This is a genomic window from Bacillus sp. AFS053548 (genome assembly GCF_002575105.1).
Taxonomy (GTDB): domain Bacteria; phylum Bacillota; class Bacilli; order Bacillales; family Bacillaceae_G; genus Gottfriedia.
The window spans coordinates 1-57,671 of the sequence record NZ_NUHI01000022.1 but is presented as its reverse complement, the minus strand read 5'-3'; the positions used below and the strand labels follow the sequence as shown (position 1 = coordinate 57,671).

At 31.9% G+C, this 57,671-nt stretch carries 46 protein-coding genes (1 of these 46 running past the window's edge); 6 read left to right on the top strand and 40 right to left on the bottom strand.

The genetic code is table 11. From position 1 onward, the window contains the following. Together fumC and CN946_RS11160 are read right to left on the bottom strand one after the other, a co-directional pair. Positions 1 to 499: the 5' portion of a class II fumarate hydratase gene (fumC, locus tag CN946_RS11165; RefSeq protein WP_098861183.1), read on the bottom strand. Its footprint begins 878 nt before the window's first position; only the first 499 of its 1,377 coding nucleotides appear in the window; the start codon lies at positions 497 to 499; its stop codon lies beyond the left edge, outside the window. Positions 500 to 804: 305 nt separating this feature from the next. Further along, positions 805 to 1,203: a DoxX family protein gene (locus CN946_RS11160; protein WP_098861182.1), complete on the bottom strand. Its 399-nt coding sequence runs from the start codon at positions 1,201 to 1,203 to the stop codon at positions 805 to 807. A gap of 502 nt (positions 1,204 to 1,705) precedes the next feature. Here CN946_RS11160 and CN946_RS11155 point away from each other — a divergent pair. After that, positions 1,706 to 2,491 carry a TMEM164 family acyltransferase gene (locus tag CN946_RS11155; protein WP_176547299.1) on the top strand — a complete coding sequence of 262 codons (786 nt, stop codon included), beginning with the start codon at positions 1,706 to 1,708 and terminating at the stop codon, positions 2,489 to 2,491. An 83-nt stretch (positions 2,492 to 2,574) separates the two neighbouring features. Here CN946_RS11155 and fabF read toward each other — a convergent pair whose 3' ends face one another. Next, entirely contained in the window at positions 2,575 to 3,807 is a 1,233-nt protein-coding gene (gene fabF, locus CN946_RS11150; RefSeq protein ID WP_098861180.1) for a beta-ketoacyl-ACP synthase II, read from the bottom strand. A gap of 107 nt (positions 3,808 to 3,914) precedes the next feature. On the opposite strand from fabF, the gene CN946_RS11145 reads away from it, so the two are divergent. Next, positions 3,915 to 4,754 carry a helix-turn-helix transcriptional regulator gene (locus CN946_RS11145; protein WP_098861179.1) on the top strand — a complete coding sequence of 280 codons (840 nt, stop codon included), beginning with the start codon at positions 3,915 to 3,917 and terminating at the stop codon, positions 4,752 to 4,754. A 673-nt stretch (positions 4,755 to 5,427) separates the two neighbouring features. On the opposite strand, the gene CN946_RS11140 is transcribed toward CN946_RS11145, so the two are convergent. The 5 genes from CN946_RS11140 to CN946_RS11120 all read right to left on the bottom strand — a co-directional run bounded on the left by CN946_RS11140 (position 5,428) and on the right by CN946_RS11120 (position 13,056). Then, positions 5,428 to 5,610, bottom strand: a complete 183-nt coding sequence (locus tag CN946_RS11140; protein WP_098427971.1) for a hypothetical protein — start codon at positions 5,608 to 5,610, stop codon at positions 5,428 to 5,430. Next, positions 5,607 to 6,629, bottom strand: a complete 1,023-nt coding sequence (locus CN946_RS11135) for a TIR domain-containing protein (protein ID WP_098861178.1) — start codon at positions 6,627 to 6,629, stop codon at positions 5,607 to 5,609. The genes CN946_RS11140 and CN946_RS11135 overlap by 4 nt, the downstream gene beginning before the upstream one ends. Positions 6,630 to 6,874: 245 nt before the next feature. Then, the gene (locus CN946_RS11130; protein WP_098861177.1) at positions 6,875 to 10,843 is read right to left on the bottom strand and encodes a S8 family serine peptidase; all 3,969 of its coding nucleotides are present in this window, start codon (positions 10,841 to 10,843) and stop codon (positions 6,875 to 6,877) included. Between the two features lie 1,046 nt (positions 10,844 to 11,889). Continuing rightward, positions 11,890 to 12,180 (bottom strand): SAV0927 family protein, encoded by a 291-nt coding sequence (locus tag CN946_RS11125; RefSeq protein WP_098861176.1) that lies wholly within the window; start codon positions 12,178 to 12,180, stop codon positions 11,890 to 11,892. Positions 12,181 to 12,495: 315 nt separating this feature from the next. After that, on the bottom strand, positions 12,496 to 13,056 hold the full coding sequence (locus tag CN946_RS11120; protein WP_176547298.1) for a GNAT family N-acetyltransferase: 561 nt from the start codon (positions 13,054 to 13,056) through the stop codon (positions 12,496 to 12,498). A 170-nt stretch (positions 13,057 to 13,226) separates the two neighbouring features. Between CN946_RS11120 and CN946_RS11115 the strand changes: the two genes are divergently transcribed. Continuing rightward, positions 13,227 to 14,024, top strand: coding sequence for a formate/nitrite transporter family protein (locus CN946_RS11115; RefSeq protein WP_098861174.1), 798 nt, complete (start codon positions 13,227 to 13,229; stop codon positions 14,022 to 14,024). 86 nt (positions 14,025 to 14,110) lie between these two features. Here the strand turns inward: CN946_RS11115 and CN946_RS11110 are convergent, their stop codons facing one another. The 10 genes from CN946_RS11110 to azlC all read right to left on the bottom strand — a co-directional run bounded on the left by CN946_RS11110 (position 14,111) and on the right by azlC (position 27,378). Beyond that, positions 14,111 to 15,133: an NADH:flavin oxidoreductase/NADH oxidase gene (locus tag CN946_RS11110; RefSeq protein ID WP_098861173.1), complete on the bottom strand. Its 1,023-nt coding sequence runs from the start codon at positions 15,131 to 15,133 to the stop codon at positions 14,111 to 14,113. A gap of 161 nt (positions 15,134 to 15,294) precedes the next feature. After that, positions 15,295 to 16,929, bottom strand: a complete 1,635-nt coding sequence (locus CN946_RS11105; RefSeq protein WP_098861172.1) for a hypothetical protein — start codon at positions 16,927 to 16,929, stop codon at positions 15,295 to 15,297. Positions 16,930 to 16,931: 2 nt separating this feature from the next. After that, positions 16,932 to 17,720, bottom strand: a complete 789-nt coding sequence (locus tag CN946_RS11100) for an ABC transporter ATP-binding protein (RefSeq protein WP_098861252.1) — start codon at positions 17,718 to 17,720, stop codon at positions 16,932 to 16,934. A 280-nt stretch (positions 17,721 to 18,000) separates the two neighbouring features. Continuing rightward, complete coding sequence (locus tag CN946_RS11095) at positions 18,001 to 20,118, bottom strand: HelD family protein (RefSeq protein ID WP_098861171.1); 2,118 nt, start codon at positions 20,116 to 20,118, stop codon at positions 18,001 to 18,003. 366 nt (positions 20,119 to 20,484) lie between these two features. Continuing rightward, complete coding sequence (locus CN946_RS11090; protein WP_098861170.1) at positions 20,485 to 21,597, bottom strand: Ger(x)C family spore germination protein; 1,113 nt, start codon at positions 21,595 to 21,597, stop codon at positions 20,485 to 20,487. Further along, a complete protein-coding gene (locus CN946_RS11085; protein WP_098861169.1) occupies positions 21,594 to 22,691 on the bottom strand; it encodes a GerAB/ArcD/ProY family transporter in 1,098 nt (365 codons plus the stop codon). Before CN946_RS11085 ends, CN946_RS11090 begins: the two co-directional genes overlap by 4 nt. Before the next feature lie 24 nt (positions 22,692 to 22,715). Then, positions 22,716 to 24,173 (bottom strand): spore germination protein, encoded by a 1,458-nt coding sequence (locus CN946_RS11080; RefSeq protein ID WP_218012654.1) that lies wholly within the window; start codon positions 24,171 to 24,173, stop codon positions 22,716 to 22,718. Between the two features lie 399 nt (positions 24,174 to 24,572). Next, positions 24,573 to 26,321 (bottom strand): adenine deaminase C-terminal domain-containing protein, encoded by a 1,749-nt coding sequence (locus CN946_RS11075; protein ID WP_483295387.1) that lies wholly within the window; start codon positions 26,319 to 26,321, stop codon positions 24,573 to 24,575. Positions 26,322 to 26,338: 17 nt separating this feature from the next. Then, positions 26,339 to 26,671: a branched-chain amino acid transporter permease gene (locus CN946_RS11070; protein WP_098861166.1), complete on the bottom strand. Its 333-nt coding sequence runs from the start codon at positions 26,669 to 26,671 to the stop codon at positions 26,339 to 26,341. After that, entirely contained in the window at positions 26,668 to 27,378 is a 711-nt protein-coding gene (gene azlC / locus CN946_RS11065) for an azaleucine resistance protein AzlC (RefSeq protein ID WP_098861165.1), read from the bottom strand. The genes CN946_RS11070 and azlC overlap by 4 nt, the downstream gene beginning before the upstream one ends. Before the next feature lie 218 nt (positions 27,379 to 27,596). Here azlC and CN946_RS11060 point away from each other — a divergent pair, with 218 nt between their 5' ends. Then, positions 27,597 to 29,000, top strand: a complete 1,404-nt coding sequence (locus tag CN946_RS11060) for an aminotransferase-like domain-containing protein (RefSeq protein ID WP_098861164.1) — start codon at positions 27,597 to 27,599, stop codon at positions 28,998 to 29,000. 75 nt (positions 29,001 to 29,075) lie between these two features. On the opposite strand, the gene CN946_RS11055 is transcribed toward CN946_RS11060, so the two are convergent. From CN946_RS11055 to CN946_RS11025, 7 genes are all read right to left on the bottom strand, one after another. Continuing rightward, the gene (locus CN946_RS11055; RefSeq protein ID WP_098861163.1) at positions 29,076 to 29,555 is read right to left on the bottom strand and encodes a GNAT family N-acetyltransferase; all 480 of its coding nucleotides are present in this window, start codon (positions 29,553 to 29,555) and stop codon (positions 29,076 to 29,078) included. A gap of 270 nt (positions 29,556 to 29,825) precedes the next feature. Further along, positions 29,826 to 30,719 carry a sensor histidine kinase gene (locus tag CN946_RS11050; protein ID WP_098861162.1) on the bottom strand — a complete coding sequence of 298 codons (894 nt, stop codon included), beginning with the start codon at positions 30,717 to 30,719 and terminating at the stop codon, positions 29,826 to 29,828. A gap of 21 nt (positions 30,720 to 30,740) precedes the next feature. Beyond that, positions 30,741 to 31,487 carry an ABC transporter permease gene (locus CN946_RS11045; RefSeq protein WP_098861161.1) on the bottom strand — a complete coding sequence of 249 codons (747 nt, stop codon included), beginning with the start codon at positions 31,485 to 31,487 and terminating at the stop codon, positions 30,741 to 30,743. Further along, positions 31,480 to 32,403, bottom strand: coding sequence for an ABC transporter ATP-binding protein (locus CN946_RS11040; protein ID WP_098861160.1), 924 nt, complete (start codon positions 32,401 to 32,403; stop codon positions 31,480 to 31,482). Before CN946_RS11040 ends, CN946_RS11045 begins: the two co-directional genes overlap by 8 nt. A gap of 147 nt (positions 32,404 to 32,550) precedes the next feature. Continuing rightward, the gene (locus tag CN946_RS11035) at positions 32,551 to 33,243 is read right to left on the bottom strand and encodes a response regulator transcription factor (protein WP_098861159.1); all 693 of its coding nucleotides are present in this window, start codon (positions 33,241 to 33,243) and stop codon (positions 32,551 to 32,553) included. A 452-nt stretch (positions 33,244 to 33,695) separates the two neighbouring features. Further along, positions 33,696 to 34,916, bottom strand: a complete 1,221-nt coding sequence (locus tag CN946_RS11030; RefSeq protein ID WP_098861158.1) for a sugar efflux transporter — start codon at positions 34,914 to 34,916, stop codon at positions 33,696 to 33,698. A 141-nt stretch (positions 34,917 to 35,057) separates the two neighbouring features. Next, complete coding sequence (locus CN946_RS11025; RefSeq protein ID WP_098861157.1) at positions 35,058 to 35,927, bottom strand: Cof-type HAD-IIB family hydrolase; 870 nt, start codon at positions 35,925 to 35,927, stop codon at positions 35,058 to 35,060. Positions 35,928 to 36,144: 217 nt separating this feature from the next. On the opposite strand from CN946_RS11025, the gene CN946_RS11020 reads away from it, so the two are divergent. Next, entirely contained in the window at positions 36,145 to 37,041 is an 897-nt protein-coding gene (locus CN946_RS11020) for an AraC family transcriptional regulator (protein WP_098861156.1), read from the top strand. 155 nt (positions 37,042 to 37,196) lie between these two features. On the opposite strand, the gene CN946_RS11015 is transcribed toward CN946_RS11020, so the two are convergent. The 5 genes from CN946_RS11015 to CN946_RS10995 form a co-directional block, all read right to left on the bottom strand. Next, the gene (locus CN946_RS11015; RefSeq protein WP_098861155.1) at positions 37,197 to 38,345 is read right to left on the bottom strand and encodes a toxic anion resistance protein; all 1,149 of its coding nucleotides are present in this window, start codon (positions 38,343 to 38,345) and stop codon (positions 37,197 to 37,199) included. A 19-nt stretch (positions 38,346 to 38,364) separates the two neighbouring features. Beyond that, positions 38,365 to 40,047: a vWA domain-containing protein gene (locus CN946_RS11010; RefSeq protein WP_098861154.1), complete on the bottom strand. Its 1,683-nt coding sequence runs from the start codon at positions 40,045 to 40,047 to the stop codon at positions 38,365 to 38,367. Between the two features lie 8 nt (positions 40,048 to 40,055). Continuing rightward, positions 40,056 to 40,790, bottom strand: a complete 735-nt coding sequence (locus CN946_RS11005; RefSeq protein ID WP_098861153.1) for a hypothetical protein — start codon at positions 40,788 to 40,790, stop codon at positions 40,056 to 40,058. A 188-nt stretch (positions 40,791 to 40,978) separates the two neighbouring features. After that, complete coding sequence (locus CN946_RS11000) at positions 40,979 to 42,169, bottom strand: IS3 family transposase (RefSeq protein WP_176547297.1); 1,191 nt, start codon at positions 42,167 to 42,169, stop codon at positions 40,979 to 40,981. A gap of 111 nt (positions 42,170 to 42,280) precedes the next feature. Continuing rightward, the gene (locus CN946_RS10995; RefSeq protein ID WP_098861151.1) at positions 42,281 to 43,702 is read right to left on the bottom strand and encodes a glycosyltransferase family 2 protein; all 1,422 of its coding nucleotides are present in this window, start codon (positions 43,700 to 43,702) and stop codon (positions 42,281 to 42,283) included. Between the two features lie 164 nt (positions 43,703 to 43,866). Here CN946_RS10995 and CN946_RS10990 point away from each other — a divergent pair, with 164 nt between their 5' ends. Next, positions 43,867 to 45,408, top strand: a complete 1,542-nt coding sequence (locus CN946_RS10990; RefSeq protein WP_098861150.1) for a hypothetical protein — start codon at positions 43,867 to 43,869, stop codon at positions 45,406 to 45,408. Between the two features lie 45 nt (positions 45,409 to 45,453). Here the strand turns inward: CN946_RS10990 and CN946_RS10985 are convergent, their stop codons facing one another. The 10 genes from CN946_RS10985 to CN946_RS10940 form a co-directional block, all read right to left on the bottom strand. Continuing rightward, complete coding sequence (locus CN946_RS10985) at positions 45,454 to 45,930, bottom strand: hypothetical protein (protein ID WP_098861149.1); 477 nt, start codon at positions 45,928 to 45,930, stop codon at positions 45,454 to 45,456. Between the two features lie 72 nt (positions 45,931 to 46,002). After that, positions 46,003 to 48,480 (bottom strand): transglycosylase domain-containing protein, encoded by a 2,478-nt coding sequence (locus CN946_RS10980; protein WP_098861148.1) that lies wholly within the window; start codon positions 48,478 to 48,480, stop codon positions 46,003 to 46,005. Positions 48,481 to 48,673: 193 nt separating this feature from the next. Further along, positions 48,674 to 49,591 carry an alpha/beta hydrolase gene (locus CN946_RS10975; protein WP_098861147.1) on the bottom strand — a complete coding sequence of 306 codons (918 nt, stop codon included), beginning with the start codon at positions 49,589 to 49,591 and terminating at the stop codon, positions 48,674 to 48,676. Between the two features lie 694 nt (positions 49,592 to 50,285). Next, positions 50,286 to 50,585: an ATP-binding protein gene (locus tag CN946_RS10970; protein WP_286133910.1), complete on the bottom strand. Its 300-nt coding sequence runs from the start codon at positions 50,583 to 50,585 to the stop codon at positions 50,286 to 50,288. A 395-nt stretch (positions 50,586 to 50,980) separates the two neighbouring features. Then, a complete protein-coding gene (locus tag CN946_RS10965; protein ID WP_098861251.1) occupies positions 50,981 to 51,487 on the bottom strand; it encodes a (2Fe-2S)-binding protein in 507 nt (168 codons plus the stop codon). Positions 51,488 to 51,497: 10 nt separating this feature from the next. Next, entirely contained in the window at positions 51,498 to 53,771 is a 2,274-nt protein-coding gene (gene pucD / locus CN946_RS10960) for a xanthine dehydrogenase subunit D (protein WP_098861145.1), read from the bottom strand. Between the two features lie 11 nt (positions 53,772 to 53,782). Further along, on the bottom strand, positions 53,783 to 54,667 hold the full coding sequence (locus CN946_RS10955; RefSeq protein ID WP_098861144.1) for an FAD binding domain-containing protein: 885 nt from the start codon (positions 54,665 to 54,667) through the stop codon (positions 53,783 to 53,785). Beyond that, entirely contained in the window at positions 54,664 to 55,308 is a 645-nt protein-coding gene (locus CN946_RS10950) for an NTP transferase domain-containing protein (RefSeq protein ID WP_098861143.1), read from the bottom strand. The genes CN946_RS10955 and CN946_RS10950 overlap by 4 nt, the downstream gene beginning before the upstream one ends. Next, a complete protein-coding gene (locus CN946_RS10945) occupies positions 55,298 to 56,341 on the bottom strand; it encodes an XdhC family protein (protein ID WP_098861142.1) in 1,044 nt (347 codons plus the stop codon). The genes CN946_RS10950 and CN946_RS10945 overlap by 11 nt, the downstream gene beginning before the upstream one ends. Positions 56,342 to 56,556: 215 nt before the next feature. Further along, a complete protein-coding gene (locus tag CN946_RS10940; protein ID WP_286133905.1) occupies positions 56,557 to 57,300 on the bottom strand; it encodes a GDSL-type esterase/lipase family protein in 744 nt (247 codons plus the stop codon). Positions 57,301 to 57,671: the final 371 nt, after the last annotated feature.

Here is a 57,671-nt window from a genome sequence, read left to right as displayed (position 1 = left end):
TTTTTAAATTTATTAATGCAGGGAGCAATTGCTCATTTACTGCAAGAACGCTTGAAATATGCATTACTGTTGGGAATGTATCATTTGAACTTTGAGACATATTAACATCGTCATTTGGATGAATTTTTTTATTGTTTCCTTTTTCTGCTAAAAACTCATTTCCACGGTGAGCGATTACTTCATTAACATTCATATTTGTTTGTGTACCACTTCCTGTTTGCCAAACAACAAGTGGAAAGTGATTGTCAAGATTACCTTTTAATATTTCATCTACGGCAGCAATGATTGCATCTGCTTTTTCACTATCCAATTTTCCTAGTTTATTATTTGTAATTGCTGCACTCTTTTTAATTAATGCCAAAGCATAAATTAATTGAATAGGCATTTTTTCAGTACCGATTTTAAAGTTCTCAAAACTTCTCTGGGTTTGAGCTCCCCATAGTTTATTTACGGGTACTTTTATCTCACCAATTGAATCTTTTTCAATTCGATAATCCAATTTTTTTGCCTCCTAGATTTTAATTACTAAATCATATGTAAATAGATGGAATCAAAGTAATAATTTTGACTTTACAGTAAAGAATGTTTATGTATAAATCGAAATTTATGAAAAATGAAAAAAATGCTATAAATTCATTTTTATTTAAAATACAAGTAAGCTAATCGAACAAAGCTCGATTAGCTTACTACTATTTGTCTTACATTTTCTATTATTTCATTTTTTAATGAACAGATTCATTATTTAACAGCACTTTTATACTAATTAAAAGTTTACTTAGTAAAATCAATTTCTAAAGAGATCAATTAGAATAAAAATGCATCTAAAGCATATTTACCAGGTCCAATTAAAGCTATACCAATAGCAACTGAAAGCAATGTTAAGTTGTATTCATATCCATTAGCTGTTGCCCATAATCCATTTGGCCCATGAACTTTAATAATTGCCATCACCATTGTTCCCGCAATCATAATTCCTGCAAGTGGTGTTAATAGTCCTAGTGTAAACAAAATTCCCCCGATTAGTTCTGCTAAACCTGCGAAAAGTGCAATAGTTACACCTGGTTTCATTCCAATTGATTCAAACCATCCACCTGTTCCCTTCAATCCATGACCACCGAACCAGCCAAATAATTTTTGAGCTCCATGACCTACAAAAAGTAAACCGATTACTAAACGAATAATTAATAAACCAATATTTAACATCTTTAAATCCTCCTAATTGTTTTTTTATCTTTAATTCGAGATAATTTTATAAAAAAATATTGAATTGAATTGTTTTTACGCAGCATTTCAAAGACCATGTTTATAATGTACTTAATCAATTCTGACTTTATTCATCATAGATTCTTTATATTAGTGCTTTAAAATTAAAACGAAGAGTTTTGCATTCATTCTCCAATATTTCCACCTCCAAATAATTTCAAATTAAAATATCTTGAATATGAGATAATAATAATATGAATAAAATAAGTTGTCAATATCCCCTAAATAATATTTCTTTTTTTGTACAAGTTTAGAGTATAAATTCCAGGTTCTTTCTAAAAAACTTTTGAATAAATCAATAATAGGTGTTGATTACTTGATGTCTTTAGTTTGATCGCTTAATGATACGTTTTTTGCTCAAAACAAATTACAATAAAAAGTAATGGGGGTAAATCGCGTTGAAAACAAGTGTATTTTACTACATGAAGGAAAGTATAGTTCAATGACCTTTCAAATGTGGAGTCCATTCCATTTTTTATTTATGGCGTGCCCTTTTCTATTTGTCACTTTGTTTTATTTTCTATTTAGGCGCTTTAACAATCAGACGTTACGATTGATTGGTATGGGTTTCTCGCTTATTGGGATTGCTCTTTTAGTTGGTCGTAATATTGAAATTTATCACAAAGTGAATCAAATTTCACCTGAAGAATTCCCTTTACAAATTTGTCATTTTGCTAATTTTATTTTATTTTTTGCTTTTTTATTTGAAAGTGAATTGCTATTTTCAATTGCGTTTTGTTTTAACCTTCCTGCTGCTTTAGTAAGCATTATATTTGCTAACGGGCTTTCAAACTATCAATCTCTCCTAACTTGGCAAGGAATGGCCTATCTTTGGGGGCATATGTTAATCGTAGGAATTGTCTTGTGGGCGTATTTCAATAATATGGTTGTAATTAATTTAAAAATTTTGCGAAAAACAATGTCGCTCATTATTTTATTGTACATTTTATCAATCTTTGTAAATAATTTGTTTATGAAATGGATGGAGCCCTTTACATCTAATTACTTTTACACAATGGCTCCCGAAAATGGAACACCACTAGAATATTTTTACAAACTGGGTAAAGAAACAACAACTTTAGGGCTTCATTTCAATCCAATTTATTTACTAATCCTACTTTTAGTTGGGCTTTTTGTTGTATTCCTCTTTTATTTAATCTATCTATTTTTGAATTTATTTAAAAACAGTAAGGTGAAGAATCTTAATGAGCAGAGTTTTATGAATTAGGTTAAGGATTAAGGTTCCTTAAATAAAGCCTCTTACTTAAAAGAGGCTTTTACTGTGTTGATAAATAATAATTACGATCAATCTTAAATGTACTTTTTCAATATAATGGCAGAATTATGACCACCAAAACCGAATGAGTTTGAAATACCAATGTTTAATTCTTTTTTCCTTGCCCCTTCCGATACATAGTCTAAATCACAATCGGGATCCGGCTGTGTTAAGTTGATTGTTGGCGGAATAATACCTTCTTGAAGACTTTTCACTAAAGCAATTGCCTCTACTCCTCCTGCTGCTCCAAGCATATGACCAAGCATTGATTTATTTGCTGTAACAGGAATTTTATAAGCGTGTTCGCCAAACAATTTTTTTATTGCCAGCGTTTCAGATTGATCGCCTAATGGGGTACTTGTTGCATGTGCACTAATGACATCCACATCTTGTAATGCTATTTCAGCTCTATTTAAAGCATTTCTCATAGCTAAAAACGCTCCTCGTCCTTCTGGGTGAGTTGCAACCATATGATATGCATCTGAACTTGCTCCATAGCCAATTATCTCACATAAGATGGGCGCATTTCTTTTTACTGCGTGTTCCAATGATTCTAACACTAAAATCCCCGCACCTTCACTCATTACAAATCCATCTCTTTTTGCATCAAAAGGTCGACTTGATGTGGTAGGTTCAGTATTGATGGACAATGCCTTAGCGTTACCAAAACTTGCTAAAGATAATTGCGTTATAGCTGCCTCTGTACCACCCGCAAAAATAACATCCGCTTCTCCGTTGCGAATTGTATTGAATGCCTCTCCAATAGCTGAATTCCCTATAGAGCATGCGGTTACCGGTGATAAAGATGGACCAAGTGCACCTAATCTTATACTAATTTGAGCTGCTGCCGCATTTGATATCATCATCGGCACTAAACTTGGACTAACTCTCGCTGGTCCTCTTTCGTTTAATAAATTTACATTTTCGATAAAAGTATTAATCCCACCAATTCCCGATCCAACATAAACTCCTAAACGTTCAAGATCGATTTTTTCTAATTGTAATTGTGAACTTTCCAAAGCTTGTTCAGCAGCAGCTAAACCAAATTGACAAAAACGATCTAATTTTCTTGCTTCCTTTCTTCCCCATCTTTCTTCGGCATCAAAGTCACGAACGATTCCTGCTACTTTCGTTTTTATATTTGATACATCAATCGTATCAATAGGGGTGATACCTGATTTTCCGTTAATTAAGTTATTCCAAACCGTATCTACATCATTTCCTAGTGGGGAGATAACACCCATACCTGTAATAACAATTCTTCTCATCATTAGTTCTCCAATCGTTTTTTCTTAATTTTAACGTGTATTTATCCTATTACAAGTTGTAGTTTATCCTAGTATAATTTATACTACGTTCAGAAGGGAGTTATAAGATGAATCGAGAAACCCGACTTCAAGCACTGTCAGAATTTCTAAAAACGCAACGGTCTAAAATAAATCCGCAAATGGTTGGATTACCAGTTGGAACCCGTAGAAGAACTCCGGGCCTTCGTAGAGAAGAGGTTGCCGCGTTAGCAGGAGTCAGTACAACATGGTATACGTGGCTAGAACAAGGAAGAGATATAACAGTTTCTAAATCCGTATTAGATGCCATTTCAGATGCATTACAATTAAATAAAGATGAGCGAAATTATTTATATGCACTTGCATTACCGGAAGCTGAAAAACGCTCATTTTCAAATGAAGAAGAAACAGTCATTAGTCCAGCCTTGACTAAAATATTAAATGAACTTCGGAACTGTCCAATCATTATTTCAGATCGAAGATGCCAAATCGTTGGATGGAATCCAGCAGCAGCTCACGTATTTTTAGATTTCGAACAAATTCCAAAAGTGGAACGAAATCTTATTCAATTGCTCTTCTCTAGAAAAGAATTTAAAAGTTTAGCAGTGAATTGGGAGCATTTTGTGAAAGGTTTCTTAGCAATATTTCGCACTTATTACGGACAATATGTGGGCGATCAATGGTACACTTCCTTTATTAATGAAATGGAACAAAATTTCCCAGAATTTCATGAACTCTGGAATGAGAGCGAAGTAAGTTCGGCCCCAGATGTATTAATTGAGTTTCGACACGCAAAAGCAGGAAAAATGCTTTTTAACTTAACATCCTTACAAGTTCAAGGAAACATTGATTTAAGATGTAGTATTTACACTCCTGTTGAAAATACAAATACAGAATCTAAGTTAAGAAAACTGATGGATAATGAGTAATTTTTTAATGTGCAAAAGCTTGGCAACCATGTTTTTTAGTCTGTTGTAAACATGGGGTTGTTAATTAGTGATTATCATGGTCATTGTTACGTAAGTAGGTTTTCGGTGAAACTCTTTTGAGTGCCCAATTTTCATTTTTTTGCTTTTTTACTTACTCATAAAGCACTCATGAGTATCTACTTTTCTTATTTATGCCTTTTTACTTACTCATGAAGCTCTTATGAGGTACTACTTTTCTTATTTTTGCTTTTTTACTTACTCATGAAGCCCTTATGAGTTACTATTTTTCTTATTTTTGCTTTTTTACTTACTCATGAAGACCTTATGAGTTACTATTTTTCTTATTTTTGCTTTTTTACTTACTCATGAAGACCTTATGAGTAACTACTTTTCTTATTTTTGCTTTTTTACTTACTCATGAAGCACTTATGAGGTACTAAATTACTTATTTTCGCTTATTTACTTACTCATGAAGCCTTTATGAGTAACTACTTTTCTTATTTATGTCTTTTTACTTACTCATGAAGCCCTTATGAGGTACTACTTTTCTTATTTTTGCTTTTTTACTTACTCATGTAGCTCTTATGAGGTACTATATTACTTATTTTCGCCTTTTTACTTACTCATAAATCAAAACAAAAAAAAGGGTAACTAATTTAGTCACCCTTTTACTTTAATATGCTTTCATTTGATCTGGAGTTCCGTATTCTGCTTTGCGACGAAGAACAACAATTCCTCTTTCAGTTTTACCATTAAAATCAGCAAGTCCCTTTTGGCCAATACCTTTTTCAACTTTTGGATAGAAATCTTTCTTGAATTCCTTTTTAGCATCATTTAAGTTGATATACCTAGTCATACAGAAACACCTCCAAAAAGTTCATTTATTGTTTTCATTAATCTTTTATTTCTTCCTAAAAGGAAGTCTTTTTCATCTTCAGTTAGATCGATTGCTTCATACTCTTCACTTGAAAAAGTGACAGTTAGTACCATACTATTTTCAATAGGATAGCATATTAAGTATGTATTGTAAAATTCACTTTTTTTAATGAAAATAATTTCGCTATTTAGATAACTATCGATCACAAAGATTGGCTCATCAACAATACCTTCATTTACACCAAAATGATAAAAATCGATTCTAGATTTTTTACCGGCAACATGTTTTAAACCGTCAGACCTTTCTACTTTCCATACACCTACATCAGCAATTTCATAACCTTCGGGTACACTATGTGCCCTTTTTAAATGATCTGATAAGAATATCGCAACTTTATTTTGGTCTGATTTTAAAAGTTCTAGTGATAGAAGTGTACTAAATTTAGCAACAACTTCACTTTCTTTTTTTTGTACAATTAAATCATCAATTTTATATTGAAGATTAGGAAATAAACCCTTTTCTCTAATCTTTCTCTTTATTTTAATACAAGCACCAGCCACTTCTTGAACGATATCTTTATCATCACGTATATCATATTTTAAGGAATTAAGACCGGTTAAATCCGAAAGTAAATGATAGTTCAGCGGTTCTATAGAGTTTTTATGTACTATGCCTTTCGTATCATTTGGCATAATGTAAAAAACTCGTCCTCTTTTTAAACGCCCCCAAAATAGTCCCATTTCAAACATTGTATTATCTCTTGTTGCTAAATATTTCTCATTTCGAATTTCAATAATATCGTCTGGAGTAAATATGAATACTGCAAAGTCATTTGTATCGAGTTGCTTTTCTAAATCATCCATCGTGTACTCTAGTTCTTCAAAAGCATTCATCCACATCGTGACTTCCGTATCCCTTTTTAGTCCCTCAAATACGGCTTCAACATAATGAATAGCTTCCGCTGATGAACCAATAAACACTCTTGGTTTCCTCTCCATAAATCCTAAATCCTCCACTTTTCATTCACTAATAATGAAAAAATAATTAGGCTGGCCAACGAAATGACCAACGTATTTCTGCTTAATTTTACCAAATGTAAAGTTAAAACGTCTATATTATTCAAAATATTCCACAAAATTTGTTACCTTTTAATTTCCTTTGGTAAAGGAAATTAAACTATTCTACATTCGAAAAAAAAAATCCCGAAATACTCAAAAGAGCAATCAGGATTTTTTTGTTTTGCTTATTTAACTAAAGAAAACTGAGTTAATTTAAATGAATCAACATTTATTAACTTGTTTGTTGCAGTACTAGATTTTGTACCAGTAGCAACAATTTTAATAGTGTGTGCTTTGTTTGGTAGATTTTGCAAATTAAAAACATTCACTTTATATTTACGGCTTGAAGAATAAAGGTCAATTTGCTTTATTTTTTTACCATCAACATATACATCTGCTCTACCCATATTCTTATCTTTTAATGCATATACAGTAATACCCGTACCACTAAAATTGTATTGAAGCGATCCAGTAGATCCTTTTGTTTGATTAATCGAGCCACCAGAAGCACTCGTATAATTTAACTTACTCCAAGTTCCAGAGTATTTAACATTAGAATCATTGTTCTCTACTGATTTCGTTGTTTGAACTGAAATATTAATACTATATTGGCCAGAGCCTTTTACAGCAGAAGGAACGATATAGTACATTCCAGTTTTTGTTGGTTTAAAGACAATTTTTTCAGTAGACGTTGTACTAGCAGACTTTTTCAATTCTTTCGTACCATAAATAGTTGATGTACCAATGTTGTATAATGAAAGATCAAAGTTTGTATTAGTTGGACCTGTTAACGTAATTTCATATGTTTTGCCTGCTTCTAAGTTTTTAGCCCAAACATCTTTAAAGTCATTTGCGTCAGTATTAAGACTTCCTTTTGCAGTACCTGTTATATAGATTCTTCCTTTAATATCATCATCGTTTACGTAATTAATTGATGTTGAATAAGGTGTCTCAGTTTTATCCAGTGTATTAATTACCACAACATAGTTGTATGTTTTTCCAGGCGACATTGCAGTTGTATCTGTAAATGACGTTGTAGTAATTGGTGTTTTATTTATTTGTACATAATCAGTTTGTGACGACTCTTTGCGATAAATATTATATGATTCTGCCCATTTTGGAGCACTCCATGAAATTACTGGATATTTCTTTGCCGTATCAAATGAAGTTTTTAATGAAATAGGATTATCTTTTACAATAAATTTATCCAAATTGATTCCTGTAGCAGATTTTCTTGCCACTGGATCACTTTTTCCAGTCCAAACAATTCTGATAGAGTGATTGCCATAAGTTGTAAAATCATATTTTAATAAACTTTGTTTTGATTTCAACGTACTATTATAAAGAGATGGAGATGCAATCTTATTGCCGTCTATATAAACATCGGCAATTCCTTGTGTTGGATCTTTAAAACCTTGCCATTCAATGCTAGACCCAACAAATGAGAAATTAACTTCACCTCTAGAATTAAGTACTCCTGCCATTTCTTCAGAGAATTCAGGATTAAATGCTGGCATCCAATCTCCATCTAAAGTCACTGAGTCAGAATCATCTTCATAGGATCCACCGAAATTACCAGAATAAAGTTTATAGTTTCCTGAACCATTGTAGTCGTAGACATTTACAAAATAGATTCCAGTTCTAGGAGCGATAAAGTTTATCTTTTCTTTAGATGAATTGATGTTCTCTGAGTACGCAACCATACCATTCTTATTATTTACACTAGATGCGGATTCATTATATACATACAAGTCAAAATCGCTTCCTGTTTGCCCATTTAATGAGAATGTGATGCCTTGGCCTTCTTTTAATGAAATTGCATAAACATCGTTTTTGTCATTTTTAGAATCTAGACTTCCATTTAATACACTTTTATCTAATGGAATACCTGGTGTATCATTGTCATCAAAGTTATCTAGCGTTGATGATTTAACAATATTTCCAGTGCCTACAAGACCTTTTAGTGAATCTAATTTCGTACCTTTTGCACTTGTATATAGTTTAAGCATCTCTGGTGACATGTTCGGATGTAAACCTAATAAAATAGCAGCAGCACCCGTAGTATGTGGAGTTGCCATAGATGTTCCACTATAATAATCGTATGCTTGGGCATAATCAGAAACATATTTAGAATTAATGACTGTTTTTGGATCATTCGAAGTTACATAATCAGCTATGTAGTAAGGTAAATCATATCGGTTTACATCAAATTTAGTATTTTCATAGATTCCACCAGATAAACCTTCAACATTCAAACTTGGACCCATATCTGAATTAACATTTAAATGTAAAGAATCCTTTACAAATGATGATTTTTCTTGGCCTATTAAAGCGTTAACACCTGATAATAATAATTTACCGCCACTTGTAAGATAATTCTTTAACAATTCTGTATCTGATTTAGTTAAAGCAGTACCATCTTCAGAGTTAAATCCAATACCGTTTCCTGTAAACCAAACTACAGCATCGTATTGTGATAAATCAGTACTGTTCATTGATAAAGAAGCTTCAGAACTGATCGTAACCGTTTTTACCGAAGAATACTTAGACAACAGTTGTTGATAAGTTGGTAAATAGTTTTTAAAGATTTTAGAAAGTTCAGGAATAAAATCTTTTAACAAGTCTGCAAGATCACTTTCATCATCTTGAACTAGTAAAATTTTCTTATTCGTATCCGTCAAATCTAAATAACTTAATGCTTTATCAAAAGCATCCTGTCTTTGTTTTTCAGATATCTTTTCATAACCAATGCCATCAAAGATCGCTTTGTAATTGTCTCCAGCAATTTGAGCCGATGCTCCAGCTTGATCAATTTTTAATGCTTTTGTAATTTCATCGATTGGGTATTTAGGGACTGAACTGATAATGTCAACTCCAGGAGCAGCAACATCAACAGATTCCGCACCATAATTTGAGAAAGGTGCTAAGTTACCTTTATTATCAACAGCAGCAACGGATAAGATATTAGAACTTTCAAAGCTAGCAGGATAAGCCCCTTCTTCATCATTATCCATTCCGTCATTACCCGCAGCAGCTACAAATAAGCTATTAGAATTTGCAATTGCTTCTTCAAGCAATGGATCGTATTCTCCGCCACCCCAGCTGTTATTTGTGATTTTAACGCCCATACTTTTAGCGTATTCGATTGCTTCGATCGCATCTGCAGAAGTTCCTCCATCAGGACCGATGAACTTTAACGGCATAATTTTTACGTTTGGAGCAACACCAACTACACCTTTATTATCTTTTAGATTTGGACCTTCTAAAGCTCCAGCAATGGTTCCAGATACATGAGTACCATGTTCATCTCCATCAAGTGCATCGTAAACAGTGTTATCATGGTTATAAAAATCCCAGCCATGGACATCGTCAACATACCCATCGTGATCATTATCTATCCCATCATTTTCTTTACCATTCCCTGTCTCACCAGGGTTTGTCCAAATTTTCCCTTTTAAATCAGGATGGTTTATATCCACGCCCGTATCGATTACACCAACTACTACTTGCGCTTCTGGTTTCGATAGCTTTGAACTAAAATTGGTCCAGCTTTCAGGTGCGTCTACATCAATATTCTCTTTTCCTACACTGTCATTGATGGTTTGTCCGATATTGTTAAGTCCCCATAATTGATCATAATAGTCATTAGCATTATTGAAGTCAGAAGCGTAATATTTGTAGTTCGGTTGTACAGAATCAACGTTTGGATCTTTTTTTAGTTTAGTTATGTATTCAGTTGTGCTTTCACCTGACGGGATTTTTACTACTTCAGCGTTTAAACCCTTTAATTTCTTTGAAGACTTTAAAGAATACTTTTTCTGAAGTGTAGTGATTTCACCTGTAGTCACTTTCTTTTTATATTTAACGATTAATTCACCTGTTTGTTCATTATGTTTCGTTACTGATTGTTTATTTTTTAATTTATCTCTTAATTTTGTTTCAATTTTAGATTCTGCCTTTTTAGGGAGTACTTTACCACTCGCTTTTGGTACTTCCTTCATTTGGCTTTTTCTAAGGTTTTTACCAGAGTTTGCCTGATTAGCTACTGTACTATTAGTTCCTGTTACTGAAGCAGCTTGAACTGTTCCAGAATAAATACTTGAAAATAACAGGATTGTTGATACAGGTAAAGCTAAATAATTTTTTTTCTTCATTGTTGAGCCCCTTTTTTAATAGATTCAAAGATAATTAATTAGACAAACATATGTAACAACTAAACCTTAATCCATTCATTTAAATGAAAGATTGGAATTTTGAAGAAAACAAATGGATTAAACTTTATATGTAGTTACATCAATTCAAAATCAAAACTGTCAAACCCCTCCTTTCTCTTGGAATTATTTTCTAGTAAACACTCAATAATACCTTTTAGATTACTCAAAAATAGAACTTTTGCATTTGATAATATAAATTTTCGATATTTTCCAAGGTCTATTTACCTGCAAACCTAATTAACGAAACTAGCGTTTTTACTCATTTTCAATAGAATAAGAGATATAATTGTAACAAACTCTTATTAATTGTAAGGTATTTAAAACAAAATTAATATACGATTAATTATTTTTTTAGATAAATAGTAAATTCTTCCTTATTCATATTTTTGCTATAATTGTTTAAACAAAAAAACTAGGGTAAAAATAAGTACTCACTTAATTTCACCCCACACAAAATTACTTTTCTATTTATCACTAAACTCAATAGATATAGATGGAATCACTAGTAACGTTAACTGTAATTGTACCGGTGTCAGCCCCTGATGCTTGTAGTTGAATATCGTGTCTAAAGGTTGTTTGTCGCCATTGTTCACGGAATATTCCACTGTAAAAAAATCTTCTGCAATTGGTGGAATTATTCTTGGGTTGTATATGGGCATTTCACTTAAAAATATTGTCATTTATACAATATTTATAGAGAATCACTGGTAAATTTGAGGAAATATCATTAGGTTTTATTGAAAACCATAAATTTTCTATGTTGATTTTTTCTTATAATTGGGGAAATTAATAAATTATATGTTTTTTTGTGAAGCAACAAAAATTATGTGTCGAAATGTATTTTTAATTCTTTGTTTTAAAATAAAAAAAGAGGTAGCAAAATAGCTAATCTCTTTTCATAGATTTAACTGAATATGTATTCCTAAAAAATTAACTGATAAATATAAATAAAAAAGAGTCTCCTAAAATATGGAGACTCTCGCTTTTTAATATTGATCACTAAATAATCGTTGATCCAAAATAGAATGAAAAAACGATTCAATTTCTTTGATGTCTTCAGCTGCAATTCCAAGCTTTTGGTCCCAGTGTTCTGGATGGTCTATGTCTTCTCTGCAAAGTAATACCATTCTTCCACTTTGAATAGAGACAACCATTGCTTTCCCTAGAAATTTTTCCGAAAAGATAACAGCAAAGTCGTAGCGATGGCTACCTGCAGCGATACAAAAATAATGAATGTTTTGGTTTTCTTTCTCTTCCGATATAATGTAGAAATTCATCCCTACCACTCCTTTTTTTTCACCATATTTTTTACTTTGAGCATCTTACAATTAAATCGAATTATTGCATCGATTATTAAATAGAAAGAGAGTATGAACTCCCTTTCTTATTAATTAGCTAAAATATGCCATTTTTCCTTTATTTTTATTGTTAAAATTTTATGACAAACTGAAAAATATGTCGTAATACCTCTAAATTATTTTCAATTAATGTAAAATTGAACTTTTTACTTAGATATTGGAATTTATTTCCATCAAAAAAGATAAACAGTAACCTGTCTATCTTAAGTGAATCAAACTATTTATTTTACTAAATTAGCTTTGTGCAATCTTCTCTGCAAATTCTTCTTCTAAGATTGCTAAACAAACATGATCATACCACTGATCTCTAATTTTTAAGTTTTTTCGATAATATCCTTCCTTCACAAATCCAACTTTCTCAAGGACGCGTAAAGATCCTAAGTTTTCTGGATTAACTTCTGAAGTCACTCGGTGGAACTTCAAATCTTCAAATGCTATTTTCAGAGCAAGTTTCAAAGCTTTCGTCATATATCCTTGACCATTAAATTTTTCCCCAATATGGTAACCAACCATACAACTTTGTTTAGGTCCTCGTGTAACAAAAATGAATTGTACTTCTCCTATTAAAGTTAAATTATCGTCTTCTTTAACAACGATCGCAAAATCATATCTACTATCTTCTGCACTTTTTTCCATAAACTCTTTAATACTATTCATTTGTCCTTTAACTGTGTAAAAGTCTTCTTTCCTTAACGTAGGGGACCATTTTTCAAAATGTTCTTTATTTTCTACATGTAATTGTAACTTAGCCTCTGCATCCTCAAATGTATATGGGCGTACTATAATTTCTTTCAAAATAACCCCTCCAATAAACTTTTCTATATCTACTATTCGATATTTATCAACTCATTAATAACAGTTGATTTAATTATACGGAAAATTGTTAATAATTAAATTTTACCATAAAAATTTACAAAAATGCTATTTCTTAACCATTTATGGACAAATTAAAAAGGGGTGATTCGATGGAAGTAAAACCGCTTTTAGAAGTAGAAAAGTTAGCCTTAAAGAAACAAAAAATATTTGACCAAAGTCATCTACGCTACGTATTAAGAAGTATGCTTGCAAGTATGTTTATTGGTTTCGGTGTAATGGTAGCTTTCAAAACAGGGAACGGCTTTTTCTTAGTGAATTCTCCTGTTGCTTACCCAATTGCCGCATTAACATTTGGAGCTGCTATTGTGTTGATTTGGTATGGTGGTGGAGATCTCTTTACTGGGAATACATTTTATTACACTTATGCTGCATTGAGAGATAAAATGAAATGGCCTAAAGTTTTTGAACTCTTGGTATATAGTTATGTAGGAAATGTTTTAGGGGCATGTCTTTTTGCATTTATCATTTATACTACTGGACTTTTTGATACCCCTGACTCAAGTGCATTTCTATTATCTGTAGTCGAACATAAAATAGACAATTCTATTTTTCATTTGTTCGCAAGGGGTATCTTGTGTAATTGGCTCGTGTGTCTTGCCTTTTTCATACCAATGTCTTTTGGTGAAACTGAAAATCTAACAAAAATTACTGCGATGATGTTATTTGTTTTTTGTTTCTTTATGTCCGGATACGAGCATAGTATTGCCAATATGTGCTCCTTTACAATTGCACTTGTAATTGATCATCCTACCACTATTTCTATATCAGGTATGATTCGAAATCTAATTCCTGTAACAATTGGGAATCTTATTGGTGGAGAATTTATGATGGCAGTTATGTATTATTTTGCTAACAAACCATTTTTTGATGAAGTAAATTCAAAATAGGGTCTTGGAACAAACCAAGATCTTTTTTTCGTTTTTAAATAAAAAAAGTACGCTCTTCATTCAGCGTACTTTTCACACATTTTAACTTAATATGCTCTCTCATAAGGTTTTGGAGTCAAAGGTTTCCCATCAAGAAGGATAGAAGCTTGATTTGCCCAATAAGGATTACTTAGCATCCCACGACCTACAGCGATTAAATCTGCTTCCTGATTGCCTAGTACAGATTCTGCAAGATTTGCATCATCTAATTTCCCTACTGCTATGACAGGGATTTCAACTTCTTTTTTAATCTGTTCAGCCAATTTGACTTGGTATCCAGGATGAGATCCAGGTCTACCTCCTGAACCGATTGGGCCTTCGCCGCCAGATGAAATGTGGAAGATATCGACACCTGCATCACGGAATGCTTTAGCCATTTCGAAAGAATAATCTAGTCCATAGCCTCCATCCACGTATTCTAACGCAGAAATTCGCATTATAAGTGGCATATCAGCTGGCATTACACTTTTAGCTGCTTTAATGACTTCTTTTCCAAATAAAAATTTATCTTGTCCATATTCATCTGTTCTTTGATTCGTATAAGCGGATGCAAATTGGTGGATGAGATAGCCATGTGCACCATGAAGCTCAATCGTATCTACTCCTGCAAGAACAGCTCGCTCTACACCTTTTTTGAACTTTTCAACCATTTCTTTAACTTCTAATGTTGTTAACTCATGTGGAGTTTTTGATTTCTCGTTAAAAGCGTTCGGTGAAGACGACACTGGAATTGGAGCATCTTCAGCTTTACGTCCTGCATGAGCAATTTGAATCGCAACTTTTGCACCATATTTATGACATTCATCAATTATACGCTTAAATGCAGGTATATGGTCATCACTCCAAATTCCTAGGCAATAATCTGAAATGCGGCCTCGATCTTCGACATTTGTCATTTCAATAATGATTAAACCCGTACCTCCGATTGCACGACTAGTATAATGAACGAAATGCCAATCTGTTGGAATCCCATCTTTTAAATGGACCGAATATTGACACATAGGTGGCATTACAACACGATTTTTTATTTCTAATCCTTTGTATTTGAATGGTTTGAATAAATTAGACATAGTCAACGTCCTCTCACAAACTTTTTATTTAAGCTACAATCCCATATTATCCCAATCAATTAAAAAGTTCTATTTAATTGCTCAATTCACTCATTTATCTTACCCAAGAAATAAAATATAAAAAGTAGAAAGCATTGTGCCCTCTACTTTTTTAGTTCGTTTCAAAAATTCCAAATCGTCTTATAAGCACGTTTCCATGAAAAGAAAGTCACAATAATTAGCAAGACTAAGTAAATCAATACACCGAATGGAATAAAAGTGATCCCCCAGTGAATTAATGCTAATATCCCACCTAAAACTAAGGCAATCATTATTTTAATACCAGAATTCTGCCCGGCATCCTCAAACGACTCTGAAAATGGGAGTGATCCTTTAAGATAATTTGAGCAAATAACTGTATATAAAATTGAACTTACAAAAACAACTAATAGATCAGGAAGTATTTTAAAACCAAAGATTCCGATAAAAATTATACTTAAAATAAAATAGACAGGAAAATAGAGGTTTGCAATAAATACTTTTAAAGTTGCACTATATAATGGTGCAAGGTTTGATACTGGCGCTGTTTTATAGATCCAAGCACCTTTATATTTCCCGGAATATTTTAGCATGGCGATTGCATTGGGAATGATTAAGCAAGACGAATAAATCGTTAAATAACTCTTACTTGAAACGATATGATGATAGGAAGAAATTTGTAATTGATTGAATAGAAAAACGAATGGGAGAACGAGTGATAGTCCCAATGATGGATAAACCTTTAAACGGAATTCCCTCTCGTTTCGCATCATATTATCTGCAAATCTAAAAAATACCTTTTCTTCATTATTACTGCAAAATACTTTTGACAGCCAATTCTTCCACTTACTGTCTTTTTTTCGATTAATGCCACTATTATTTGATAATTTTTGAAGATTTTTCTCAAAGGATGGGCTCAATAAACTATAGAACATGATTGCAATAATAGGAATTATTACTGCTAAAATAGAAAATCCAATAAGATATGTACTTGTGTTACGATTTAAAATTAACTCAAATGGAGCTCCAAACCAGATAGGGGGAATAAGAAAATGATACCAAGTTGGCGAAAATGACATATCTAAATTTACAAAGCTAAACGCTCTACCAACTAGTTGATAACCTACAGCGATCGAAATTGATAGTCCAATTTGAACGTAATTGATAATATCTTTTAACTTTTCACCATCAAAAAATCTTAAAATGAAATAATAGATAATCGATGTTAAGACAACTATTAATAAATTGACAAGAAGAAGCTCTACTATTGCCAAAATTAGGAATAAAAATCCGTGTCTAAATGTCCCAACTATTACTGGCAAAGTTGTAATTGATGTAGTTATTAATAAAAGATAGATTGATATATGTACCATTTTTGCAGCAGTAATCGTCTTTTTTCCAATTGGTTTTGTATGTAGAACTCCCTTGTCTTTCACATCAAGTAAGACATTTGAAAAATCCGAAATCATTGATGTCATTATGAGGAACATAATAATGCCAAAAAAAGCGCTCATTTCATATACATAACTTTTTCCAAAAAGCACTAAAGGAATGAGCATCAAACTAAGTAAAGCATACACTCCTAATGATTTTGTGATTCCATTTTCTTCGTCTTTCTTTGTTTTCTTGTTGTTTTGATTAAAAATGGTCGGTGTCCTACGACTATCCATTGTTAGTTTTACTGCTAAAATTTTACGCATTATTGGATATTCAACACCAAACAATTCAAATAGCGGTCGAAAAAAGTCTAAGATTTTTAACATAGGGAAATCCTTCATAGTTATCCCCCCTTAACAATGGATACGAATTCCTCAGCTAAAGCTTGATGTTCATTAAATCCTGTAAGCTGATTAAAAATCTGTTCCAATGATCCTTCTTCATTTTGCTCCTTTAATTCTTTAAAACTACCATCTGCTACGATTTTACCATCATTGATTAAAATAATTCGATTACTTATTTTCTCTACTACATCCATAATATGTGATGAATAAAAAATCGTTTTTCCATTAGCAGCTAGAATGTCTAGAATTTCTTTAAATACCATTACACTATTTGCATCAAGCCCACTAAGTGGCTCATCCAAAAACAATAGGTCAGGATTATGTATTAAACTTGAAATGATAAGGACTTTTTGCCTCATCCCCTTTGAAAAAGAAGCAATTCGTGATAAATAAACTTCCTCCAAACCAAATACCTTCATTAACTTGATAGCCTTCTTATCTGCTTCGTCAAAATCCATACCGTATAACTCGCCAACGAATGTTATATATTCTCTAGCTGTAAGATTATCGTATAGTTCAGCAATTTCAGGAACATAACCAATTCTCTTCTTGTATTCAACATTCTGATCCGAAATTTCCTCCCCAAAAATCTCAACCTTCCCAGAGTAATTCCCTTCTAGTCCTAATAAAATTTTTATAGTCGTACTTTTTCCTGCTCCGTTTGGTCCAATATAGCCAATAATTTGTCCCCGTTGAACAGCTAAATCAATGCCTTTTAAAACCGATTTTCCACCATAGTCCTTTTTTAAATCCTTTAAGCATAATACGACTTCATGTTTTGTTTCGATGATGGTCACCTACTTTTTATTTAATACTTCCATATTAATAGACTACTAATCTTGTTGAAAAGAGTAAGATTCACCATATTTTAGTAGATTTTTTACAATAACCGAAGAATTATATGTTTATTTTAAGGAAATTGAAAATGATTCAAAGGTTTTAGTAAGTTCATTTGAGTAAATATAAAAAAAGCATCGTTCTGTAAAAACGATGCCCTTTTAAAATTGTATTAAATAATTGAAAATGCTGTTTAATTTTAGCACTTAGCTAAAATAATGAGTATTTTAATTAAACAGTCTGAATTGGTGATTTTTCAATTAATGGAGATTTGTTTCCAGAATATAATACAATCAAATTGTGAAGTGATCGAGTACAGCCAACATAAAGTAACTTAGCGTCTTGTTTCGTTTCTTCATAATGCACGTCATCTACATCGACAAGTAGTACAGCATCAAATTCAAGACCTTTAGAAAGATATACCGGTACTACTGAAATGCCACCTTCGTATTTTCTCTGTTTTGAATGAATAAAGGATACTTCTTCTCCAGCAGCAGCTAATTCACTATGTAAAATGGCACACTCATCCTCAGTACGGCCAATAATTGCAATTGTATCCATTTTATCCTTTTTTAATTGATGGATGGAATTAATGATTACTTGAATCCGATTTGTATGATCTACTTCTTGTATTTTAACTTGTTCTCCACTTCGAAATACTGGATTTGCTAAGCTAACAGGTATATTTGCTTTTTTTATAATCTCATTCGCAAAATGAATGATTTCCATTGTGGAACGATAGCTTCTATTTAACTCGTAATAGGTTACTTCTTTTTCATTAAATACCTCTAAAAATTCATCCCAAGTATTAATCCCTTGATACTCGTGAATGGCTTGGGATAAATCGCCAAGAATGGTGAACGAATTTCCTAGCGTCATTTGCTTTAATAATGCAATTTGAAAAGGTGAAAAATCCTGCGCTTCGTCTACTATTACATGATGGAACTTTTGCTTTGATTCAATTCCAAAAAGACGATTATGAATATAAACTAGTGGAGCCAAATCCTCCTGATCCATTTCTTTCTTTTTACAATTTAAAGAAGTAGATTTAATAATATCTACTGGTATTTCGTCTACAATTGAAGTATCCTTTGTTGTAATGAAGAGAGATTTATAGAAAGAAAGCGCAGTATGCTTTGGCCATTGTTTCATATAAGAATTTAAATATTGAGTTGCTTTTTTCTTTTTCTCTTTTCTTATATTTGTTTCTTCTATAATCTTTAGCTCATTATCAATCCATTTCTTGAGCCTTGCAACAATTCGTTCTCTCCGTTTAGCAAGTGGATAATGTTTATATTCAATACTAAACCAATGTTTAAGTGTTTCTTTATCAATCATTCTTTTTTTCCATGGCTTGAAATCCTTTTCAGGAACAGCTGAGGCTTCGTACATATCCATACATCGATCAATATATGACATAAAATGAGTTGAGCCTTTCCATTTACCTGGACTATTATGAATGATTACATGGCGGTTAGCACCTGTTGCGAACCATTTGTTTAGGTTTTCAGATGAATCCTTTAGTTTTACTTCATGGTCAAGGGTATTTAATGCCCAATCAGAAAATGTAGTTTGTTGAATGCCACCTACACCTAATTCTGGAAGAACGTTTGAAATATAATCTAGAAACATATTATTAGGTGCAAAAATAATCATTTTATCAGCCCTTAATGTTTCACGGTATTGGTAAATCAGAAATGCAAGTCGATGAAGAGCAACAGTTGTTTTTCCGCTTCCTGCTACTCCTTGAATGACTAATGGTGTATTTTTGGATGAACGAATAATATCATTTTGTTCAGATTGAATAGTAGATACAATATCTTTCAGGCGATTATCTTTGTTTTCACTTAATCGATATAAAAGAAAATCATCAGTAGTAGATACATCTTGATCGCCTTTTACATATGTATCTACAACACGTTGGAGATTTTTTTTGCGGATTACTATATTTCGTTTTAAATAGATTATACCTTCGATAATACCTTCAGGGGAATCGTAATAAGCAGGATCGTCTCCTCCTGTAAACGAATAAAACATACTTGCAATTGGAGCACGCCAATCAATTATCAATGGATTTTCTGTAGCGTGTTCTGATATTCCAACTTTTCCTATGTAAACGGGTACCGAGTCTTTATGCTCCTCTTGAAAATCCATTCGACCAAAATAAGGTTCGTTTTTAGCTAAGCTCAGATTTCTTCGATTTGTTTCTCGAATTCCTTCAAGAACTTGTTCTGTTACATCACTTCCAGTGTAAACGGGAATCCCTTCAAGTTTCGTTAACTGCCGTTCCATTTCATTTAAAATTGTGTTTAAATATAGAAGTTCTTCTTCGAATTGTTGTGTAGACATTTTTCTACCCCCTTTATGTAAATAAATAGCCGAATTTTCAGACGGAAAAACATTGTACCAAGAAGCTTATTGAAAAGTAAAGAGGTTTTAAAAAGAAAATAAAATATTTAAGAATTTTAAAGTTAAGCATTTGTTTTTTACTTTAGAGAACTAGGTAAATTTTTTAATCTGAACATAAGAAGTGTAATATAAAAAAGATGAAACCTGTGAATACAGAAATCATCTTCTTTCTGAGACTTAACATTTTCTTTATCTCATGTCCAAAGGCCACATTTTACAATCTAGATTTTTTTATTTGTTTATAGTCAATAATCCTGTTTTATTTAATTCTATTTTCAACTTCTTCACAAAAATTCATGATTTTACTTACATTGAAATCCCTTTATCAACCAAAATAATTTTAACCTTTACCTTAATATTTGATTTTTGAAATGCACTAACCCAATTATTTTCTACTTTTTTCCATTCTGAGTATTTAAATGATCTAGCAAAGAGTCCGAGGCCAATTGGATCCACCTTATCATTTTGGAGGGATTTAACAAAAAGATTTAGTTCCTTTTGTAAATCCTTTTTTATTTCTTTTTCTAACTTTCCTTGCGAATTGTCATTTAATTTAATTGGAGATTCTGTTATCGCTACCGGTAATTTTAGATTAATATTAAATTGGTATTTACCATCATGATATTTTTTTGTTACTTTCCTTTTTATATCATTAATATAAAAACTGATTTTGCTATTGGATATTGTATTTTTGTTTTGTTGTTTCGCCTTTAACCACATAGATAATTGTCCATCATTTTTATCCTGTAAAATTTTTAATAGCAATGTTTCCTTTAATGATAGAGTCCTTCGGTATTCGTTTTGATCGTTTAATAATGTAGTTCCACTGATTTCTAAAACGTTATCTTTTAAAGCTAATTCAGGTGCATAAGGTGTAATACCTTTTTCGTAATTTAATTTGTAAAATTTCGCCAATGTAGTTCGCACAGAGACGTTTCGATAATTTGCTGTTTTTATTAACTGTGCAATAAATATTGATAATCTTGGTTTATTTTTCGGACTAAATTCAATAATATCTGAAACAGAACCGTTAACAAATACTAAATCAGCGTTAAGACGCATCTTTGGATCCCGGTAAAATAAATCTAATAAAGAATACCAGTTTTTTTGTTCAATGACTTTTCTACCGATTAATACAGTTTGAACCTTTCCACCTGCTGTGATGCCTGTTGCTCTTGAATCTATAATATCTCTAGCTTCTCTCATTGATAAACTTTTAACTTTAAATTGTTCAGTTTTTTCTTTAGCTTCTTTACTAAAAACTGGACTCGCCATATAAATAATAACATCACCGTGTTTATCAATATCAATTCCCCATAAAAGTGCTATTGTAATATCTTCAATATTAATTTTATCATTACAACCTGTTAATCCAATTAAGAACATAACACTTAAAAAACATTTAGCAATCTTTTTCATTTTGATGTCACCCTAAACTTATCTTTATTAACTATTCCACCTATCCATAAAATTAAAGGTAATCCTAAAATAACGATAAGTCCTAAATTAGAAAGAATTTTTAAGTGGATATCAATTACTTTAAAGGTTGGAATGAATAGATACGAACAAATTGTGATTATGCTAAAAATAGTTAAAATAAAAAGTGGGAATTTTTTGATTTTAAAAATCTCTTTAAATCCGTCCAACCCTGCCCAAAAATAAGTAACCCATGTTTTAGAAATGACCATAAATAATAATGATAATAGGATTACATCCATTCGCTCTAAAAATTGAAATTCTATAACACTTAATATAGCAATAACTGGTGTAAAAATATTTAATATTTCATATGGGCTTACAGCTACAAAACTTATGATCGTTACAAATAAATATGTAAATGTACTCATCGCATTAGCGATTATTACACCTTTCATTGCTTTTTCCTTTTTATCTAAATATGGATAGATTACGAGTATTATTTCAATTCCTAAAAATGACATTATCGTTGTAGGTACAGTTTTTAAAATAGGAAGCCAACCTTCTTTTATAATAGGAATTAGATTTTTAAAGTTTGGATCTTTTAATGTTAAAAAAAGCATAAGTAGGAAAAAAATAACGATAGGAAAAATCGTTTCTATATATTTTGCAATTAATTGAATACCGCCTATTATCAATTGATATGTCGGGATTAGTAATAAGAATAGTATTACATATACACTAGTATGTTGAAGTAAATATGATTGAACAAATAATACAGATAACATTAAAACTAAATAACCAGCATATAAGAAAAAGATTGAAAGTAATATTAGACATATTTTTCCAAGTATTTTTCCTAAAAAAATAGTCATTAAAGACGAAAAATTTTCGTGTGGAACTTTTTGACTTAATTTAATATATATCATACTAAGGATTGTAGAGACTAATCCTCCGAATAAGATAGCAATCCAACTGCTAGTTCCTGATTTTTCAGCCAAATTACGTGGTAGAGATAGCATTCCAATTCCTATTTGTACTCCAAATATTGTAAGAACAAATTGATAGTATGTAATTTTCAATTTAGTACCATTCATTTACTAGTCACATCCAATATTCACTTAATCCTTTTTAATGTTTTTATTTTGATTTTTCCAAAGATAGTTTAATGGCATTCGTATAAATGTGTCCTTTAATTGAGTAAAAATTAATGGTGATAGTGGAGAAGTATACGAAGTATTGTAACTTTTTAATGATAATCCGTGTACGATTAAAATCATCGTGCTTACTACAAGTCCAAAAATGCCAAATAATGATGCCATTACCATAATTGGAAATCTTAATAAACGTAAACTTGATGCCATTTCGTATTTAGGAATAATAAAAGAAGAAATAGCTGTCAGTGCTACTACGATAACCATTATATTACTTACAATACCTGCTTGAACCGCAGCTTGACCAATTACAATTCCACCAACCACTCCTACTGTTGTACTAATAGGTGCAGGTAATCTTATACCAGCTTCTCTAAGCATTTCTAATGTAATTTCCATAATAATTGCTTCAAATAAAGGATCAAAAGGAACCCGTGCACGTGATTCACCAATTGAAAATAGTAATTTTAATGGCATTACTTCATAGTTAAACGAAACGATTGCAATATAAAGTCCAGGTAAATAGAGCGTTATAAGGAATGCCACAATTCGAAGTAAACGATTAAAGGAAGCTACTAAAGTTCTAGAAGAGTAATCGTCAATACTTGTAAAAAACGATATGAACTCCGAAGGTAAAATAATTACTTCAGATGAACGATCTAATATGAGAACGATTTTTCCTTTTAATATAGCTGAAGCCGCTTCATCTGGTCTTTCAGTCGTTAAAATTTGTGGGAATGGTGAGAATTGATTTCTCTCCATTAATTGGGCCAATTGATTAGCATTTAGTACAGAATCAACTTTTATTTCTGAAATTCTATTTTCTACAGATATTAGGAGCTTCTCATCAACTACACGATCTAAATAAGCAATTGAAACGATGCTTTTATTCTCATTTCCTATTTCAGTTTGTTTTGTGCGAAAATTTCTATTATGAATAAATCTGCGGAGCAAGGCAATGTTCGCTTGATATGTTTCAACAAAAGAAATTCTTGAACCTTTCAGTGAATTATCGATATTTGGTGGCATGAATGTCCTATGCGGTGGATTCTCTGTAGAATAAATAAATGCAGATGAAACCCCGTCTAGAAAGAGAATGCTCTTACCATCCAATACTGATTTTTCGATTTTAGCAATTCGAATAGAACTTTCCGTATTATTATTTACAAATATCTCGAAATCTTTTTTTTGCGAAATAATATTATTAATAAATGAATCAATTTTTTGCTCATTTACTAGACCAGTTAAATAAATTAAAAGTGCAGGCTTTCCATCAATCATTAAAATTTTTTTTACAAGGTCAGAAGTAGGAAAGAGTGATTCGATGATCTCCAAGTTTTCATTAATATTACCTTTGGGATTTATTGTGAAATTATGGATATTATTTTTCTTATTTTTTTCATTTCTTCCATTTAAATGATCCACTTTATATTTCATCCCTTCTAAAAACTAGAACTATTTTAGATTAATCATCCTCCATCTTCTACTCTAAAATTATTTTGATTAGTATGCGCTTCTTTGTTTCTTTTCATTATAGTTCGTCTAAATAAAACGTAAAAAAGGAATTTATATTAAATTGTTGGTGTAATAATTACTAGATTGAATATGGCAAACATTGTAAATTTCTTATTCATTTATATAATCTCTATACTAATTTATCTGGAATAATTCAATTGTTTGATCTGATCGATTTAAATAAAATAATCAACCTCAAACAAATAAAAAAGCATGAATCAGATTAATTTTCCGATTCATGCCTAAGATCGAGCTTTATCATTTATGTTTTTTGTTAAGGTTTTACATTATTTTTCAATCCTAATTCTCTTAATGATCACTTTCCCTTTTTGTTGGAGAAATTAGAATTTCTTTATTTTTCACATTATATAATCCACTTGGAGTTAATCGTATAAATGGTAAATGGGTTGCTGAAAAGAATATTAGCGTAAAAGCAGGATCGTCATATTTATATCCCTTTTCTTTAAGCAATTCGATCATTTTTTTCTCAATTTGGATTAAACTGTCCATATCTAATTCAGACATGCTACCTTTTAAAGGTAAAGATATTTCATGAACAACTTTGTCCTCTTCAACAAGTACCATGCCACCACCTATTTCTTTCATTCTTTCAAAAGCTTTCAACATATCGGATTTTCTTTTCCCTACGATTAAAATGTCTCCAGTACCAGAATAAGAACTTGCAAATCCACCCATGTGTTGAGCAAATCCTTTCACAACCGTGTTTAATCTCCAAGAACCATCTCTTCCAACCATTAAAAGAAAACATTCATCATGTTCGTATGATAATTCATCACATTCTAGATCAATCATACTTTCAAATTGTTTTGTAATAACATTATTTATCAAGTTTATACCATATGAACTTGAAAGACTCAAATCCTCTTTTTGTAAAGTCCACTTTAAATCTAGTTTAGAGAATTGATATTTCGCCCAATCGATTGGCAAATATTGATTGATAAGGTTCCCGTCTTTCTTGATCCATTTACCTTTTGCTAAAACACTTAGAGGTGTTGGGTTATCTTTACTTTCTAATAGATTAATATTTGCAATTCTTCCTGTGGCGATTGAACCATGTAAATGTTCCATATTATAATAGCAAGCTACATTATAACTTGCCATATTATATGCTTCAATTAAAGGTATTTCGTGACGGATTGCTATTTTTATTAATTCATCAGTCATTCCTTTTTCATAAAAATAAGGATGTGAACCGTCAGTCGTAAAGAAAAAACGATCAAATTTTTGAATGCCGAGCACTTTAATTTCCTTTAGAAGCACTTCTAAATCGGGTCGTATGGAAGAATGTCTTAATGAAACCATATAGCCCTGCATTAAACGCGAAAGTACTTCTTTTCCTGTCATTGCTTCATGATCACAATCTGCACCTAATAACATTAACTTAGCTAAAGTGCGTTCTGAAGCTCCAGGAAAATGCCCTTCTACTTTTTTATTTAGCTTCTTCGTTTCCTGTATCCAGGTAAGCATTTGATTGTCCCCGTTAAGTAGCTTTGGCCAAGCAGTTAGTTCTCCACCTTGTAAAACTAATTCATTTTCGAGCCAAGATATAACATCTTCCGAATTAAATAGCTCATCATTATTCAGAAATTCAGTTTGTGCGTCGAAACGACACCACCAATACATGCTTGATGGGATATTTTTAAAATCATTCAATAATTCAAAAGCAGATTGACTAGGCAATTCTAAGAATAATTTTAGATTATCGTTTATTAATGTTGTTGTACCGAATTGTCCAGCATGCTTTGCTAAAGTAAGAGGATTATAGAGCTGATATGGATGAGCATGAGGTTCAATATAACCTGGCACTATGTATTGCCCTTCACAATCTACCACTTCAATTTCATTCAAGTTTTCCGGAAGAGCTTCTCCAACATAAATAATCCGATCTTGGTAAACCCAAATATTCGCATGTAGCCATTGGTTTAAATATGAATTTAAATACGTCGCATTTTTTAAGATAATATGTGGATTAATTACTCCATCAAGAACTTTTACTTGGTTTCTAATTTGTTCATTACTCCATCTATAATTTTTCATCATTTCACTCCTATTTGTTAAAAAACTAATTGCACAAGAATCATATAAACAATCGTACCCCCTGCGATCGAAAGAAGCATCATTCTCTTCCATAAATGGAGAATCGCAACAATAAATACTGAAATAAACTCTGGAATACCGTGAGTACCGGAAAGTATATTTACATTTTTAAAACAATAGATGACCAATAATCCAATTACCGCAGACGGTAGGACTTTCCCTAAATACTGTACATACTTCGGTGTAGCTTTCCCCGGTGGAAAAATGATAAATGGAAGAAATCTTGTAAGCATTGTACCAAAAACAACCATTGATACTGTGATAATTTGCTGTGCTATATTCATCGTCATACTGTTACCTCGACTTTCTTAGATGGTTTTCTAAGTGCACTAAGTGTAACAAGAATTGAAAGCATCGCAGGAATAATGAAATGATCCCCACCAAAAATAATTAGACAAATCGTTGAAAGACCTACCCCTGTTATTGCACTAACGTGTTTTGTCTCTTTTTTCCACTGCTCAATGAATATAACAACAAAAAGGGCAGTCATTACGAATTCAAGACCTTTAGTATTGAATTTTACAAGTGATCCAAAAATTCCTCCAATTGATGCACCTGTTACCCAATACAAATGATTAAGGAATGTAACAAAAAACATAAACAAACTCTTATCCACGTTATCTGGGATATCCGCGGTATAATTTATCGAAAAAGTCTCATCACATAGTCCGAAAATTAGATAGATTTTTTTCTTTCCAGTGCCTTTATATTTATCTAACATTGAGATTCCATAAAACAAATGTCGCGCATTCACCATTAAAGTTAGTAATAGTGCATTAATTGGATTAAAACCCATCAGTAATAAGTTTGCTGCAATAAATTCCATCGATCCAGCAAAAATTGTTAGCCCCATCAAAATCGGATAAATGGCACTGAATCCTAAAGAGTTCATAAAAATACCATATGCTATCCCTAAAAATAAAAATCCTGCAAAAATGGGTATTGTGTGTGGAAAAGCAAAGCGAAATGCCATCCATAGTTTGTTTCCTTTTTTCATAACTTCACATCCTGTATCGTTAAATTTATTATAATTTAACATACAGAATCCATACAAAAAATGAAATAATTGTATGGATTACAATTTTCTAAAAATTAAATCAAGTACGGTTTAAAGAATGTTTACCAACTCTCTGCTCTATTATGTATAGATTTGAATTTTTTGATTTCCATACAAAAATGATATAATTGTATGGAATTAAATAGTAGAGGTGTTATATGCCAGTAAATTCATTTGAAAATTACCCAATGTCTTGGAAACCCGACAAAAAGACTTTAAAACGTCCTTTTTATAATTCCATTGCGTTACAACTTGAACTAGATATTAGAAATGGCTTTCTAGCACCTGGTACAAAGTTACCACCGCAGCGAGAATTAGCCGATTTTCTTGACTTAAACTTTACGACAATCACTCGTGCTTACAAAATATGTGAAGTAAAAGGTTTTATCTATGCGATTACAGGAAGTGGAACTTTTGTTGCTCCAAATGCAGCCCATTCAATCACGATTTCAACCGATAAAACAGCAAATAGTATTGATCTTGGCTTTGTGGCTTCTTTTGAACAAACGAATAGTATTGTGACTGAAGCAATACAGAAAGTAGTCAGTAAAAGCTACTTAGATCAATTATTAAATTATAATGATCCTACCGGAATCCCACATCACAAGGCAGCTGCACTAAATTGGATGGAAGCTTTCGGTATTAAAGCTGCTCAAGATAATTTAGCGATAGTATCTGGTACTCAAAACGCTTTGGTCATTGCTTTAGCAAGCTTATTTGAGCCAGGTAATCGTATTGCAACAGACTTTTACACTTTTTCAAATTTTATAGAGTTAGCAAAAACGCTTCACATTCAATTAATTCCTATTCATTCCGACCAGTACGGGATGTTGCCAGATGAACTTGAAAAGCAATGTAGCCAATTAAATATACATGGCATATTCCTAATGCCTTCTTGTAGTAACCCAACTACTATTATCATCTCTGACGTTCGAAAACTTGAATTAGCTTCTGTAATAAGGAAACATCGTTTAATATTAATCGAGGATGATATCCATGCATTTATTACTGCAGGAGTAATTTCTGATTACAAACAACCGATGTATAACCTTCTTCCAGAACAAAGCGTATATATTTGTGGTACATCAAAGTCCATCTGTTCTGGATTGAGAGTTGCTTTCATGGTTTTTGGGGATGCACTACGTGAAAAAATTTTGAAAGCTATTTTTAATCTTAACGTAAAAACATCATCTCTTGATGTTGAGGTGATTACTGAGCTGATCTTATCAGGAAAAGCGCATGAAATCGTTCAACAAAAGAAACAGCTAGCTGAAACTGTAAACGATATTTATTCATCCTATTTCCCTGTAAATAAGATTGGTCATCCGCTTAGTTTTTACCGTTGGCTTCCTATTCATGGGCATAGTAATGGGGTAACCTTAGAAGCAGATTTGAAAAAACAAGGTGTACGTGTATTTCATTCTGATCGTTTTCTAAGTGGTCAGTCTTCTTCTGAAAAGTATTTACGTATTGCACTTTCCTCTACTCATTCCTTAGATGACTTAGATTTTGGTTTAAAAATTCTATCTCAGTATCTCGACAAACAGATGAAACAAAATTAGTACAACAAATGCATTTAAAAAAAGGAGCTGAATGATGCACAGCTCCTTTTAGACTATTAATTTATTCTTTTAAATTTATTTAAAAAGGGAAGAACTAACTTTTAAGTTATAATCAGTAATCTCAAATCCAAGTTGTTGATATAGATTTAATGCATTCTGATTATGACCAAAAACATGTAGACATACGTCATCTACTCCTAATTCATTAATTTCTTTTATACACATCCTCATCGCTTCTTTACCGAATCCCCGACCTCTATACTCTGGATAAATGAGAATTTCATATAAATATGCATAATTCGGCTCTTGTTTTATATTAACGGAATACCATATATAACCAATCATTTCTTCATTTAAAACAATATTTTTCAAATAATTATTTTCAGTATTTTCTCCCTCCGGCAATAAAGATTGAAAAGCTGCCTTAGATTGTTCTAAAGCTGTTTCTTCTTTCCAACTCCCATTTTCCACTTTATCTTTCGCAAAATTCACAGTTGCTATTTCTAGAAACCTCTGAAAATTTTTATTTTTCATAAGTGTTAAATTTAATGTCAAATTAGATCATCCTTTTTGATTTAAATAATTTTTAAGCAAAAAAGTCCCATTTTAAATATTCAATTTTATATTAGAAATATCCTTTTAGAATAAATACTTTGACTGAATATTTGAACCAAGATCAAAAATGGTTGGGTGCATACTATATAGCTAAAAATAGATTTATCTAAGACTGTTTCATAAAATATTCACTTAATAAAAAAGGTTAAGTCCCAATCACTACGAGGGCTTAACCTTTAATCGAATATATTAGTATCTTTAAATCTATCTCTAAAACCATTCACATTTCATAAATAATCGATTCTCTTTAAACTCTGCAGTAATATTTCCATTCATTTTCTCCATTAAACTTTTAGCAATCGGCAAACCAAGACCTGTACCTTTCCCTGTTCGAGTTTGATCTGCTTTATAAAAACGATCAAACATACAGTGTAAATCCGATTCATTAAACTCGCTAACTGAATTACTAATTGATAATTGAATGGATTTATTTGATTTTTCAAGGTGGATATTTATATTTCCACTAGAGTGTTTTATCGCATTAATGATTAAATTTTCTACGACTCGTTTTACTGCAGATGAATCAGCCATAATAACCATTTCAGTATTCGGAATATCAATAGCTGGTTCTAAATTCCGATTATTAAATTCTTCGTAAAATCCTAATAACACTTCTAGGATTAATTGATTTAATTTTATTTTTTCAAGCTTCATTGGATAATCAATTTGATCTATGATTGAGAGTTCAAAAAATTCTTCTAGCAAGACTTTCAACCTACGTGCACTATTTTTTATAATATTTGTATATTCTTTTCTATTCTCTGACGTTATTTCATCCGATTCTAAAAATTGAATATATCCTAAAATCGACGTCATTGGAGTTCGTATATCATGCGAGATGTATGAAATTGCCTGTTTTAATTCATTTTCACTTAAACGTTTTTCTGCTTTAGATTTTCTTGTTTCATCAATTTGCTTATTTATTTCTACAGTAAGAATTTCAATGTCTTTATCAAAATACTGTAGGTCAATTTTCTTTTCAATTGTATTTTTATTTAGAGCTTGTAATTGCTGAGTAGTTCTTTTAATCTCTTTTTTTAATAAATAATAACGGGTGAGAAAATATGACAAAAGAATGGTAAAAATTATTGTTATATATTTCATAATACTCACACACTTTCAATCTTACTTAATTTCTTTTTTTCTAAATAGTAAACTTCCTAAAATACCTAGTACAATAAATGTCAAAATTGGAACAGAAATGAGGATAAACACTTCACTATGAACTAACTCGTTGACTTTATAGATGTTTGGAAATTGCATAAATACTGAATCTTTAATGATTGTTTTTAGAAAAGTTAATTTAGAACCTATAAAACTTAATATAGAATTAATTAAAGCAAAAAACATCAATAAAAAACCTATTGTTTTACCATTGTCAGTAAAAATAGTAGCAATAATCGTCATGACTGAAGCAAACGCGGCTCCATAAATTATTAATAAACCATATGTTTTAAAGATAAACATCCAATTAGTTGGGCCATTAAAATCAAAATGAAGTGCCGCAGTCGTCATCATAAAAATTGGTAGGATTAATAAAATGAAGACTGAACCAATAGAAAACACCGTCAACTTTGAAAAATAAATTCGTAATCTACTATTTCCCGAAGATACAATCGATTTCATTGTTCCGTTCGAGTATTCACTTGTAATAAAGAAACCAGCAAGTATACACGGTAATAATTTTATAATATCGTTGTTTATACTTAAAATGTTATAAATATAATATTGATCTAAAGTAAGTATAGATGCTGAATCTATATTAGTTGTAAAAGGATACAATAAAGAGAATAGTATTAAGATAAATAGTAATGTTCGAAATGAACGATCCCTTTTTAATTTATACAGTTCTGTTTTCAATAGATTACCCACGATTTACACCCCCGATGCGTGTTGTAAAGTAGGCTTCTAAATCTTCTCCCATTGGCATAAATTGCTCGATAATTAAACCTTCACTAGTTAGTGCCTTCGATACCTCTCTTGGTCTATCAACATATTCAAATAACTTGATCGAACCGTCCGGCAATACTTCAAAATTATGAGTATTAAAGGATCTTTCAATAACAGTCGCGGCTTTGTTTGGGTTATCAACTTTAATATGCAAAAAGTGTTTACATTTTTCATCAAGTTCTTTAATTGAAAGTTCTTCTAATAACTTTCCATTATGAATGATGCCGTAATGAGTTGCTAATAAATGTAGTTCACTTAAAATATGACTGGAAATTAAAATCGTAATCCCATACTCTTGATTAAGCTTTTTAAGTAATTCGCGTATTTCCACAACACCCATAGGATCAAGTCCGTTTATTGGTTCGTCTAAAATTAAAAATTCGGGATCCCCTAATAGAGCGATAGCAAGACCAAGTCTTTGCTTCATCCCTAGGGAAAAATTTTTCGCCTTCTTTTTACCCGTATCTTCTAAACCTACTAGCTTAAGTGTTTTTTCAATACATTCTTTACCTGGAATTCCTTTTAAAAGCCTGTGTGCTTCTAAATTTTCAGCTGCTGTTAAATGTGGATATAACGCAGGTCCTTCAATAATTGTCCCAACTCTTTTTCTTGCTTCAATTAATCCTCGTTCATTGCTTTCTCCAAATAGTTCAAATGAACCGGATGACGAATACCCTAAACCTGTAATCAAGCGTATTAAAGTAGATTTCCCTGCACCATTTTGTCCAATAAAGCCATAAATGGATCCTTTTTTAATTGATAAATTAACCTTATCAAGGGCCATTTTATCTTGATATTTCTTAGACAATTGATTCGTTTTAAGTACATATTCATTCATATATTACCCCTCCTTATATAAACTCTCATAGCTCGTCCAAACAGAAATTTTATTAACGATCCTACTGAAATCAATTTATAATTGAGAACACTTTTAACTATAAGGAGGAAAACATAAGAATGTCTTAAGTCAATTCTTAAGAAAACCTTAAGTTTTTAGTCTGTAACCCATTCCCCAAATTGTTTCTATATACTCTTCATTTGGATTGGTTTTATTAAGCTTGCTTCTAATATTACTCATATGTACATTTATTGTATTATCATCTCCATAGAATTCTTCATTCCAAACACTCTCAAATAAATTAGCCTTTGTGAAAACCTTTTTAGGAGAAGCTACGAATAAATACAGAATCTCATACTCAATTGCTGTTAATTTTAATTCATTTCCGCTAACAGTCACTTTTTTTGAATCTGTATCAATAACAAGATCCTTGTGTTGAATTTGATTGATTATTGGTAGATTTACCATTCGACGATATCTTCTTAAGCAAGTTTCGATTCTAGCGGAAACCTCTTCTATATCAAATGGCTTCGTAATATAATCATCCGCTCCGCCTCTTAAAATATCTATTTTAGTTTTCATTTCAAGCTTTGCTGAAATGATTATGACCGGGATATTACTTTCCTCCGTTATTTTCTTTAATAATTGTTCTCCAGAAAATCCTGGAAGCATCAAATCTAATAAAACCAGATCCCACTTCTGACTTTCTAAATAAATAAGTGCCTCAGTCCCGGAATAGGCAGACTTTGGATGATATCTGTTTTTGTAGATAATATCACAAAGCAATCGATTAATATCTTCATCATCTTCAACAATTAATATATTTGCAGTTTCATTCATTTTTTTATCCTCACATACGACATCATTTTTTAATTAATTATTAAATTGCATATATTAGTAATATATCATCTTAAATCTTATTGCCAAAATACAAAAAAAACGAGCTACATTTTAGCTCGTTTTTTATTTAAAGGAAAAAAAGTCGTTATAATGCCTTATCATTTGTGTGCTTTTTTGATCGTTTTAATGAAACTTGTTTAATTATGAATGATTCTCAAATTAATTATTACTATTTAAAATGATTTTTGTTAATTTCACTCAATTTCTTCTTAATTCGTTGTGTTATTTGCACTTTACAGAAATTTATTCAGATTTGACTTTATTGATTGCAGAAACGGCAATTTTATTTGTATTTTTTTATTTTTATTTGCACTTACCCGACTTTAATTGCAGTTTCATCATTTTTATTTGCACTTCTCAATTTTTTGTGAAGCTCACCAACAATAAATCAACTACACAGACTGACTATGACCTGTCGATATTTCCATTTCAACATTGTTTTTAGATTTCCATAATATAAAGAGTGAACAAATTACAAACAATATACAAAGTAAATAAACATTACGATACCCTGCTAATTGTGCAAACAGACCTCCGCCTAAATTACCTACTAAACTTCCGATCGTCGAGCAATTCGCATAAATTGATGCAGAAAAGCCTGGTGAATTTGGTAGGAGGTCGTTAAAATAGCTTATACCATTACCCATAACGATTGCGATGTACGTTGCCTGTAGTAACTGTGCAACGATTAACTCCCATGTATGGGTTGAAATGCTTAAGGTTAAGTAATAGAGTAAACCAATAAAGCAGCCGTAGATCATTAATGCATGATTCGAGATTTTTTTAGAAAGTACTCCCAACACAAGCATGATTGGAATTTCTAAGCCTGCACATATACTTACGACTAATCCAACATCTGTATTTGTACCATGTAATACATTTACGATAAAAAGTGGTGTGTTGATCCAATTAATCGAACTAACTGCAAATAATAAGATAAAAGCAATAAATGGTAGTCTTAGCTGTTTTCGTTTAGCGGATGTGACTTTTGTCTTGTTTTTCTTTTTTAAATTATTCTGAACAGGCTTTCTCTTTTCTAAAAAGAAGAATACTAGAAGAGTAATCATTACATAAATACTAGATGTTCCCCAAAAAAGTCCATGATAACCTTTTGCTCTTAAAATTAGAGTACCTATTAATGGTCCAATTAAAAATCCTAAAGAAACAAGCGAGCGTAGAGTCGATAATGCTAAAGTCTTGTCTTTAGATAAACTTGCATTTGCCGATTCCTGTGCGGATGCAAAAATTTGTGGCATAGCCGCTGCACCTAATCCATTAAATAAAGCAACAAAAACTAATAATAAATAGTAGTTATGAAATATTAAATAGGATGCATAACCTATTGCTGATGATATCATCGCAATCATTATAATCCATTTTCTGTCAATCCCTCGATCAGAACGTTCAGCAATAAATGTATTTACTAATACACCACTTAATGAAATCACTGCCATGAAGATACCAAATGCTCCAGAGCTCATCCCTATATATTTTGTAGAATACAGTGATAAATAAGGAGTTGTGATTGAAAGTCCGATCCCTACAAATAACAAACAGATGACAAATAAACTATACGCCTTAATGGCAAATAGATCTTTTATCCGTCTAACCAAATTTTAATCCCCCTTACCTTTCTATAGTTTAATCGATTGGTTTAAATAGACAAATAAAAACAACCTTGGATAAAGTAACATACTCGTACCTTTAACCAAGGAAAACGTTGCTTATTTGGATGTATTTAGATTTCTATATTATTATAGTACATTTGACTCTTTAAAAATATATTTTTCGAATGCATATGCAACACCATTTTCATCATTACTTAATGTAACAACATCACATGAGAGCTTTACTTCTTCTTCAGCATTCCCCATGGCTATTGATAATCCCGCTAGATTAAACATCGGTAAATCATTTTTTTCATCACCAATGGCCACTGTATTTTCTAATGGAATATTAAAATAGGATGCAATAGCTTTTAACCCATACCCTTTATTTCCATTTATATGTGTAACTTCAAGATTAAAAGGTGAGGCACTCGTAACAAAAATTTCATCTATGAATCTTAATTTTTTTTCAAGTCTCTCCATTTGTTTTGGATCAAGGGTTAAAATAAGAAACTTTTGGATTGTAAAATCCTCATTATCAATTATTTCATGAACTTTGTTAAAAAACGAATGCCCATGTACATTTGGTGATGTAGTAAACATTTTGAAGTGTCTGTTTGAGAAGTATTCTTTAGGAACACGCCCAGATAAAACAACATGTTCGAGTCGTTTATCCCAATTACTTGGAGCAAATATTCCCTTATTTGTAGAAATATTGTACGGTAAGTCTTCACTCTCAACATCTAAGGCGATTTTTTGTATTTGAGGTCTCCCTATTGAATTTAGTTCAATTAATTTTCCATTCACATATAATGCAGTTCCGTTATGGCCTCCAACTGGACAATTTAAACCATACTTTGAAAGTTCATCATTTACTGAACTTGGTGAGCGCCCGGATAAAATCATCACGATATGTCCTGCCGCCTGAGCTTTTTTAATCGAGTTTAACGTTTCTTCACTTATTATTTTATTAGTGTTGAGTGTAGTACCATCCAAGTCTAATGCAATTAGTTTCATATGAATCTCTCCCTTAAGGGTTTTAAATTTAATTCCTCATAGGTGAAATGATAATATTATAGTTTTGAAGATATGTTTGATATACTTAATTATGCATTAAAATAAGCAGAGTTCGTTAACTCATTCCTCCTAAATGATTGCCTAATCCTCTCATTTTTACAAATTCTATGAAAAATTTTTATGTTTCTATTAATATACAGTAAGCAAGGAGGACTATATGTCTGAAATTAACGCTTCTTATTTAAGCGAACTAATTCAAATTATTGATCGCAATACTAGTCATGAAGGTGTTAACGAGACCTTAATTAACTCGTTATTTTTCATTCGAGAGTCAAATATTACTGATCCTAAATACCGAGTCTATAAGCCGTCCCTATGTATTGTTGTTTCTGGTGTAAAGGAATTATTACTAGGAAATGAACGGTTTAAGTATGGCCCTGGAAATTATTTAGTAGCATCCGTTGATTTACCAGTTACAGGCCAAGTTATTGAAGCTACACCAAGCGCTCCATATCTAGCTTTAAAACTTGAATTTAATCCAAGTCAAATCTTAGAAATTTTAACTGATACTGAAATTCCCACTAATTCAATGGAAAATGCAAAACGAGCGATTTTTGTCAACGAATTAGAAGGTTCGATTTTAGATGCAGTGATTAGATTGGCCCGTTTATTGGATTCAACTGAAGATATTCCAATTCTTGCACCTATTTTTACAAAAGAAATTCTCTATAGAGTATTGCGTGGACAAAATGGTAGTATATTGCAACAAATTGCCATCGAAGGTAGCACTACTAATCGAATAAGTGAAGTTATTGAACAAATTAAAGCGAATTTTTACAAGTCTTTACGAATTGAAGAGCTTGCAGAAATAGCAAATATGAGTGTTTCTTCCCTACATAGACATTTTAAAGATGTAACTGCAATGAGTCCCCTACAATTTCAGAAGCACTTAAGATTGCAGGAAGCGCGACTTCTATTACTGTCCGAATCTTCAGATGCAGCAGAAGTAGCATTTCGAGTAGGATATGAGAGTCCTTCTCAGTTCAGTAGGGAATATTCTCGGTTATTTGGTTTTCCTCCAAAGGAAGATCTTAAACGAATGAGAGCGAAATAAAATAAAAGTTATAAAGCAACTGAAATGTCCTAAAGGTTTGTATTTTATTAAGATTTCTAATCATGAATGTTCAAAGTGCATTAAATTTATTAATAAGATTGAAAAAGCAAAAAACTAAGATCAAAGGAATCTTAGTTTTTTGCAATTCAACACACCTATAATCCGATTCGATCCCCTTTTTCAAGTCTTTGAATCTGCCTAGAACCGACTTCAGCTAATTCTTGAAATTGTTGGATTGTTTGACGCATTTTTGGCAAAGCTTCTTGTTTAAATGTACTAATCGATTCAAACGCTGATATGACGTTTGTGAATGACGTTTTTAGTGTTTCAACAGAGACCGCTGACTCCATCGCTTGCTTTTGGATTGCAACTCCTTGCTCCTTTAATAATCTAGAAGTACCTTCAATAATCGTATTTGTTGTTTGATTTAAAGCAGTGATTTTTTGTAAAACGATTTTTTGATTATATAGAGCACTTGCTACCGTTACAGCTGTATTCAATGCGGAAATCGTTACCGTTTTTGCACGTTCAACTCCACGAATTAATTCACGATTATTCCGAATAACTACCTCATATGACATATCTCCTTGGTGATTGACAACTAACATTTGCTGAAGGTCCATGACTCGTTGTCGTAACGGATAAAGAACTTCTTCTGAGATGAATTTAATTTTTTCTTGATCTTCCCCTTCGATTTTTGCTTTTTCTATCTGGTTTTCAATTGACTCATCCATTAATGTTCCAAGTTGGATTTCCTTTTCTAGCGTTTTTGATAGCATACGAAGTGATAGTTGTTCATGCTCTAATGTTGTGTTATCATTTTCAAGAATTTTTTTCCCTTTATCAAGTGACTTTACGATATCTGCGATTGCGACATCTGCTTTTTCAAATCTTTGAAAATATGAACGAATAGGATTAAATAACTTACCTAAAAAACCCGATTTTGCAAAATTAATGACACTTGGATCTAAATCCTTTAATTGAACTTGGAGTTCTGATAATCCTTTTGCAACTTGCCCTCCTTCGTCTCCACTTTTAGCAAGTTGACCAAGTGAAACCTTTAGAAGAGAATTTTTATTCGAAGAAGATTTCATCGTCTGTAATCCAAATGATTCGATTGATTGAAGAATTTCCTTTCGTTTTTCGTACGTTTCCTTTGAAACAGTGTCTAATTCCATAATCATCGCTACATTTGCATCCGCTGTTGCCTTTAATTTCATTAATTCTTCTGGAACAGGCTTTACTTGTTCTTCTATTACTGCCTTGATTTCCTCTTCATTTACAACTTGCATAGAAAATGACATTCTTAAATCCTCCTACTAATTAAAGTTGAACATTAAAGATATTACGAATTTTATAGATTACGTCATCTGAATCAGCATTAATATTTGCAGCTTCGTTAATATTCGATATACTTTCAAGCGCTTTAATATTAGCGTTATAACCAATCGTATAAATTGGAATTTTATATGCTTTTATGATCCCTTTTACATCCTTCAATGAATTCCCATGATTGGTCTCGCCATCGGTTAGGACAAAAATGAGCGGTCTAACATTGGGATTTTTTTTCATTTCACCTTTTAGCATATTAATTGCTACAAGGATTCCATCATTTGTTGCTGTATCTCCGCTAGCATCGAGGCCAGATACTGCACCAACAAATTTTGACTGTTGATTTGCATCAAATTTTGCAATTGGAAGATTGATCGTAACATCGGCAGAGTATGAGATTAAACCTATACTATTATCTCTTCCTAAATATTTTTGACCTTTAAGTAGTGATTCTTTTAGCTCATTTAATGGTTTACCATCCATACTACCTGAAACATCTGCTACAAAAACCGCAGCTATTGGATTTGAAGTATTTTTCTTTCCTTTCCAAAGTTTTTGGGCAGCACTTAAAGTATCCCCATCGATCGTTTTAAGCTCTGATTTGTAATTGTTCAACCCATTAAACCCATCTTGTTTCGCAAGTGATTGAAGATTATTTTGACTAGTAAATTCAGCAAATTTTTTCAAAATATCCATTTTCTCTTTTGATAAATTCCCTAAAGCATAAAGTGGACTGTCGTGGCGCACTCCAAATGGTATAAATTCGTAACTATTTTTTAAATCAGGTGAATTAACAAATGTTTGATATTCTAAGACAAATGCATCTAGGACGCCCGATTCCGCTGCATCACTCATTTGTAAAGTCGTAGAAGCAGTGAACGGTACATTTGCTTGAAAGCTTTCAAACCCTCTCACAGCAGTATCGCTTAGTACATCTTTTGAATCAAAGGAATTTAAAGTCGTAATTAAAAAATTTAGTCCTGTTGAACTAGTAAATGGATCGGTATATCCCATTGATAGTTCATTTTTTGTCATTGCCTCGATAACGGTTTTCGGATCGACTTTACTATACTTTTTCATCAACTCATTATATTTTGTCTTTGAAATGACAATTCCAGGAACATTCCCAACCAATCGCGAGGATACAGTTTCAGTTTGTACACCACTTGCTGTGATCATTTGACCCCAAAGTTCATTTGAAGGTGTAAAGGCATCAGGAACATATTTACCAGATTTAATAAAATCTGTTGCAGTACCAGATGCAATGTTTCTAATTTTTATAGATACTTGCTTACCATTTAGATTGAATTTTGCATCATTAAACTTATTTGCCACTTCGTTTAACCAACCATTTTTCCCATCACTTGATTTTTCAGTAGATGAAAAAATTTCAACAAAACTATCAGTCTTATTGTCTACGGATACAGGAAATTTAGTTATATCAGGGAGTTCACTTGCGACATCAGCTGTACCTAAGTCAATTTGACCTTTAATTGGTTTTGCTTTCGATATATTAATTTCCGAGATCATTTTAGCTAATTGCTGATTTTTATTTTTATCGGTAATTTTCACAACCTTATCTCCTGAAGTCATATTAACTCCAATATAGACAAGAAGAAAAACTACAACGATTACTGCAATAGATGCAAAAAGAAACTTCCTCATTTTTATCATCCTTTCATTCATTGCCTATAATATTTTGTTTGTTGAATTAATGTATCGATTTCTTTCATACATTCCATTTTTTCAATATCATCGATTCCTATTTCATCTAGTCTTGAAATTTCTAAAATTAATTTATCAATATTAACAAGAATCTCTTCATTCATTTCAATTGCCCTTTTAATGAATTTGATATATTCATTAAAAAGATTTGTTTTCTCTTGAATTAATGACTTTGAGTATCGTAATCCGTCTTTCCCTTTTATTTTTTTGTATTCAAGTTCATCAAAAGTACTGATCTTGTTTATGATGTTTCTAATTCTTAAATAAAATAATGACTCAACCTCGTCCACAACAGATGCAAACTTGTTGTATGTAATTTCTGTTGGAGAAAATCGATCCGTTAATAAGTTATAAAATACGCCTTTTTTCTTTTTCATTCGTTCAATTTGCTCAATTGAAGTAATAATATCTTCTTTTAGTACTTTACTATTTTTATATCGACTTAAAGCTAGAACGAAATCTTCATTTGTTTTTAGCTGCTTAATTGGCTTATCTTTAACAGGCTTGAAATATAGCTGAAACATACTAAATAGAAGTACTAACAAATTCGCTATTATGAACGATACCCCAAATGCAGTTTGAAATGCACTAGCATTAATTAATTGGATTCCGATTAAACCCGGAGAGAATACAATCACATTCAAAATCGCAATGAAAGCGATTAGCCCCACTAATTTTAATCCCTTTATCATCCTTCACTCCTCCGCTATACTCTATTTATGCTCTATTACTCATTTATATTTATCATTCTGATTTTTTAGTTTAAATAAATTACAGAAATAATGACTAGACTTAAAATTTTTACAATTGATTCTTTTTAAAAACAAAAAAAAGACCGCTAATGGTCTTACCCCCGTCAAGTAGACAACTTTAAAAAAGACTATGCAGCCGTTGTTAACCTGTATTTTACTGGTGAACAACGGTTGAGTCGTTTTTGTGAACGTTCATTATTATAGAAATGTATATATTCTTCAATTGCTTGAATAAGTTCTTTCTCTGAATTAAAATTAGATAGATACACCAATTCGCATTTGAAGTGTGAGAAGAATGATTCAACACAAGCGTTGTCTAGACAGTTTCCTTTGCGAGAGTGGCTGCCTAACATATTATTCTTTTCTAGGAACTGGTTGTATTTTGAAGACGTGTATTGGAAACCCTGATCTGAATGCAGGATACTTCCTTGCACGTTTCTTTTTTTAAATAAATCACTAACTGTTTCTATGACTAATTTAATATCATTTCGATCTGAACACTTCCAAGATACAACTTCATTATGATAAAGATCCTGAATGACTGAAAGGTAATAAAATTTGTTTCCTACTTTGATAAAAGTAATATCTGTCCCATAAGCAACATTCGGCATTTGTGTTTTAAACTGGCGATTTAAGAGATTAGGATAAACATTCGATTCATCTCTCCCAAAATATTTTCTTTTCTTTCGAATGACTGATTTGATCTCTAATTCCTTCATTAATCGATATACCTTTTTATGGTTTACAACCAAACCCTCTTCTCTCAAACGGTCAGTTATTCTTGGATATCCATAATACGGTCGTATTGAATGGATCGCGTGAATGTGTAATTTTACAGTTTGTTCTTTATTTTTATTGGATTGTGAATTCTCGGCTGATTTCCTCCATTTATAGAAGCCAGATCTTGATACCTCAGCGATTTTAACGAGCATAGTGATAGGGTATTTATCTTTCATCTCTTCAATAATTTCGAATCTACTTCCTTTAGAAGTTTTCCCTCCTTGATTTAGATTTTGATATCGCTTTTTTAGAAATTCTACCTGTGCTTTCAGATAATCTCTTTCTTCCTCAATGCTTACAAATTTTGTTTTTTGAAATCCATTAAAATTATTTCTATGGTTTGTATGTTTACCCCGTTTATCTTCAAAAGATCTACCTTCTCTGTATCGATTTACCCAATCTTTAAGTTGAGTAGGACTACGCATTCCAACTTCAAGGGCAACTGTTTTATAACTTCTATCTCCTTCAAGATACAATTTTACGGCTCTAAGTTTAAAATCCTCAGAATATTTTTTAGACGTACGATTAATTACAGACAAAATAAAATCCCCCAATAGTAGACTACCTATCCTTATTATCGGATGGGCTTTTTTGTGTGTCTACTATAAGGGGATAATATCATAAGCAGTCTTTTTGATTGAATAATAAAGTTAAACACCTTTTCTCTTCATTTCTCCCCAACCTTTTTTTTGTCCTAAGAATATGCTGATTGTTGCTGCTACACGCCAATAAGTCAGAATAGGACGATACCAGATCGCTTCTGTTAACGAATAGAAAAATAAGCGGTTTAACTCACTAATTTTTTTATATTTTTCTAAACGCCATTCTTCTAATAGCACTGCGCTTACAGAGAAAAATGAGCCATATATAATCATTAAAATTAAAAGTGCAATGGAATACAAAATATTTATATTCTGTAAAGTAATGTTTATTATTAATGACACATAACCAAAAAACTCAATGATTGGGCCTAAAAATTCTACGAAGAAAAAATATGGCATTGCAATAAATCCAATTGAGCGGTAATTTTTATTGAAAATCATTTTACGATGAGTCCATAAACTTTCAAATAATCCTCGGTGCCATCTTACTCTTTGTGTTTTTAAATATCTAAAAGAATCTGGTGCTTCAGTATAACAAACTGGATCGGCTACATATTCAATTTTTGCTCCCCAATTCTCTTCGATGTTTTTACGGTGAAGGCGAACGACGAGTTCCATATCTTCTCCAATTGTATTCGTTAAATATCCTCCTACTTGAATGACCCTTGACTTTTTAAATACACCAAATGCTCCAGATATAATTAGTAATAAGTTTTTATTGCTAAGTCCAATTCGTCCAATTAAAAAAGCGCGCATATACTCGATAACCTGCATTACTACAAGTGGATTTTTCGAGAGACGCATTTCATTTACTTTGCCTAGTGAAGTTTTACTGCCATTTGCAATTAATACATTTCCACCAGTAGCAAGTATTTCGTCATCAGTATTTTCAATTATTGGTTTCATAATTTTAAGGAATGAGTCAGAATCAAGAATTGTATCGCCATCAATAGAAGCAAAGTAAGGATACTTACTAAAATTAATTCCAGCATTTAATGCATCAGCTTTTCCACCATTTTCTTTATCAATTAAAAATAGAAAGGGATAAATTGCTGATTGATAGATATTCTTAATTTGTTTCGTTTCAATTCCATTATGCTTATGAAATACCTTGTTTTTTAACACTGTCATCTCGAATCGGTCGATCGTTTTTTCTAGAGTTGTATCTTTTGATCCGTCATTAATGACGATTACTTCAAATTCCGGGTAATCTAGCCTACCACTACCTGTTACCAAAGATAAAATTGTATTAATTACACCTACTTCCTCATTATAAGCAGGTACAAGTATAGAAATTGGTGCAGTAAAGGCAGACTCTTTTAATCTTTTATATTGTTCAATTTGACTTAGACCTTTTTCTCTCTTTAATCGCATAAATGCTAATAAAAATAAGATTAAATAAGTTGAACAAAGGAGCAACACGTAAATGATAATCACTTTATTAAGAATTAAAAAGAATATATTAATCATATTCCGTAGTCCTCTCCAACCATTCTTTTGATATATTTCTTGCATATGCATCGGGATCAACAAATGATAAACATAAAGGTAATGTTGAATTTAATGGTCAGTACTTTCAAACAAATAACGCTACTCCTTTTGAAACTTGGCTAGCAAGTATTTTAGACAATACTGTGAAATATGAAACAGAAAAGTATTCTTGGCAGCGTCCAATTAGCTTCGCGAATTGGGTAACTACCGATCCTATTCATCATCCAAATGAACCTATGGTATATGAAGATATGGTTTCTTTAGATCCAAATCATGTAAAACCAAAGCCATCATTATATCCGGGATATTTTGCTTCCTATCATGTATACCCTTATTACCCGGATTTTTTGAATTATGAACCAGCTTATACGAATTATACTGATTCTCGAGGAAAGAAGAATAGTTATGCTGGATATTTACATGATCTAAGAAAAGTACATACTATGCCAGTTTTAATTTCAGAATTTGGGGTACCTTCTTCACGAGGTATGACTCATCGCAATCGTAATGGATGGAATCAAGGGTTACATAATGAGACAAATCAAGGACAAATCACTGCTCATCTGCTTGAAGATATACAAATAGAGGGAATGGCAGGAGGAATTGTATTTTCATGGCAAGATGAATGGTTTAAACGAACATGGAATAATAGGAAATTAGATGATCCTGAACGTCGACCATTTTGGTCAAATGTTCAAACAAGTGAGCAGCAATTTGGTTTATTATCTTTTGATCCGAACAATTCAAAAGTCATTTCTGTAGATGGTAATCCAAGTGATTGGAAAAAAAATAAAATCAAATCAGCAAATATTAAGAATGCGAATTTTATTAAATCTCTTGATCAGAACGACAACGAACGGAAATTAAAGAATTGGTCAATGTCTAGTGACGTGCGATCAATTAATTTCCTTTTAAATTTTGAAAAAACTAAACAACCTTTTGATTGGTCTAAAACGGGAGTTATGCTTTTGCTAGATACAATTCCAGGTCAAGGACAACACCAACTTCCATTTGACAAAACGGTTAAAACTGAAAATGGAATTGATTTTGTAATTGACTTAAATGGACCTAATGATTCTCATGTTCTTGTAGATAGCTATTATGATCCATTTTATTATGAATACGCCAATCTATTACATTACGCTCCAATTGAACCGAATGTAAATGCGAAAGATAATGGCATCTATCATAAAATCATGCTTGGATTAAATCGACCACTTGTAATCCCAAATTTAAACGGGAAATCACTAAACTTGCCTTTGGAGTCTTATGAAACAGGTAAACTTATGTTCGGAGATGGAAATCCACTTCATAAAGATTTTAATTCTTTAACTGATGTATCCCTCAATAAAAAAGATCATGTGTTAGAAATTCGTATCCCTTGGCAATTATTAAATGTGAAAGATCCAAGTACACGTGAAATAATGGGCGATATATGGAAAGGTGGATTAGAAAGTCACGATAATATAAAAAAAATTCAGGTAGCTGTTGTTACTTATCGTCCTACTGAATCAAATAAGGAATTATCCTATTCAACTGTTAGACAAAAAAATGGAAAACTTTTAATGGATGATTTTTATTCTTATACTTGGAAAAAATGGGATAAGCCTATATATCATGAACGACTAAAAAAATCTTACTACATTTTGAGAGATACATTTCAAAAAGCTGACACTATTAAATAACACAGCCAAACTAATGCCCCCGACTTTTCGGGGGCATTAGCATTTTCATTTTTTGTAAATATTTGCATGAAGAATGTTCTTACATTTTTTAATCTTTTGTTTGATTTGCATATTTTCAAAGAAATATACTTCTGTACCTGACCAAATAAATACCCAACATACTATGCTTAATATGCCTCCGATATAGGCGTGACTTTTTTGAAGCTTTAAGTAAAACAAGCCAATGATAATACCAAAAACAAATAAAATAATTGTCTTTTTAATATTTCTAGCATAAATCCGTTCATCAGTTTTCATGAGATTAGAAAAAGAGTTTAACGTCGCAGTTTTTAATGAATTTTCATCAAATTTATTTTGACCAACAAATAGTAGCTCTATTTTTTTTCTTTTAGCACTAAGTAGTTTAGATAATATAAAATCTTCTAAATCAGAGCTTAAGTGTAAATAGTCATCGCTATAATAACTTGCAAATGGATTATCTGACTCTTTTAAAAAAATATTAATCCTTAATTTATCTTCCATTTAAAAACTCCTTTAACATTATTCACTTGAAAAAACGCATTGATATTTTCTCAATGCGTTTTAAATTTAGATTTAATGTGGATTATTAGGATTAGGGACGATTGGATTTATTATATTATCTCCATTCTCTCCCCCTGTACCCGGCGTTTGATCACCTGGCTTTGCACCTTCTCCTGTCCCGTTTCCATTCCCTTGCTCATTTCCAGTACCCTGTCCATTTCCAGTTCCTTGTCCACCTTCATTTGCAGGTGGAGTAGTTGGTTGTTCAGTTGAAGATAAATCAACAGTAACTGTAACAGGGCCACTCTTACCTTCAGTACTCGTAGCAATAATCGTTATTTTTACAATATCTCCAGGGACAATTCCATTAATGCTTGTTGCTGTACCCTGAATTTTCTGAGTTTGTCCCGCTGCACCATTTACAGTATAACTTACTTCAAAAGACGTCTTTTGAAGCAGATTTGCAGGATACGACCAATTTAATGAAATATTACTTGTAACAGGGTCATAATTTGCCTTAACATTTTTTGCAGACTCAATCACTATATCTTTAGGAATATCATCTACTTTTTCCCCTCGGATGTATAATTCGTTTCGAATTTCTTCAACTGATGAAGGTTTTCTAAATACTGCGTTTCGATCTCCATTGGCCGCTAACATATCTCTTGCAATGAATTTGGCAATATTCGTTGAACCTTTACCAAGAAAATTATTTTTTTTATTTTTTTCATACCCTGTCCAAACAGCCATTGTAACATCAGAAGAATATCCAATAAACCAACTATCACGAGTTGCGTTATCCGGAAATCCGTATTTTTGTTTAACTTCATCAGAGTAGTTTGTCGTACCTGTTTTCCCTGCCATATCTAGACCTGGTACATTTGCTCTTTTACCAGTGCCAAGTGGTGTTTTAACTACATCGCGAAGCATATCTGTTACCATATATGCAGTATAATCACTCATTACTTGTTTAGGATCAGTTGCAAATACTTTTTCAGTTTTATCAGGATAAATAATTTTTTTAACGGAGTGAGGCTTATTATAAATTCCACCATTTCCAAATGCAGCATAAGCTCCTGCCATCTCCATTGCTGATACACCTGTGAATCCTCCTATTGAATAAGATTCATAATATGTATTTTTTGAAAAATTAAACCCTAAACCATTCCCAAATTCTCTAGAACGATCACTTCCTACAGCCTGGAAAGTCTTTAATGCAGGAATATTTCGGGAATCGACTAATGCTAATCGAATTGAAATATCACCTTTATATTTTCGATCCCAGTTTCTAATAGGTGTACCATTAGAATATGAATAAGGTTCGTCAAGTATTTGATGATAAGTTGACCATTTTAAATACTGAATAGCTGGACCGTAATCAAGTATAGGTTTAATTGATGAACCCGGCTGTCTTTTAATATCAGTTGCAAAGTTTAAACCACCAGTACTTGTATTTCTACCAGCACCTACTGCTCGTATTTCACCCGTTTTCGTATCTAATAATACAAAGCCCGTTTGAAATTCATCACTAGGATAGAAGCTTTTACCTCTACTTAATATTTCATCCGCTTTATCCTGTGCTTTAGGATCTAATGTTGTTTCAATTGTAAGTCCATCAGTATAAACATTTGCATCACTGTTTTTTTCTACTTCATTTACGACTACATCGATAAATGAATTGTATTTTGTACCACCAGATTCATGAACTTTTACTAATGATTTCATTGGTATTGCTTTTGCAGTTGTAAATTGTTCCTCTGTAATATAACCATATTTTTTCATTTGACTTAAAACAGTATTTCTACGATTTTGTGACTCAATAGGGTGCTTTGCAGGATTATAGCTATTTGGAGCCTTCACCATACCTGCCAAAGTTGCTGCTTCTGGTAAGGTAATTTTAGATAAATCTTTACTAAAATAAGTTTCACAAGCTTTTGCTACACCATATACTCCTCGCCCTTTAAGTCCATTTGAAAAGTAGACTTTATTTAAATACATTTCTAATATTTGATGTTTAGAGTATCTTTGTTCTAATTTAAATGCTAAGTACATTTCCTGAACTTTACGCTTAATTGTTTTTTGAGAAGATAAAAATGAATTCTTTACTACTTGCTGCGTGATTGTACTTCCACCTTGCGATCCGAAACCACCAGTAATATTCGCTAAAACTGCACCGAATACTCGACGAATGTCTACGCCTTTATGTTTATAAAACCGCACATCTTCGGTAGCTATAAATGCGTCTTCTACAACCTTAGGAATTTCATTGTAGGACACTTTTGTACGTTGTTCTCTACCTAACTCTGCGACAACTTTGCCTTCCTTATCAACAATAGTCGAAGATAGTGGTACCTTGAGTTTTGATTCATCTAATGCGGGTGCTCCGCTAACTAAATATGAAAATATTCCTACACCAATCAGTATGAAAACAATTACGATTGATAATAATGTTACAGTAATTTTTTTCCATAAGCCGTCAGACTTATTGGAAATTTTAGAAGGCTTTTCCAGCCGTTTACGTTCCTCTCGCGAACGATATTCATTTGCCATCTTAGTTCACCTGCCTTTTTAGTAAAATAGAGCTTTTTGGGGCAAATATTATACTTTTTATTTAAACCAATTTATAAATATTAGTATTTTCTACACGCTCTACTTTCATGTACTGAAGAATATCTTTCTCAAATAAAAAAACAGATAAACCGCTCTTTAAGGTTCATCTGTTTCACAAAATCTAATTAGTTATTTAATTTGCATTAGAAGAAAACGTCTTTTCAATAAAATCAATTACTTTCTTCGTATATGGTTCCGGTTCTTCAATAAATGTTGTAATATGTCCATGTTCTGTTAACCATAATGATTTTTCGTTTTCATTAGGGATTTGATTATAAATCATTTCACTACTACTGAAAGGTACTTTCAAATCATTCTTTCCATGAATTAATAAATAATTTGTAGAATTTCCTTTTTGAACAGAAATGACTGGAGACACTTCTTTTGGGTCAATTTTTAATAAATGTTTCATTGAACGTAAAATGATTGAAGTAAAAGGTTTTTTAGGTAATTTTGACCAAACACTTAAATTATCTTCCAAATAAGTTTGTAAATCATGAAATGGACTATCTGCAATAACTCCTTTAATTTGCGGATGAAGACTACCAACAAGTAAACATGTCGCCCCACCCATACTCCATCCAAGCAAAACAATTTCTTGTTGATTTCGTTGGTTAATCACATATTCCACTGCCGACGATAAATCATACTGTTCATAATATCCAATTCCTGTCGTTCGTCCACCTGATTTTCCACTATTACGGAAGTCAAACATCAATACATTATACCCTTGATCATGGATTGATTGCACAATTCGAAGACCATTAATCTTTTTTTGACTTCGTTCATCTGTGTATCCGTGTGCAGTTATGACAGTTTTAGTTGTTGAATTTTTTGCTGGTATCCACCATCCCCTTAGCACAACTTGATCAAGATTACTCTTAAATTCAACCTCTTCAAATTGCAAATTGTAATCGGCAGGGGTTTGTTCGGTTTTTCGTCTAAATGGATGTGTTAAAACTAAACCGACTAATATCGGTATTAGAAAGAATAAAACCGGAGACAAAATTAACATCCAAATTATAAGCTTATTTATTTTTTTCCGTTCCATCTTGCACACTCCTTTTGTCTGTTAGCCAAATAGAAGTTCTTCTATTTAAATTATGAAATATGTTAGACTTTGTTAGTCTTAATGAACTTTTATTTATGAATTAATTGTATCTTTTTAAGTTCCTGCTAATCAATAGATAAAGAGTGCCGAAATTTCAGTTATGCCGAATTTTTAGGCACCCCATTTAATGGACTTTATATTAACTATCAAAATTTACTTATATGCTAATTTCGTGACGTCTTCCATTATACAATCTTGTGGCCCTTGTCTACATGTTAAAATAACTAATGACTTTCAGAAGTTAAATTTAACATATAAAGTTTAGTGTAAATTCTTGATATCGGTATTTTTTGTGACGAAATTCACAAAGTTGCATTTGAGATATGACAGAGCATGAAACAATTAGTTAATGCTAGAAAGTGAAATGGCAACGATTGAGTTATTAGCTTAATCGTTGCCATCATCAATATTACTTCAAAAAGAAGTAACCGTCCTTCCCCAAGGACATATTAGTCAACCGTATCACTACGGATGTTGTACTTAAGTTTGGTATTACCAACACTAAACTCTTATTTATTATACCCATATTATATCAGAATTTATAATTACTTCTAACAACTTATAAAGGAATATATATAGAAATTAATTTATATTTAGACAAAGCTTTAACAAAATTATTTCTAGCGAAAAGTACTCATCTATTAAATCGAATATTAAAATTCGTACCTTTTTCACTAGTTGTAAAATCAATCGTTGCGTTATTTCGCTTAGCAATCGCATAACAAATTGCTAACCCTAATCCAGTTCCATTTTCTTTTGATGTGACAAATGGAGTGGATATTCTCTCGATTATTTCTGGTGGAATGCCATTTCCTTCATCATTAATTGACATAACAATTTTATCGTCTTCAATATAAGTATGTATCTTAACAATTTTTCTAACATCCATTGCATCTAAAGAATTACTAACCATATTTAAAAGTAGCTGTCGGATTTCATTTTGATCTATAATAAAATTAGGAATTTCATTAGCTCTCTTATAATGAGTTTGTCCTCTTTTAATGCTCTAGTTTCAAGTAATGGATATAAAGTATTTATTATTTGATTTAAATTATGTACTTCAAGTTTGTTAGGCTTTTTCTTTGCAATATCGAGAAATTAAATTTGCCATGTAAAATTTATAATTCATTTTAATCATTAAAAAAATGACTTTATTTCTTTTTTTTGAAACTAAATTCCTGTAAAAATCCATTTTTTGACGTTCTTTTCAATGATCAAAAGTAAACCTTTTTACACAAAAAACCCCCTCATATTTACCCTATGAATTATAGGAGAAATATAGAAGGACAAGTTTTAAACGAGTATAATTTATCTTACCAAAAAAAGAATTTAAAAATCATTCTTATTTATTATTGCTATTGCTTTTTGGATCGAACGTAAAATACCTGTGTATCCTGTACACCTACATAGATTACCCGATAAGGCTTCTTTAATTTCTTCATCTGAAGGATTTGAATTTGTGTCAAGAAGCGCTTTTACGGCCATAATCATGCCTGGAGTGCAATATCCACATTGATAACCGCCCTCTTCTAAAAAAGATAATTGGATCGGATGGAGCTCTTTGTCAGCTATTCCCTCAATGGTACAAATTGAAGTATTATTTACTTGATAAGCCATCATCAAACATGAATTAACTAACTTATTATCCATATGAACCGCACATGCCCCGCATCGACCGATTTCACATGAGATTTTAGTTCCTGTCATTTTTAACTCATCTCTTAATATATCGATTAAACGCATTTTAGGTGGAACATGTAATTGCTTTTCCTTATTATTTATTTTTAAATTTAGTTCAAGTAAATGAATAGGTTGATCTTGATCAAATTTATCCATGCCCATTAGCTCATCTCCTTGAATTTATTAGGTACAATAAATATTCTGGAGAAATTGGTAATTTATTGATCCAACATCCTGTTGCTTCAAAAATTGCCTTAGCAATTGCAGGGGCAACAGCAACTGTGCCGATTTCTCCAACTCCTCTAGGTCCAAATGAATCTTCTTCATTTAGACTTTCTATTGGAACTACATTTACTTTATAAGGAACATCACAAATTGTTGGTATTAAATACGTATCGAAGTTATCAGAAACGTATACACCTTTTTCCATAAAAGAATCTTCCATCAATGTATACCCTAATGCCATAACACCTCCACCCTCGATTTGTCCTTTATAACCTAAAAGATTGACAACTGGACCAGCAGCAACTACTTGGTCTAATCCAATGATCTTGATTTTACCAGTAAGGAGGTCTACTTCAACTTGTGCCAAAACGGATGCAAAGGAATAAAGATAGTGACTACCTCCAACAGTAGCATCAGGACTTATTGGAAAGTCAAAAGAAGTCTGAACGATTATTTCTTGTTTTTGGGGCAATTTTTGCGCAAGCTCTTTGTAAGGCATAATAAATTTATCTTCTCTACCGTTAACTTTTAGCCAAATCCCATTAGGTCCCATTTTAAGTAAGTTAATCGGTATTCTAGTAACCATTTGGGCTAGTTCAAGAATCTGATTCTTAAATGTTGCTTCCATTCTTTTTAAAGAATGCCACACCATACTTGTAGCTCTAGATGCTGTCGAAGAACCACTAATTGGCACCAATTCAGTGTCACCAATAATAATATTAATATCTTGTACAGAACAATTAAATTCTTCGATTAATAAAGTTTCAATTACAGCAAGAATACCTTGACCACATTCTTCAAATCCAAATGCTGCTTCTATTTTACCTTTTCGAGTAAACGATAACCGACCTCCAGCTGGGTCTATTCTGTCGACCCCAAGTCCTCCACCATGCATTGTTATAGCAATACCTTTTCCATAAACCTTCCAATTGTGATTAAGCTCTTTATCATTCTGTTTTTTCAGTAAAGGTAGTTTACTAATTTGACTTAATACGTCATAAGCACTATTTGTTGGGGCGATTTTTTGACCTAATGGCCCTAAATCATTCGTTTTTCTAAGGTTTATTAAACGAAATTTAATTGGATCCATTTTAAGTTTTTCAGCAATTCGATCGATTTGCCCCTCAAGAGCAAACGTAATTTGGTTTCCGCCAAATCCTCTAAATTCACCAGCAACTCCATTATTTGTAAATACTGAATACCCTTCAATTTTAATATTAGGTATAATATAAGGTCCTGATGCATGCTCAATAGCAAAATCTAAAACTGCAGGACCTAATGTTGCGTATGCACCTGTATCAGCAATAATTTTTACTTTATGTGCCACAATTTCCCCAATTGCGTTTACACCTGTTTTCATTGTAATTATCATTGGATGTCGTTTTAATCCAGACTTAACAGATTCGCTTCTACTTTGGTGAATTTTTATTGGACATTTAGTTTTTAGAGCTAACAAAGCACCATATGGTTGAATATTTAATTCATCTTTCCCTCCAAATGAACCACCAATAGGGCTAGAGATAATTCGAATAGTTTCTTCTGGTATATTTAGGATTCTGGCCAATTGAAACCGATCTTTAAAACCATGCTGTGTTCCAACATACACCGTTAAATTACCATTTATTTCAGGAACAATTACTCCACCCTCTGTTTCCATATATGCATGCATTTGCCTAGGTAACTCATATGTTTCTTCAATAATCGTACTACATTCTCGAAACACCTCGTCAACATCACCTTTTTGATATTTAGACTGATGCAATATATTTCCTTGTTCATGTAATTTAGGAGCATCAAGACGAAGGGCCATTTCAGGGCTATCAATAACAGGTAGCTTTCTATATTCCACTTTTATCAACTTTAATGCCTGTTCAGCGATTTCTTCTGAATCAGCGGCGATTGCTGCAATTGCATCACCGATATACCTTACCCGGTCTTTACAAAAAACAGGTTGGTCAGGAACGATCAGACCAAAACCATTTAAACCTGGAATATCCTTATAAGTAACAATAGCTCTAACACCCGAAATTTTTTCAGCTTCTTCAATCGAAATAGATAAGATCTCAGCATGTGGCTCTGTACTTCTTAATACTTTCCCATATAACATTTTTGGAAAAGAAAGGTCCGTAAGATATTTCAGATTTCCGGTCACCTTGTTTAGACCATCAGGACGAATTCTTCTTTCTTTATTTGTAGGGCTCAAATCTTTACGCATTCGATCACCTCTCATTTACTACTTAGTTTAGCAATCTCGGAAACTATAATATTAATTGTAATGTCCTGTTTATAGTTCGAAGATGAAAAATGATCAGAAGGAGGATTGAATTCCTTTTTGATTGACTGAGCTATTTCATTTAATTGAAAAGGTGGAAGGAATAACTCTTTAATAAGCTCTTCTGTAAGATCTAACCTTTGGGGTAAAAAAGAACTACCACTAACTGCTAAATGAACTTTTTCGATTGATTTTTTTTTGCTAATTTTTAAATAGCCAGAGATACTCACAATACTTTGACAAAAGTTTTCTCTTAATCCTATTTTTTGATAAAAATAATTTTCACGAGTATTCTTTTTTTGAACAGGTATTTTAATACTCACGAGTATGGAATTTGATAAAAAGTTCTTTTCTTTTAGACAATCTGTTAGTTTTTTTTCTTTCATTTGATCTCCATCATATAATAGTAGACTAGCATCTAATACTAATAATGCAGGAATGACATCACCATATCCATTCGCAACATTCCCCCCAATTGTTGCTCTATTCCGAATGGCCGGAGATGCAATATTGCGAACCGCTTCCACTAAGATTGGAACATTTTCAAGGAAGATTTCTTTATTCCTACAACAATCAAAAGTGGTTAATGCTCCAATTTGGATAAAAGTTTGCCTATTTTTTGACATTAACTTAATTTCTTTCAATTCTTTAATGTTTTCTAAACTTATTATATTTTTAGGACAATGATTTCCCTTTTCCCATTCAGTTTGTAAAAGAGTTCCTCCTGCAACTAAGCATGAATCATCATAAAATTGTCGCTTTAATTTGTATGCTTTCTCAAGTGTATCTGGAAACCAAACAGATGGAATATAAAAACTTGCATCTCCTTTACTAATCACAAATTAAAATCAACTCCCTTCGCTACTTCATACGCTTCTTTTGTATCGATATCGAAGAAATCCCATTTATTCTCAAATTCAACTAACAAACCTTCTAAATTAGTATGATTCCGAATAATTGCTCTTGCTCCTTCATCTCCAATTAACATGAATAAGTCAGGTATCGTATTTGGCGATAGGATGATTGGGGGTCTGGGAACACCTTGAAAGCTTGCTGCTAAAAAAGGAATTGTTGAATTCTCACTAACACGTTTTAAATAATTTTGATGTAATTTATTAATAGTTTGGATCGATAAAAAAGGTTGGTCTGCGAGGAGGATCATGATCCCTAAAGGCTTTGTTTTTAGGGCTCGAGTTAAACCACATTTTAAAGAATATGATTGTCCCTTATTAGCACTTGTACATAGAACATGTGACCATGAATCTTTATAAGGTTTTTGAAAAAGATCTTTGCTAATCCAATTTAGTGAATCATCTTCTTTTGTTACGACAAAAACATGGTCAATCTTAGAATTGATAAATTTACGTAAACCGTAACTTCCAACTGTAGAATTACTTAATGGAAGTGAAATTTTATTCTGTCCCATTCTTTTACTACTACCTGCAGCAAGTAATATTCCAATGATTCTACTATTCTTCATGCTTGGATATCTTCTTTATTCTTTGTCTCTGAATTAATTCACCAACAATACTGATTGCAATCTCTTCTGGGCCCTCAGCCCCAATTTGCAGACCAGCTGGACTATTTATTTCTGTATCTACTTTTTTGCCTTCCAAAAGTCGTTGGATTCGTTTTTTTCCACCAAGAACTCCTAAATACTTAAGAGTACTATTTAATATATGATTTAATATTTCCTTGTCTTTTTGGAATTGATGGGTAATGATTATAGCTGAATCAGAAGCAGTCAATTGAAGTCTTGGTATGATTTCGCTCGGAAATCCCACAAGGATTTGTTCTGCGTATGGGAAGGATTCTTTAGAACATAGATCCGCTCGCCAATCGGTTATAGTTACAAAGAATCCTGCTAAAGATGCAAGTTTTACTAAAGGAATCGCATCCTTACCTGCTCCAAACACGAATAATCGAGGCTTTGGATGAAAAGTATGTAAATACGTATTAGTTTCAAGCGGTTCAATCGTACGTAGCCCACTTTTTTGATTACTATAATGTAATTCATTAAAAGCAATTTTAATCTGATTTAATTTTCGCTCTTTACAGTTTCCAAAAAAGGTCTTTTCATCCACTATGAATAAAGTTTCAACTTCATTACTATCATCAGATAAAATTTTCATCATCGATACACTTGTACCATTTAATAGGTATGTTTTTAATTTAGTTAGTAAATTAAACATAGTATCATCAATTGGCTCTAAAAGCACAGTAATAATTCCGTTACACCCTGCTCCATTGCCCCATGTCAAATCATCCTCTGCACTCATGTCATAAGTAACAGTTTGAGGTGTTTTTCTTACTCTTGTTTCTTGAACTCGATATGACAAATCAGCTTCAAGGCAACCGGCACTAAGTAAGCCAACCTCTCTCCCATTTCCCTTAAATAACATGGAAGTTCCTTCTTTCCGGTAGGCTGAGCCTTCTACATGAATAATTGTTGCTAATACATCACCCTCTTTAGATGATGTAATCTCACTTAGTATCTCATGGATACTTTCCATTAGATCACTCCTAAATATAAAATCATTGATTCAAAATCCAAACGGCATTTTTTAGTAAATATTAATATATAGTTCTGTGATGAATGTGTTATGTCTCCATTCATAATTAATTAACATAAGAAATAGCTACAATAAAAAAAGATTAACCACAATTTATGGTTAATCGATAATTTTAAATAAGTTAAATTGAAAAATAAAAACATAATAAAAAATTTTTATTTTTTTATTCCGAGCGCGTTCCTTCCGATATTAGCTAGTACAGTTTGTCCATCTATAGTTGGATGTATATCCCCCTGTCTAACATACGTTGCTTGTTTTTCATCAAACGCAGAAAATGCATCAGCTATTTTTACATTTTTGTATTTACCTGCAATGCTAGCTATTTTAGGATTAATGATGAACGATAATAATTGATTTGATAGTTTATGCATCGGTTGATTATTTACTTGAAATGGATTATAGAAATTGTACAAAACAATCGGAGCATCGCTAAGTTCACGAATTTCCTTAATTATTTCATTTAAATTTCCTGTTAATTTTGGCATCATTGAAGCAATTTTTCCTGGAAGTTGTTCTAAATGATTACTTTTTTTCAAAGTATGTAACAAATCATTATTTCCTATATCTAAAGTAATATAGTCTGCATGTTTTATTGATTGTCTGAAATTGGTATCATATTTTATTGCTTGCAAAAGATTAGCTGTCGTCCAACCTGGAACGCCTAAATCACGAACTTCAAGGTTTGCGTTTTCACCAATTAGAAAAGGGAACGCATAATTTGATGGTATGCTATTAGTAGTACCTAAGTTGAAACCAAATGTTATGGAGTCTCCAAGACCTACAAGATCAATTTTTTCATAAGTATTAACTTTATCCTCTTTTGCAAGTGCAGTATTTGAAAATAAAGAACCTGCTAAAGCAAAAGTAAGAATCGTTATAACAATTTTTCTTCTTCTCAACAAATACGCCCCCTTAAATAAGTGTATTAAGATACTAAACTTCTTTTTATGATTAGTAAAAAGTAGTAATTCATGACTTAAGTTACCAATTTTCAGGATTATACTCTAATTGCCTTTTTTATAGGTATTGTGTTTTATTAAATTATTTGTCTAAATGAACAAAAACATGTAACCATTTAGCTTAGATTTAATAATAGTTGAAGGATTTGAGAAATAAAAAGGCTAACCGTATTAGTTAGCCTTTTGTCACGCTGTTGAAAAACAATCTTGTCAATTGCTTATTAAATTTTCGTAAAAGGAGTAGAGTGTTGTTGATTTCCATTACAGGATGCTCGCTTTCCATGGGGCGAGATTCTTTAGCCTCCTCGGCA

What these genes read in the sequence shown, in the direction of transcription:
- azlC (WP_098861165.1), bottom strand. Translation starts at nt 27,378, where the DNA reads ATGAAAAAAGGAAACAAACTATGGATGGCATTTCGCTTTGCTTTTCCA.
- CN946_RS11060 (WP_098861164.1), top strand. Translation starts at nt 27,597, where the DNA reads ATGCCAGTAAATTCATTTGAAAATTACCCAATGTCTTGGAAACCCGAC.
- CN946_RS11130 (WP_098861177.1), bottom strand. Translation starts at nt 10,843, where the DNA reads ATGAAGAAAAAAAATTATTTAGCTTTACCTGTATCAACAATCCTGTTA.
- CN946_RS11105 (WP_098861172.1), bottom strand. Translation starts at nt 16,929, where the DNA reads ATGAAGGATTTCCCTATGTTAAAAATCTTAGACTTTTTTCGACCGCTA.
- CN946_RS11135 (WP_098861178.1), bottom strand. Translation starts at nt 6,629, where the DNA reads ATGGAGAGGAAACCAAGAGTGTTTATTGGTTCATCAGCGGAAGCTATT.
- CN946_RS11040 (WP_098861160.1), bottom strand. Translation starts at nt 32,403, where the DNA reads ATGAATGAATATGTACTTAAAACGAATCAATTGTCTAAGAAATATCAA.
- CN946_RS11115 (WP_098861174.1), top strand. Translation starts at nt 13,227, where the DNA reads ATGGAAGTAAAACCGCTTTTAGAAGTAGAAAAGTTAGCCTTAAAGAAA.
- CN946_RS10980 (WP_098861148.1), bottom strand. Translation starts at nt 48,480, where the DNA reads ATGGCAAATGAATATCGTTCGCGAGAGGAACGTAAACGGCTGGAAAAG.
- CN946_RS10950 (WP_098861143.1), bottom strand. Translation starts at nt 55,308, where the DNA reads ATGAAGAATAGTAGAATCATTGGAATATTACTTGCTGCAGGTAGTAGT.
- CN946_RS11070 (WP_098861166.1), bottom strand. Translation starts at nt 26,671, where the DNA reads ATGACGATGAATATAGCACAGCAAATTATCACAGTATCAATGGTTGTT.
- CN946_RS11160 (WP_098861182.1), bottom strand. Translation starts at nt 1,203, where the DNA reads ATGTTAAATATTGGTTTATTAATTATTCGTTTAGTAATCGGTTTACTT.
- CN946_RS11155 (WP_176547299.1), top strand. Translation starts at nt 1,706, where the DNA reads ATGACCTTTCAAATGTGGAGTCCATTCCATTTTTTATTTATGGCGTGC.
- CN946_RS11125 (WP_098861176.1), bottom strand. Translation starts at nt 12,180, where the DNA reads ATGAATTTCTACATTATATCGGAAGAGAAAGAAAACCAAAACATTCAT.
- pucD (WP_098861145.1), bottom strand. Translation starts at nt 53,771, where the DNA reads ATGCGTAAAGATTTGAGCCCTACAAATAAAGAAAGAAGAATTCGTCCT.
- CN946_RS11095 (WP_098861171.1), bottom strand. Translation starts at nt 20,118, where the DNA reads ATGTCTACACAACAATTCGAAGAAGAACTTCTATATTTAAACACAATT.
- CN946_RS11010 (WP_098861154.1), bottom strand. Translation starts at nt 40,047, where the DNA reads ATGATAAAAATGAGGAAGTTTCTTTTTGCATCTATTGCAGTAATCGTT.
- CN946_RS11085 (WP_098861169.1), bottom strand. Translation starts at nt 22,691, where the DNA reads ATGAATGGTACTAAATTGAAAATTACATACTATCAATTTGTTCTTACA.
- CN946_RS11020 (WP_098861156.1), top strand. Translation starts at nt 36,145, where the DNA reads ATGTCTGAAATTAACGCTTCTTATTTAAGCGAACTAATTCAAATTATT.
- CN946_RS11075 (WP_483295387.1), bottom strand. Translation starts at nt 26,321, where the DNA reads ATGAAAAATTATAGATGGAGTAATGAACAAATTAGAAACCAAGTAAAA.
- CN946_RS11005 (WP_098861153.1), bottom strand. Translation starts at nt 40,790, where the DNA reads ATGATAAAGGGATTAAAATTAGTGGGGCTAATCGCTTTCATTGCGATT.
- CN946_RS10945 (WP_098861142.1), bottom strand. Translation starts at nt 56,341, where the DNA reads ATGGAAAGTATCCATGAGATACTAAGTGAGATTACATCATCTAAAGAG.
- CN946_RS11025 (WP_098861157.1), bottom strand. Translation starts at nt 35,927, where the DNA reads ATGAAACTAATTGCATTAGACTTGGATGGTACTACACTCAACACTAAT.
- CN946_RS10975 (WP_098861147.1), bottom strand. Translation starts at nt 49,591, where the DNA reads ATGGAACGGAAAAAAATAAATAAGCTTATAATTTGGATGTTAATTTTG.
- CN946_RS11050 (WP_098861162.1), bottom strand. Translation starts at nt 30,719, where the DNA reads ATGAAATATATAACAATAATTTTTACCATTCTTTTGTCATATTTTCTC.
- fabF (WP_098861180.1), bottom strand. Translation starts at nt 3,807, where the DNA reads ATGAGAAGAATTGTTATTACAGGTATGGGTGTTATCTCCCCACTAGGA.
- CN946_RS11015 (WP_098861155.1), bottom strand. Translation starts at nt 38,345, where the DNA reads ATGTCATTTTCTATGCAAGTTGTAAATGAAGAGGAAATCAAGGCAGTA.
- CN946_RS11090 (WP_098861170.1), bottom strand. Translation starts at nt 21,597, where the DNA reads ATGAAAAAGATTGCTAAATGTTTTTTAAGTGTTATGTTCTTAATTGGA.
- CN946_RS11035 (WP_098861159.1), bottom strand. Translation starts at nt 33,243, where the DNA reads ATGAATGAAACTGCAAATATATTAATTGTTGAAGATGATGAAGATATT.
- CN946_RS11110 (WP_098861173.1), bottom strand. Translation starts at nt 15,133, where the DNA reads ATGTCTAATTTATTCAAACCATTCAAATACAAAGGATTAGAAATAAAA.
- CN946_RS11145 (WP_098861179.1), top strand. Translation starts at nt 3,915, where the DNA reads ATGAATCGAGAAACCCGACTTCAAGCACTGTCAGAATTTCTAAAAACG.
- CN946_RS10965 (WP_098861251.1), bottom strand. Translation starts at nt 51,487, where the DNA reads ATGGATAAATTTGATCAAGATCAACCTATTCATTTACTTGAACTAAAT.
- CN946_RS10985 (WP_098861149.1), bottom strand. Translation starts at nt 45,930, where the DNA reads ATGGAAGATAAATTAAGGATTAATATTTTTTTAAAAGAGTCAGATAAT.
- CN946_RS11140 (WP_098427971.1), bottom strand. Translation starts at nt 5,610, where the DNA reads ATGACTAGGTATATCAACTTAAATGATGCTAAAAAGGAATTCAAGAAA.
- CN946_RS10995 (WP_098861151.1), bottom strand. Translation starts at nt 43,702, where the DNA reads ATGATTAATATATTCTTTTTAATTCTTAATAAAGTGATTATCATTTAC.